Here is a 57,671-nt window from a genome sequence, read left to right on the forward strand (position 1 = left end):
TCACCAGCCACGGGGTGGCCTCCACGCTGCACCAACACTCTGCATGATGACCACAGTCATTCACAAAAAATACTTGGTATGCACCATCAGAGTGAACAAAGCACACTATTGAGTTCTCAAACAACGAGCCTGTCTCGGCAACGCAACTCCCGAATCTTCGGAAGCCCGCTCCCGCGGCCGCCGGATCAACTGTAGTCCAGTCTTCCCGGCCGGTCAACCCGGCGTTTCCGCCGTGTTCACCTGCTGCTCCCCTTCCTCCCACATCGTGGTCGGGCGAAGCAGCGGATCTCCACTCTAGACCATCGGATCATCCGGCGCAAGCCGGTGCCGCGGTCCACGTGGGCCGCGCCGCCGCGGACCCTTCCGGGCCTCTCGGCGACTCGGTCAACAGTACACAGGCCACCGGAGGCCGGCAAGCCGGAGGAGCATGACGTGCATCGCACTTCCCGCGGCCCCCGGCCACCCGCCTGCGCTCAGGCCGCGGCCGCCCGACGTCGGGCCACCTCGTACAGGGTGATGCCCACCGCCATCGAGGCGTTCAGGGACTCCATCGCGCTGTCGATCGGGATGGAGACGATCTGATCGCAGTTCTCCGCGACCAGCCGCGACAGGCCCTTGCCCTCGGAGCCGGCGACGATGCACAGCGGCTCCGTGGCCAGCTCCAGCTCGGGCAGGGAGACCTCGCCGTCCCCGTCCAGCCCGACCACGAACACGCCCTGGGTCTTCAGGTCCTGGATGACCCGCGTCAGGTTGGTCGCCTTCGCCACCGGGATCCGCGACGCCGCACCGGCGCTGGTCTTCCAGGCCGAGGCCGTGACACCCGCGGCCCGGCGCTCCGGGACGATGACCGCCTGCCCGGCGAAGGCCGACACGCTGCGGATCACCGCCCCCAGGTTGCGCGGATCCGTGATCCCGTCCAGGGCCACGAACAGCGGGGGACGCTGCAGACGCCCCTCCTGCCAATCCGCCATGACGGCCCGGGTCAGATCCCCGGCGTCGGGGTACTTGTACTGCGGGATCTGCAGGGCGACCCCCTGATGCACCGCGCCCTCGGTGAGCCGCTCGATCTCGCTGCGGGTGATCTCCAGGGCCGGCACGTCCAGCTTGGTCACGGTCGCGACGATCTCCTTGACCCGCTCATCGGCCTCGATGTTGGCCATGACGTACAGGTGCTTGGCGGGGATCCCCGCGCGCAGCGACTCCAGGACCGCGTTGCGCCCGGTCACCAGCTCCTCGCTCGTGCGCTTGCCGCCCAGCCGCTGGGAGGTGCGCCGGGCGGTGTTGGTGGCCTGGCGGTTGGCCGCGGCCCGCTTCATCTTGTGCGCCTTGTGATAGGGCCGGTCCTCCGCCTTGGGCGTAGGGCCCTTGCCTTCCAGGGCCTTGCGGCCGTGCCCGCCCGTGCCCTTCAGCGGACCCTTCTTGCCCTTCCGGATCGCCCCGGGTCGTCTGCTCTCAGCCATCTTCTGGTGTCCTCCGCGTCTTCGTGTCCTGCATGGGCGAGGGCCACCCGGCCCATCGCGTCGTCGTGTCCTGCGTGTGCTCCCGCCCGGAGCCTCACACGCTCCAGGTCGAGCCCTCGGGGCCGTCCTCCACCCGGACCCCGGCCGCGGCCAGCTGGTCCCGCAGCTCATCGGCGCGCGCCCACTCCCGCTGAGCCCGGGCCTGCGCGCGCTGATCCACCAGCGAGCGGACCAGGGCATCCAGGGCACGGTGCTCGGCATCCCCGTCGGAGCCTGCCGAGCCGGCGAAGCTCATCAGGGGGCTCAGCCCGAGCACGTCGGTCATCGCCCGCACCTCGCGGGCGCGGGCCGCGGCATCCTGCGTGCGTCCCTCGGCCCGAGCGGCGTTGCCCGCGCGCACGGTCTCGTGCAGCACGGCCAGGGCCTGCGGGACGTTGAGGTCATCGTCCATCGCCTCGCCGAAGGCCTCCGGGACCTCGCCGGCCTCCGGGACCCCCGCCGCGACGAGGAAGGCCTCCACCCGCTCGACGGCGGTGCCCGCCTCCTCCAGGGAGGTCGGCCGGTAGTCCAGCACGGAGCGGTAATGGGCCTGACCCAGGTAGTAGCGCACCGCCAGGGGTCGGGCCGCGGCGAGCATATCCGCCGGAGAGACCGTGTTGCCGATGGACTTGGACATCTTCTCGCCCTCGTAGGTCACCAGCCCGTTGTGCAGCCAGAAGTTCGCGAAGCCGTATCCGGCCGCGGTGGACTGGGCCAGCTCGTTCTCGTGGTGCGGGAAGCGCAGGTCCAGCCCGCCGCCGTGGATGTCGAAGCGCTCGCCCAGATACTTCCCGGCCATCGCCGAGCACTCCAGGTGCCAGCCCGGCCGGCCTCGGCCCCACGGGGAATCCCAGGAGGCCGTCAGCGGCTCGCCCTCCTTGTGTCCCTTCCACAGGGCGAAGTCCCGGGGGTCGCGCTTGCCGCGCGGATCCGCGTCCGGGACGTCCTGCATGTCCTCGACCCGCTGGCGGGTGAGGCTGCCGTAATCCGGCCAGGAGCGCACGTCGAAGTAGACGTCACCGGAGTCATCCAGGGCGGGGTAGGCGTGGCCGCGCTCGATCAGCCGGGCGATCAGCGCGTGCATCTCCGGGATGTGCCCGGTGGCCCGCGGCTCGTAGGTGGGCGGGTCGATGCCCAGGGCCGCGTAGGCGTCGGCGAAGACCTTCTCGAAGCGGTAGGCCAGCGCCCACCACGGCTCATCCGGGTGCTCCCCCGCGTAGCCCGGGGCACTGGAGGCCTCGGCGTTGGCGAGGATCTTGTCGTCGATGTCCGTCACGTTGCGCACCGTGGTCACCCGGTACCCGCGGTGCTGAAGCCAGCGCCGCAGCAGGTCGAAGACCAGGGCGGAGCGGACGTGGCCGATGTGCGGGGCGCCCTGGACGGTCGCGCCGCAGTAGTACAGCCGGGCCTCACCCGGATGCACGGGCTGGAAATCGCGGATGGCGGCGGTATCGGTGCTGTAGAAACGCAGACTCACCCGGCCCAGTCTACCGATGCGCCCCCGCGCGGCAGCGCCGTGCGGTCACACCGGTTCACCCGCGCACGACGACGGGCGCGCCCCCTCCGCGCGGGAAGGGGGACGCGCCCGTCGTCGGCTCCGCGGCGGGGCCGCGGAAGTCACTTCTTCGCCGGCTCGGCCTCCTGGGCGGCCTCGGTGCCCTCGGCCAGGATCCGATCCAGCTCCGCCTCCGCGGCGTCCTCGTCGATGTCCCGCGCCAGGGCCACCTCCGAGGAGAGGATCTGGCGGGCCTTGGACAGCATCCGCTTCTCCCCGGCCGACAGGCCCTTGACCTGCTCGCGACGCCACAGATCGCGCACCACCTCGGCGACCTTCAGCACGTCGCCGGAGGCCAGCTTCTCCGTGTTGGCCTTGAAGCGCCGGGACCAGTTGGCGGCCTCCTCGACATCGGAGGCCTGCAGCACGGAGATGACCTCGGCCAGGCCCTCCTCGTCGACGACGTCGCGCACCCCGACCATGTCCACGTTGTCCGCGGGGACCTCGATCGTCAGATCCCCCTGGGCCACCTGGAGCTTCAGATAGGTCTTCTCCTCGCCCTTGATCACGCGGGTCTTGATCTCCTCGATCGTGGCCGCTCCGTGATGCGGATACACGACGGTCTCGCCGACCTCAAAAAGCATATGGTCTACCCCTTTCAGCCCGCCTATCCTAGCACGCGCGTGGGCTTGCTCACCGATCCCGACCGGTCGGGCCGCAACCCGGGTGCACCGGAAGGCACCCGGGCGGCACGACGCGGCCATACCCACCGCGGGTGTCATGCTGACGCATCGTCGCCACAAGGGGCTAGACTGGGGCCGCACAGGCCCTGCCCCCGACCGCGCCCACCCGGGCGCGAGACGGACACGGCGCACCGCATCACCACATCTCGAGGAGTCCTACGTGACGTTCGCACCCCGCTCAGGCGCCCGCCGCATCGGAGCGACCGCGGCGCTGGCCGCGGCCGTGCTCACGGCCACCGCCGGCTGCGGCTACATCCACCAGCAGCCCACGACCTTCCACTACGACGCCTCCGACGGTGTGAGTGCCAACGTCGGAGACATCCGGGTGCGCAACATCATGGTCGTCGCCAACGACGCCGACTCCGAGGGCCGCCTGCTCGGCACCGTGCTCAACGGCGCGGACCGGGCGGCGACCGTCACCGTGGACACCGGCAAGGCCACCGCCCGCATCGAGGTGCCCGCCAACTCCGAGGTCCACCTCGAAGACGACGAGACCCTCGTGGACCCGGCCGGGGTGCTGCCGGGCAAGATGCTGGAGGGCACGAAGATCTCCGTGGGCGGGCAGTCCACCACCACCGACGTCCCCGTGCTCAACGGCGCGCTGGACGAGTACCGCCAGTACATCCCCGGCGGCTCCGACTACACCCCGCCGGCCAAGCCCACCGAGGGCCACGGGCACTGATGACCCCGGGGCCGAGCGCCCCTCCCCCGTCACCCGCACGCGAGAACGGCCCCGCCGCCTGCCCAGAGCAGGAGGCGGGGCCGTCGTCGTGATCGGCGGCCTTCGCCCGGCCCGGCCTCAGTCCTCGAACTTGTAGCCCAGACCCCGGACCGTGACGAGGTGGCGGGGGTGGGAGGGGTCCGGTTCGATCTTGGAGCGCAGCCGCTTGATGTGCACATCCAGGGTCTTGGTGTCCCCGACGTAGTCGCTGCCCCAGACCCGCTCGATCAGCTGCCCGCGGGTCAGCACCCGCCCGGCGTTGCGCAGCAGCAGCTCCAGCAGCTCGAACTCCTTCAGCGGCATCGACACCGCCTCCCCCTGCACGCTGACCACGTGCCGGTCCGGGTCCAGGCGCACCGGCCCACCCTGCACCACCGCGTCCACCGGATCCTCCCGATCCGTGCGGCGACGCAGCACCGCCCGGATCCGGGCCAGCAGCTCCCGGGAGGAGTACGGCTTCGTCACGTAGTCATCCGCGCCGAGCTCCAGACCCAGCACCTTGTCGATCTCCGCGTCCTTGGCCGTGAGCATGATGATCGGCACGGAGGAGCGCTGACGCAGCTGGCGGCACACCTCGGTGCCCGACTGCCCGGGCAGCATCAGATCCAGCAGCACCAGATCCGCCCCGGAGCGCTCGAAGCGCTCGACGGCGTCCAGGCCGTCCTCGCTGACCGTCACCTCGAAGCCCTCCCTGCCCAGCAGGAAGGCCAGCGGCTCGCTCAGGGCCTGCTCATCCTCCACCACCAAGATCCTCGTCATGCTCCGGTCTCCTCCTTCCGGTCCCGGAGCCTGCCGGGACCGACCTCGTGTGCGTGTGCTGTGCGTGCTGCGGTCTCGGCCGGCGCGGGCACGCGCCCCGGGGTGGCCGGGGCGGTGAGCACCTCCACCGGCGGGGCCGGGGAACCCGCGGGGATGCCGTCGCCCTCGGCCAGCTCGCGCTGGGCCTGCTCATCCACCTCCGGCAGGCTCATGGTGAACGTGGAGCCCTGCCCGGGGGTGGACCAGACGCTGATCTCCCCGCCGTGCTGGGCCGTCACGTGCTTGACGATCGACAGTCCCAGGCCCGTCCCGCCGGTCTGCCGGGAGCGGGCGGCGTCGACCCGGTAGAACCGCTCGAAGATCCGATCCTGCTCCGCCTCGGGGATGCCCGGGCCCTGATCCTTGACCGAGATGCGCACCGTGCCGTCCTTGGAGCGGATCCCCACCCCGATCCGGGTGTTCTCCGGGGAGTAGCGGATCGCGTTGTCGATGAGGTTGCGCAGCGCCGTCATGAGCATCTCCGGGTCCCCGTGCACCGGGCGCGGCGCCGTGCCGCCGATGCGCAGGGAGATGGACTTGGCCTCGGCCGGCAACCGGTTGCGGTCCACGGCCTCGCGCACCGTCCGGTTCACATCCACCACCCGGCCCTCCTGGACCACGTCCGTGCCCTGCAGGCGGGAGAGCTCGATGACGTCGTGCACCAGGGCCGTGAGCCGCTCGGACTCCTTGTGCAGGCGGCGGGTGAAGTGGCGCACGGCCTCCTCGTCCCCGGCCGCGGAGTCGATGGCCTCGGCCAGCAGACGCACCGCGCCCACCGGCGTCTTCAGCTCGTGGGAGACGTTGGCGACGAAGTCCGTGCGGATCGCCTGGGCCCGGGTGATCTCCGTGCGGTCATCGGCCAGCAGCAGGATGTACTCATCGGCCACCGGCGCGATGCGCACGTTGAGGATGAGCACCGAGCGGCCCGAGGCGCCGCGGGAGATCTCCACGGTGCGCTCCACGATGACGCCGCTGCGCCGGACCTGGCGGATCAGCTCCACCAGCTCCTCCTGCACGATCTCGTGCCCGCGCACCAGGCCGTAGGCGTAGGAGGCCTGCGAGGCGCGCACGACGCCGTCCACCGCGTCCACCACCACGTAGGCCCGGCCCACGACGGCCAGCACCTGCGCGGCGCCGTCGCTGATGACCGGCTCCTCCACCAGGGCCCAATCCGAGCGCTGGCGGTCGCTGCGGCGCATGGCGACGTGGCTGAGCAGGCCCAGCCCGGCGCCGATCAGACCGCACAGCACGGCGATGGCTACGGGACTCACGGGCACCAGCTTAGCGGGGCGCCTGCGCCCATCGGCCTCCGACGACGCCCGGCACCGGAGGTTCACCTGCCGTTCATCCCCGCGCGCCCCGCCCGTTCATCCCGGCCCGGCACCATGGGAGACCGATGCGCCCCGCCGCGTCCCTCGCCGCACCATCGCGGCGTCGGGCACCCGCGGGGCGGCCCCACCCACCATGAGCGCCCCGCAGACCGAGAGCCCGGGCGCAGGAAAGGACCGAGCACCGTGCGCACCGTCTTCCAGGCCGAGCTCCAGCAGATCGGCGAGGACCTCGTGGAGATCTCCGATCTGGTGCGCGCCGCACTGATCCGGGCCTCCGAATCCCTGTTCGAGGCCGACGTCGAGCTGGCCGAGGAGGTCATCTCCGATGATGCCCGGATCGACCTGCGCCAGACCCAGCTGGATGAGCGCGCGATCGACCTGCTGGCCCTGCAGGCCCCGGTGGCCTCGGATCTGCGCCGCATCGTCGCGGCCCTGCGGATGAGCGCGTCCCTGGAGCGCATGGGGGATCTGGCCCGGCACCTGTCCCAGACCGCGCGGCTGCGCTACCCCGAGTCCGTCATCCCGGAGCCCCTGCTGGGGACCTTCCGGGAGATGGCGGACCTGGACCTGCGCATCGTGGAGGCGGTGACCCGGCTGCTCACGAGCCAGGACCTGGCCGACGCCGACGCGATCCACACCGCGAAGGCCCGGCTGAACGAGCTGCACGCCTCCGTGTTCGGGTCGGTGGCCGAGGGCGGCTGGTCCCCGGAGACGACCGTGGACATCGCCCTGGTCTCCCGGTACCTGGAGCGCTTCGGGGACCACGGCGTCGCGGTGGCCCGGAAGGTGGCCTACCTGGTCACCGGGGAGTGGGACGCCGGGCGGGACCTGCCCTCCGCCCCCTGAGCCCGGCCGGCCGATCGGCCGGAGGCACGACCCGGCTCAGGATGGGGCCGGGCACCGAGCATCCCCGCAGAGACGGGGGAAGGGGCCCGCACCGAGCGACTCGGTGCGGGCCCCTTCCTCCGTGGGCGCCGGGTGCGGCGGACGGGCTACTTGCCCTGGTTCGCCACGGCCTTGATGGCCTCTTCGGCGTTGGGATCCAGGTACTCGCCGGGCTTGACGGGCTTCAGGTCCTCGTCCAGCTCGTAGTACAGCGGGATGCCGGTCGGGATGTTCAGCCCGGAGATGTCCTCATCCGAGATGCCGTCCAGGTGCTTGACCAGCGCGCGCAGGGAGTTCCCGTGCGCGGCGACCAGCACGGTCTTGCCGGCCTTCAGGTCCGGGACGATGCCGTCCTTCCAGTACGGCAACATCCGCTCGAGCACGTCCTTGAGGCACTCGGTGCGGGGGGCGTCGGCCACGTCCGCGTAGCGGGGGTCATGGGCCTGGGAGAACTCGTCGTCGTCCTCGATGGCCGGCGGCGGCACGTCGTAGGAGCGGCGCCACTGCATGAACTGGTCCTCGCCGTACTTCTCGCGGATCTCGGACTTGTTCTTGCCCTGCAGCGCGCCGTAGTGCCGCTCGTTCAGGCGCCAGCTGCGCTTGACGGGGATCCACAGGCGGTCCGCCTCATCCAGGGCGATGTTCGCGGTGTTCATCGCCCGGCGCAGCAGCGAGGTGTGCACGACCTCGGGCAGGATGTCGCGCTCCTTCAGCAGCGCGCCGCCCTTCTTCGCCTCCGCGCGTCCCTGCTCGGACAGGGGGACATCCACCCATCCCGTGAACAGGTTCTCCTTGTTCCATTCGCTCTGTCCGTGCCGCAGCAGCACGAGCTTGTATGTCTCAGCCATGCCCCCATTCTCGCACCGACGGCGGGGTCAGGGAAGGACCGGCACGGGGTGCGCCGCCTCGCACCGGGTGGGGACGCGGCTCTCAGCGCCGACGCCGCGGGGCCACCTCCGGCTTCACATCCGCCAGGTACACCCCGACGATCACGGCCGCTACCAGCTGCAGGAACAGGGAGGAGCTGCCGCCGCCGAAGGAGGTCCACGCCGAGAGCAGCGCGACCAGCAGGCTGCCGCCGGTCAGCGCCAGCCAGAAGCCCTTGGTCCGCTTGCCCATGACCTCGAAGGCGCTGGGCTGGGCGGAGACCGCGGTGACGAAGGCGTAGATCGCCAGCACGACCAGCAGCAGGGCCAGGGCGAGGTTGATGCCGAATTCCAGGGCCATCACGATGCGCAGCACGAACATGTGCCACAGCCTAGCCGAGACCCCCGCCGCACGGGCTGTCCCCAGCCGCCCCGCGGCCGCGGGGCGGGGTTCGGATACCCTGGGCAGGTGACTGACGCGCTGAGCTACCACCCTGAGGCCCCGGGCACCGCCGACCAGGCCCTGCCCGGGACGTTCCTGGCCCTGGAGGGCGGGGACGGCGGCGGCAAGTCCACCCAGGCCCGGCTGCTGGCCCAGCGCCTGGAGGCCGCCGGGGCCGACGTCGTGCTGACCCGCGAACCCGGCGGCACCCCCCTCGGCGAGCGCGTCCGCAAGCTGCTCCTGGACCCCGACCACGGCGAGATGGACGCCCGCGCGGAGGCCCTGCTCTACGCCGCGGCCCGCGCCGCCCACGCACAGCAGACCATCCGCCCGGCCCTGGCCCGCGGGGCCGTGGTGATCTGCGACCGCTACCTGGACTCCTCCGCGGCCTACCAGGGCGCCGGACGCGGCCTCGGCGAGCAGACGATCGCGGACCTGTCCCGCTGGGCCACCCGCGAGCTGCTGCCGGATCTGACCCTGTTCCTCCAGGTGCCCGACGACGACGCCCGGGCCCGCCTGGCCGCCCGCGGCGAGGCCCCGGACCGGCTGGAGGCCGAGCCGGACGCCTTCCGTTCCCGCACCGCGGAGGCTTTCCGGGCCCTGGCAGCCCGCGGCGGGAGCCGTCAGGCCGTGGACGGGCGGGGCGAGGTGGCCGAGGTGGCCGCGCGCATCGACGCTGTGATCGGCGAGCACCTGCCGTACCTGGGTGCGCTGCTCACCGGTACCGCTGCACCGGAGACCCGGCCGTGAGCGTCTGGGATCAGCTGGTGGGCCAGGAGGCGGCCGTGGCCCAGCTGCGTCGGGCCGCCGCCCAGAGCTCCCCCGCCCACGCCTGGCTGTTCACCGGCCCGCCCGGCTCCGGGCGCTCCACCGCCGCCCGCGCCCTGGCCGCAGCCCTGCTGTGCGAACGGGAGGACCCGGAGGAGCGCGGCTGCGGGCGGTGCCGCTCCTGCCGCACCGCGATGGCCGGCTCCCACGCCGACGTCACGGACTTCGCCACCGAGAACCTCACCATCAAGATCGAGGAGGCCCGGGACCTGGTGGTGCGCGCCCAGGACCGGCCCGCCGTCGGACGCTGGCGGATCATCATCGTGGAGGACGCGGACCGGATGCCCGAGCGCACCTCCAACGTGCTGCTCAAGGCCATCGAGGAGCCGCCGCCGCACACCGTGTGGCTGCTGTGCGCCCCCAGCCCGGTGGACGTGCTGGTGACCATCCGCTCCCGCTGCCGCCCCGTGCGCCTGAAGGTCCCCGCCCCCGAGGAGGTGGCTCGACTGCTCAGCCGGCGCGACGGCGTCGAGGAGACCACCGCGCTGCAGGCGGCCCGCCTGGCCCAGGGGCACGTGGGCATCGCCCGGCGTCTGGCCCTGGATCCGCAGGCCCGTCAGCGCCGGGAGGACGTGGTGCGCCTGCCGCTGGGTCTGGACGGGATCGGGGCGGCCGTGGCCGCGGCGGATCGGCTGATCGCCACCGCGGAGGCGGAGGCCGCCGCGGATGCCGAGGAGCGCAACGAAGCCGAGCGGGCGCAGCTGCTGGTCAGCCTGGGCGCCCCGGAGTCTGGGCGGCTGCCGCCGAACATCCAGGCGGCGGTGCGCCGACTGGAGGAGGACCAGAAGCGCCGCTCCCGGCGCATCCAGGTGGACACCCTGGATCGCTTCCTCATCGACCTGTCCACCTTCTACCGGGACGTGCTGACCCTGCAGCTGGAGTCCGGCTCCACCCTGGTCAACCGGCACCTGCAGCGGGAGCTGGCCGACTACGCGCTGAACTCCTCCCCCGAGCGGACGCTGGAGCAGCTGGACACCATCGCCCTGACCCGCCGGCGGATCTCCACCAACGCCAACCCGCGCCTGGCCTTCGAGGCGATGGCCGCGGCCCTGATGCTGCGGCACTGACGGCGCGGGGGCCGTCGGAGCGCCGACGCCGCGGGCGGGCCGGGCGCCGAGCCGGCGGGGCCCGGGCCCGCCCCGAAAGGTCTCAGTTGCGGAAGCCGTGCACCGGGGAGGGGATGGTCCCGGAGCGGGCGACGAAGACCTCCGGGGAGGCCTCGTGCACCGGCATCACCGGGGCCCGGCCCAGCAGGCCGCCGAACTCCACCATCTCCCCGACCCCCAGCCCGATCGCCGGGATCAGGCGCACCGCGGTGGTCTTGTGGTTCATCACCCCGATCGCGGCCTCGTCGGCGATCATCGCGGACAGCGTGGCCGCGGAGGTCTGCCCCGGCACGGCCACCATGTCCAGACCCACCGAGCAGATCGCGGTCATCGCCTCGAGCTTGTCCAGGGTGATCGCCCCGGCCGCGGCGGCCTCGATCATCCCGATGTCCTCCGAGACGGGGATGAAGGACCCGGACAGCCCGCCCACCCGGGAGCAGGCCATCAGCCCGCCCTTCTTCATCGCGTCGTTGAGCAGGGCCAGGGCCGCCGTCGTCCCGTGGGTGCCGACCGTCTCCAGGCCCAGCTCCTCCAGGACCCGGGCCACCGAATCCCCGACCTCCGCGGTGGGCGCCAGGGACAGGTCCACGATCCCGAACTCGGTGTACAGGCGCTGGGAGGCCAGGGACCCGACCAGCTGCCCCACCCGGGTGATCTTGAACGCGGCCTTCTTGATGGTCTCCGCGGCCACATCCAGCGGGGCGCCGGGCACCTTCTCCAGGGCCCGCTTGACCACCCCCGGCCCGGACACGCCCACCGAGATCACGGTGTCCGCCTCCTGCACCCCGTGGAAGGCGCCGGCCATGAACGGGTTGTCCGAGACCGCGTTGGCGAAGACCACCAGCTTGGCGCAGCCGAAACCGTGGGCGTCCGCGGTCAGCTCCGCGGTCTCGCGAATCACCTGCCCCATGGTGCGCACCGCGTTCATGTTGATCCCGGCGCGGGAGGAGCCGATGTCCACCGACGAGCACACGACGTCGGTTTCGGCCAGGGCCTGCGGGATCGAGGCCATCAGGGCCCGGTCCGCCGGGGTGGCCCCCTTGTCCACCAGGGCGGAGAACCCGCCGATGAAGTCCACCCCCACGGCCTTGGCCGCGGCGTCCAGGGTGCCGGCGTACTCGGTGAGGTCCTGCTCCCCGCTGGCGGCGGCCACCAGGGCGATCGGGGTGACCGCGACCCGCTTGTTGATGATCGGGATGCCCAGCTCCCGTTCGATCCCCTGGCACACCTGCACCAGCCGGGCCGCGCGGGTGGTGATCTTCTCGTAGATCCGACGCCGGGCGGTCTCCCCGTCCCCGTCGATACAGTCCAGCAGGGAGATGCCCATGGTGACCGTGCGGATGTCGAGGCGGTCCTCCTCGATCATCTGGATGGTCTCGAGGATGTTCGCGTTGGTGTCGATCATGCGGGCCCCCTAGAGCTGGTGCATCGCGTCGAAGATGGCCTCGGACTGGATGCGCACGATCACGCCCATCTGCTCCTGCACCGCGGCCATGTCCTCCTGGATCGCCTCGATGGAGCCGGCGGCGTCGTCGAAGGAGCCCTGCATGATCATGGTGAAGTACCCGTCCATGAGGGTCTGGGAGACGTTGAGGATGTTCACCTCCAGCGCGGCCAGGCGGGTGGCGACCGCGGCGATGATGCCCACGCGGTCCGGGCCGGTGACGGTCAGGATGATCTTCATGGCTGCTCCTCGGTGTGCTGCCGGGTGGATGGGGTCTCGGTGGGGTGCGGGGCCTCCCGGCCGTAGGCCCGGCGCAGGGAGATCCGCCCGTCGTCGTTGATCATGCGGGCCGTGCCGCGCAGGTCGATGGGACGGCCGCGGGAGTCGAAGGCGATGCCCACCCACCGCGAGCGCGGATCCGAATCGATGAGCACGGCCTTGAAGAACAGGGTCAGCGGCACCGCGAGGATCGCGCCGAGCGGCCCGATGACGGCGGACCAGAACATCAGGGACAGGAACGTGACCGTGGTGTTCAGCCCGACGGCGTCGCCGGTGATCTTCGGCTGGATCACCGCCTGGGCGACGAAGTTGATCACGGAGAACCAGACGATGACCCACAGCGCGGTGGCCGGGCCGCCGTCGAGCAGGCCCAGCAGCGCCGGGGGGATCACCCCGATGACGAAGCCGATGTTGGGGATGTAGTTGGTGACGAAGGCGAACACGCCCCACGTGAAAGCCAGGGGCACCCCCAGCCACAGCAGCACCAGCCAGTCCAGGGCCGCGACGATCGCACCGAACACGGTGTTGACGATCCAGTACTTGGAGGTGCGGCGGGAGAAGTCCTCGAAGGCCTGGCCCAGCCCCTGCTGGGCGGCCAGCAGCTGGCCCCGGCGGCCCTGGATGATCGTGGAGTCGATCATGAGGAAGGCCACGACCATGACGAGCACGAACAGCTGCGAGCCGACCGAGGACAGCCCGGTCAGCACGGTGGTCAGGGCGGTGATGATGCGGCTGGGCTGGGCGTATTCCAGCACCGAGTTGCCGAGGTCCGTCTCGTTGATGCCCCACTGGGTCAGCAGATCCCGCAGCTGCACGTAGAGGGTCTGGAACTTCCCGGCGTAGTCCGGGGCCTTCTCCACCAGGGCCATCACGGAGTAGGCCATGGACCCGACGATGGCCAACAGGATGGCGTACAGCAGCACCGCCACACCCGCGCCGGCGATCCAGCCCGGCACCTTCCGGTCCGTCAGCCACAGCCGCAGGGGACGCACCGCGATGACCAGGGAGAAGGCGAGGAAGGCCGGACCGAAGACGTCCGCGACGTACTGCAGTCCCACCATGAGCACGACGAGCCCGGCCAGGGTCAGCACGGAGACCGCGCCCAGGGGCGCTCCCGGGCGGGGGGTTGCCGCCGGGTCCGCCTCCACCGCCTGCGGCTCGTCCTGCCAGGGGGCCAGGTCGCTGCGGTGCGGCGTGATGGGGCGGGCGGAGCCGGTCCGTTCGGGGTCCTGGGCGGCTGCCTCCGGATCCTGGGCGGACGCCGTGGAGCCCTGGGCGGGCTCGGCCGGGCGCGGCTCAGACATGGCTGGCGCAGTACAGTCGGCCGGCCCCGGTCAGGACCAGGTCATCCGGGGTGCCGGTGTGCAGCAGGGAGTCGGTGCCGCGCAGCCGGTGGACGACGCCGTCCGGGCCGGTCACCTCGACCTCGCCGTCGGTGCACAGCAGGGCGGAAAGCCCCTCGCAGCGGAAGCTCAGCGGCTCCTGGCCGTCCAGATCCAGCCGGGTCACGCTCAGCGTCGGGTCCCAGGTGGCGTAGCGGTGCACGCCCGGGGCCACCTCCTCGGGCCCGCGCAGCGGCGGGGCCGGCTGATCCGGGACCAGCACGGTGAGCATCTGCTCCACGTCCACGTGCTTGGGCGTCAGGCCCGCCCGCATGACGTTGTCCGAGGCCTCCATGATCTCCACGGCCGTGCCGGAGACGTAGGCGTGCACCTGCCCGGCGGGGGTGTGCGCGGACTGGCCCGGCTCCAGGAACAGCTGGTTCATGGCCGTGGCCACGAGGATGCCCCGGTCCCCCGGGTACGCCTCATCCAGCAGCAGCACCAGGTCCGCCAGGGCGGTGATCCGCTCCCCGGCGGCCTCCTGATGGGCGGGGGTGCGGTGCGGGTCGAAGGGGTGCTCGACCGCCCAGTCCCGGGCCGCGGCCACCGTGACCTGCAGGTCCCGGGCCGCGGCGGCGTCGTCGGCGTCGAAGATGGCGCGGATCAGGGCGGCGGCGTCCAGCTGCGCCTTCTCCGCCAGCCACCGCAGATCCAGGGCCTCGGCGATCTCGCGCAGCTGCTCGGCCGGGCGGATGCCGGTGAGGATGCGCACCGGGGAGACGGCGATGACGGTCTCCGGCTTGGCGCCGCGATCCCTGTAATTGCGATGCGGGGCATCCACCGGGACCCCGGCGGCCTCCTCCGCGGCGAAGCCGACCTCGGCCTGCTCCCGGGAGGGGTGCACCTGCAGGGACAGGGGCGCGGCGATCGCCAGGATCTTGAACAGGAAGGGGAAGCGGTCCGCACCCTCGGGCAGGAACCGCTGCGGCTCGGCCTCCACGGCCTCGGCCAGGGAGCGCTCGACTCCGTCCTGCACCAGGACGGACGGGGACTTGGGATGCGCGCCGACCCACAGCTCGGCCTCCGGCTCCGGGGCGGGCACGGGGGCGCCCCGCATCTGCGCGAGCGTGTCCCGGGTGCCCCAGGCGTAGTGCTGGATCGGATTGCGCATGGCATGAAGGTGGCCCATGGTCCCCCATGAAACCACACCGGGCGGGAGCATCGGGCGTCACCCGCGCCGGTGCATCTCCAGGCCGGGCGGGGGCTCACCGGCTAGAGTGGGCGCCGTGAGCATTGATCTTTCCGAATCCTTCAAGGCCTACGATGTCCGCGGCATCGTGGGCGAGACCATCACCGCCGAGACCGTGGAGGCCACCGCCGCCGCGTTCGTGGACGTGCAGGACCTGGCCGGGACCACCGTGCTGGTGGGCGGGGACATGCGCCCCAGCTCCCCGGAGTTCATGGACGCCTTCGCCCGCGGGGCCACCGCGCGCGGGGCCGACGTCGTGAAGATCGGGCTGATCTCCACGGACGAGCTGTACTTCGCCTGCGGCGTGTTCGACGCCCCCGGGGTCACCTTCACCGCCTCCCACAACCCGGCGCAGTACAACGGGATGAAGATGGCCAAGGCCGGTGCGGTGCCCGTCTCCTCCGAGACCGGGCTGTACGAGATCCGGGACCTGGCCCAGCGCTACCTGGACGACGGCGTCCCCGCCGGTGAGCGCACCGGGACCGTGGAGGAGCGGGACATCCTGGCCGACTACGCCCGGTACCTGCGCGACCTGGTGGACCTGTCCGGGATCCGGAAGCTGAAGGTCGTGGTGGACGCCGGCAACGGCATGGGCGGGATGACCACCCCGGCCGTGCTGGGCGATGCGAAGCTGGAGGCCCTGCCCCTGGAGATCGTGCCCCTGTACTTCGAGCTGGACGGCACCTTCCCCAACCACCCGGCCAACCCGCTGGAGCCGGCCAACCTGCGGGATCTGCAGGCCGCCGTCGTCGAGCACGGGGCGGACCTGGGCCTGGCCTTCGACGGAGACGCCGACCGCTGCTTCGTCATCGACGAGAAGGGCGAGCCGGTCACCCCCTCGGCGATCGCGGCCCTGGTGGCCGAGCGGGAGATCGCCCGCGCCCAGGCCGACGGGAACGAGCAGCCGGTGATCATCTACAACCTGATCACCTCCAAGGCCGTGCCGGAGCTGGTGGAGGCCAAGGGCGGGCGCGCGGTGAAGACCCGCGTGGGCCACTCCTTCATCAAGGCCGTCATGGCCTCCGAGCACGGGGTGTTCGGCGGGGAGCACTCCGCGCACTACTACTTCAAGGACTTCTTCAACGCGGACACCGGCATGCTCGCCGCGATGCACGTGCTGGCCGCCCTGGGCGGGCAGGACAAGCCCCTGTCCGAGCTGGCCGAGCAGTACAGCCCGTACACGGCCTCCGGGGAGATCAACTCGACCATCGAGGACAAGGCCGCCGCGGTGGACCGGGTGCGCGAGGCCCTGGCCGGTGAGGACGTGACCGTGGAGGACTCCGACGGCACCACCTTCACCTCCGCGGCCGAGGGCTGGTGGTTCAACCTGCGCCCGTCCAACACCGAACCCTTCCTGCGCCTGAACGTGGAGGCCCCGGACACCGCGACTATGGAGCGGGTGCGCGACCGCGTGCTGGGGCTGGTGCGCCAGGAGGGGTAGGGCTCTCCTGCGCTGCGGCGCGGCGCGGGCCGCGCCGCGCCTGCGCCGTCGCCGACCCGGCGCTTTCGTGCAGGCTCTTCATCGACCCGGCGCTCTCGTTCCCGGAATCCGGATTTCCGGGAACGAGAGCGCCGGGTCGCTGCGTGGGTGGGTACGGGAGCGCCGGGTCGGTGCGGGATCAGGGGGCCGATGGGGCCCGCTCAGGCCGCGGCCGGCTCCTCGCGGGCCTGGTCGTGCAGCATCCACTGGTCCGGGCCGAAGATCTCATAGCGGATGCGCTGGCCCGGCACGCCGGCGTCGACCAGCTGCGAGCGCACGTCCTTCATGAACGGCAGCGGCCCGCACAGGTACGCCACGGCGTCGGCCGGCACGTCCAGCTCGGGCACCCGCACGCGCCCGGCGTGGTCTCCCTCCGCCGACGCCGTCGTGCAGGAGATCAGCCGGCCGTGCGGCAGGCGGGCCACCAGCTCCGCCAGCTCCTCGCGCAGCGGCCAGGAGGCGAAATCCCGCGCGGTGTGCACCACCGTCACCTCCCGCTGGGAGCCCTGGCGCACCAGCTCGGAGACGAACGCGATCATCGGGGTCACGCCGATCCCGGCCGAGAACAGCCACAGCGGACCGTCGCCGTCGTCCCCGAAACCGCCCAGCGTCACATCCCCGTACGGGTTGGAGATCTCGATGACGTCCCCCTCGGTCAGCTTGTCCAGGATGATCGGGGTCATCTCCCCCGCCGGGTCCAGCTTGACCGCGATGCGCCGCTGCCCCGGCTCACTGGGCAGCAGGGTGAACTGGCGCGGCTGCAGCAGACCGTCCTCGGCGCGGCAGAAGATCGAGACGTACTGCCCGGCCTGAGCCGGGGTCATCGGGGTGTCGTCGGCCGGCTCGAAAGTCAGGTCCGCGACGTCGTCGGCGGCCCGCACCCGGCGCACCAAGCGGAACGGCGCGCGCATCACGTCATTGGCCTGCACGGCGTAGAGCCCCTTCTCCAGGGCGATCAGGGCGTCGGCCATCAGCCAGTACACCTCGGTCCACGCCGCCACGACCTCCTCGGTGGCTGCCTCCCCCAGATCCTTCGCGATCGCCCCGAACAGGTACCGGTACACGGTCGGGTACTCCTCCGGGCGCAGCCCCAGCGAGGCGTGCTTGTGGGCCACCCGGGAGAGCACCTCCTCCGGGTACGAATCCGGGTGCTGCACGATCCACTGCGCGAACACCGCGATGGACCCGGCCAGCGCCCGCGGCTGGGTGCCCTCCAGCTGCGAGGAGCGGGAGAACATGCCGTCCATCAGGTCCGGACGGGCGGCGAACATGTCCCGGTAGAACACCGGCGTGATGTGCGGGATCCGCTCGGCGATGACGGGCAGGGTCGCCTCGACGACGGGGCGGGACTTCTCGGAGAGCATGGGGCTCCTTCCTCCGGTGATGGGATGCCCTTAAAAACTAGCACGGGAGATGCTGAATATGTCGGGGATGGCGCCCTTGCGGGGCGGGGCCGACGGCGCGCACCGAGACGGCGCTCCGGTGCACCGGCTTCACCGACCCGGCGCTCCGGTTCCCGAATCTGGCTTTTCTGGGAACGAAAGCGCCGTCTCGCGCAAGGGTGGGAACGAGAGCGCCGGGTCGCGGTGAGGCGGGAGGGTCCCGAACCCGCGCGCGCCCCGGGAAGGGTCAGGCGAGGGCGTCCTGCGGGGGGCGCAGGCCCAGCTGCACCATGACCGGGCCCATCTGTCGGGAATGCGGCAGCTCGGAGATGATCACGGCGTCCAGCTCCGCGTAGAAGGCCTCGCGCGCCCGGTTGAGAACCCCGCGCAGGGAGCACAGGTGGTTCAGGGGGCACTCGCCGTCGGGCGCCTCGCACTCGACCATCGGCTGGTCCCCCTCCAGCTCCCGCAGCAGGTGGCCCACGGACTCCCGACGTCCGGCCTCGGTGATCCGCACCCCGCCGAAGCGCCCGCGGGTGGCCTGCACCAGCCCCAGCCCGCTCAGGCGCGCCACGGCTTTGGCCACGTGGTTATAGGGGGTGGCCACCCCGTCGGCCAGCTCGTGGGTGGTCAGCTTGGAGCCCTCCGGCACCCCGGACAGCAGCATCATCACCCGCAGCCCGACGTCGGAGAACGCGGTCAGCTTCATCTGCGCGGCCTCCTCCCCCTGGTCCTGATCCGCCGCACCGGACACGACGACGGGGCCCGGAAACCGACTCCTCGATTCCCGGACCCCGTCATCGGCATGCGGTCCATCCTAGCGGCGGCGGCCAGCCGCCGTCGTCGGGCCGCGGCTCAGGCGCCCAGGCGCCGGGCCAGGGCCTCGCGCTGCTCGCGGATCTGCGGCGGCACGTGGTCCCCGAGCTTCTCCAGCCACTCGTCGATCCCGGGCAGCTCCTTCCTCCACTCCTCGGCATCCACCCGCAGGGCCGCGGCCACGTCCTCCGGGTCGGCATCCAGCCCGTCCAGGTCAAGATCCTCCGGGGTCGGGACCACGCCCACCGGCGTCTCCTGGCCGCCGCCGGTGCCGTTGAGCCGCTGCACGATCCACTGGATCACCCGGGAGTTCTCCCCGAAGCCCGGCCACGCGAACCCGCCGTCGGGGGTGCGGCGGAACCAGTTGACGTAGAAGATCCGCGGCATGTTCTGCTCGCCGTGCTGCTGCGCGATGTCCAGCCAGTGGTGCAGGTAGTCCCCGGCGTTGTAGCCGATGAACGGCAGCATCGCCATCGGATCCCGGCGCACCACGCCCACCTGGCCCTTGGCCGCGGCCGTGGTCTCCGAGGACAGCGTCGCCCCCTGGAACACCCCGTGCTCCCAGTCGAAGGACTCCGAGACCAGCGGCACCGTGGTCTTGCGGCGCCCGCCGAAGATGATCGCGGACAGCGGCACGCCCTCCGGGTCGTGGTACTCCGGGGCGAGCATGTCCACCTGGTCGATGGGCGTGCAGAACCGGGAGTTCGGGTGCGCGGCCGGCCGACCGGAATCCGGGGTCCAGTCCTGACCGGTCCAGTCCGTCAGGTGCTCCGGGACCTCGTCGGTCATGCCCTCCCACCAGACCCCGCCGTCGTCGGTCAGCGCCACGTTTGTGAAGATCGTGTTGCCCGCGGCCACCGCGCGCATCGCATTGGGGTTGGTGGACCAGCCGGTGCCGGGGGCGACGCCGAACAGCCCGGCCTCCGGGTTGATCACGCGCGGGCGCCCCTCGGCATCGAAGGTGATCCAGGAGATGTCATCCCCGACCATCTCCGCGGACCAGCCCTCCACCGTCGGGTGGATCATCGCGAAGTTCGTCTTCCCGCAGGCCGACGGGAAGGCACCGGAGATGTAGTGGACCTCCCCCTGCGGGTCCGTGACCTTCAGGATCAGCATGTGCTCGGCCAGCCACGCCTCGTCGTGGGCGATCGCGGAGGCGATGCGCAGGGCGTAGCACTTCTTGCCCAGCAGCGCGTTGCCGCCGTACCCGGACCCGAAGGACCAGATGGCCCGCTTCTCCGGGAACTGCACGATGTACTTCTCCGGGTTGCACGGCCACGGCACGTCCTGCTCGCCGTCGGCCAGGGGCGCGCCGACGGAGTGCAGGCACTCCACGAAGAACGCGTCCTGCCGGGTCATCTTCTCCAGGACCTCCGAGCCGATGGTCGCCATGATGCGCATCGAGCACACCACGTACGCGGAATCGGTGATCTCCACCCCGTAGCGGGGCTCGGCCGCATCCAGGTGCCCCATGACGAAGGGGATCACGTACATGGTCCGCCCGCGCATCGCCCCGCGGAACTTCTCCGTGAGGATCCCGCGCATCTGCTGCGGATCCATCCAGTTGTTGGTGGGGCCCGCGCCTTCCTCGGTCTCGGTGCAGATGTAGGTGCGCTCCTCCACCCGGGCCACATCCTCCGGATCGGAGAACGCGGCGAAGGAGTTGGGGAACTTCTCCTCGGCCAGGCGCACGAACGTCCCGGCGTCGACCAGCTCGGTGGTCAGCCGATCCCACTCCTGCCGGGAACCGTCCACCCAGTGCAGCTGCCGCGGCTGGGTGAGCTCGGCGACCTCCCGCACCCACTCCAGCAGGTGCCGGTGCGTGGTGGGCGCGTTCTCCAGCGCCTCGCGCACGGCCGGCTCCAGGCCGCTGGTTCCGACGACGTTGTCAGTCATGAGATTCCCTTCAGGTCCGGCCCGCACGTCGGGCCATCACGCACTTCGTTGTGTTCGGCGCTCTCCCGGTGTGGCCACGGCAGCGATCCATCGGAGAGAGGGGACGACGCAGCCACGCGGGTGGGAGCCCGTGTGATGGGACCAGCGTAACCCGGAACGCCCGGGGCTGCGGCACACGTGACACGGCGACGACGTCGAGGCTCTGGGTGGGTCCTGACGCCGCTGGACGTGCGGGCCTCTCACGCTCTGCACGCGGGGTCAGCCTGACGACCGGCGCGGGGGTGCGAGTGGGAGCGGGCCGGTTCCCCGGGTGGTCTGCGTGGGAGCTGCTCGCACTCTGATCGCGCTCTGCAACCGAGGTCACAGCCCGGCGATTGGCGCGAACCCGGGGGCGCGTGTACGCTGGTATCTGGTTCGAGCGAGCGCTTCGGCGCTCGTGATCGCGGACCAGGCGCCTGTAGCTCAACGGATAGAGCATCTGACTACGGATCAGAAGGTTGGGGGTTCGAATCCCTTCGGGCGCACCACATCGGAAGCCCCGTCACCACCTGGTGACGGGGCTTCTTCGCGTTCCGGGGCGGATTCCGCCGCAGTCCACTCCGCGCGGGGCCCTCACGACGGCGCGAGACCGCACGTTCTGGGCGAGGGCGGGTCAGAGACGGGCGGACGACGTCGGGCGCTCAGATCGCCAGGTCCAGGGGCAGGTCGGAGATGTCGCGCAGGCGGCGGCCCTGCACCATCGTGTGCATCAGCTCCGCACCGGCCGGATCCACCGCGGGGTCGATGGCGTCCATCAGCTCGTGCAGCGCGAAGTGGTAGACGCAGTCCAGCTCCCCCGTGCCCAGGGCGACAGCCGCCAGGCGCGAAGGCATCGGCTCGCCCGTGACCATCACCAGGTGCGGGGCCCGGCCGCGGCGGTTGCGGATCAGCTGCTGCGCCTCCGCCTTGGCCTGCTGGGCCCGATCGCTGCGCAGCGTCCACCGGCAGGAGACCACCGCGTGCAGCAGCGGCTTGGGCTGCACCGCGGAGCGCAGGGGGCTGGCCGAGGCCAATGGGCCCAGCGGATCCACCAGGCGGGTCACGGCGTTGAGGTCCCGATCGGACAGCGGCGAGCGCATCACGACGACGTCGGGGGCCAGCAGCTCCGCCTCCGCACCCAGCACGGCCCGCAGATCCCGGCTGCCCTCCACGATCTCGCGCAGCGCCGCGAGGTGCTCGTACTGCTCGAAGATCTCCGAGGCGTCCCGGATGGTCCCATCGGCTCCGCGGTCCCCCAGCCGGCGCACCGTCCATTCCCCGGGCCGGATCCCGTCCAGGGCCTGCAGCACCGCCTGCAGATACGCGGCCACGGCCCGCTCGAAGCTGCGGCCCGCGGAATGCCCCGGGGAGCGCGGGTGGGCCTCCACCGCCCCGATGCCCTCCGCGATCGCCCGGGCGTAGCGCAGGCTCGAGCCCGAGCCGGTGTCCGCGTTGGAGGGCACCCCGGAGCCCGGACGGGTCACCAGGACCCGCTCGTCGATCAGGGCGCGGTGGAAGACCCTGCGGGCCCGATCCAGCAGATACTCCGGGCCCTGGCGGCGGGAGGCGGCCCGCTCCGCGCGGGTCATGGCCTCCTCGTGGGGTTCGGCCTCCGCTGCCGTTCCGACGACGTCGGCCGGGCGCGGGGTCTCCCGCGGGGTCGAGGCGCCCTGGCCCGGGGCCTCCGGACCCGAAGCTCCCGAACCAGGGGCCTGCGCGGGCATCACGGAAGGGGCGGCGTCGGCCGGCCGCTGCGGGGCCGAGGGCTGTTGGACGGCGGTCTCTGCGTCGGCGTCCCCGCCGGCGGGTTCGGCGAACTCGGCGAGGTCCAGGGAGAACAGGAACTGCTCCTGCCCGTCGGTCTGCTCGGTGGACCTGCGGCGCCTGCCGGCCATGGTGGCTCCTCCTCTTACCGTCCGCTCCCGGTGTTCTCCCGGGGCCATGCACACAGTACCCGGTGCCCCGACGGAGTACCGGCGCACGACCCCTCAGCCGGAGACAGCCCCGGCTGCCGCTCGGGCTCGAGCAGCCCTCTCCCGTGACCCAGCCGATTCTCCGGCGACACGGGCCCGCACTACACTGGCCTGGAAGGCCCGGGCCGCACGCCCGACGTCGCGGACTGCCCCGCCCGAGGCACCGACGCGCACCGGGCGCGGCCTGAACGCATCGACCCTGGAGAGCAAGTGAGCATCAACATCACCGTGGTGGACGAAGCCGGCGAAGTCCGCGACGTCGAGTGGACCGAGAACCAGACCCTCCTGGAGTGCCTGCATAAGAACCAGTACCCGGTGCTGGCCACCTGCGGCGGCAACGCCTCCTGCGCCACCTGCCACGCTTTCCTGGACCCGCAGCACTACCCGGCCGGCGGGGAGCGCACCGAGGAGGAGGAGGACCTGCTGGAGATGATCGACGACGTCGCCACCGAGTACTCCCGGCTGTCCTGCCAGACCGAATACCACGAGGGCCTGGACGGGGCGACCGTGACCCTGAAACCGGGTATGTGATCTCTGTCCCCGACCCCTCCCCCGCATGAACGCACCCTTCACCTCCCGGCTGCGCGCGGCCGTCGCCCTGATCGCGGCGGGCCTGCTGCTCGGCGGCTGCTCGGCCGACGACGCGACGGACCACTCGGCCGGATCCGCCGCCGCCTCCGCACCGACGACCTCCGCGCACCCCACCGGCACCGTCGCGGCGGCCCCCACCGGATCCGGCTCCCAGGCCGCCGCCCCGACATCGAGCGGGTCCCCCACCGCCGCCGCGCAGACCCCGACGGCGGTCCCGTTCTCCCCGACGGCGAGCCCGACCCCCGCCCCTGCGGCCTCCCCGACGGCATCCGCGGACCTGAGCACCGCACCCGCACCGAGCGTCTCCGCCGCCCCGGAGACCGCCGAGGCCTCCGGCCGGTGCACCACCGGGGACCTCAACGTGCAGATCAGCTCCACCGGCGGGGCCGCCGGGTCCGCGACCTACGCCGTGCGCTTCACCAACAGCTCCGACCGGGACTGCACGCTGTCCGGATACCCCGAGGTCTCCTTCATCGACGATTCCGGGACGGAGCTGGGCGCCCCGGCGATCCCGGCCAGCGAACAGACCGGGGAGGCCACCCGCCTGCGACTGGGACGCAGCGCACAGGCGATCCTGCGCAGCACCCAGCCGGAGCTGTACGGGCAGCAGTGCGCCCGCACCAGCGCCGCCGGGCTGCGGGTGCACGCCCCGGACTCGGAAGGCAGCCTCGACGTCGCCCTGTCCCTGCCGGCCTGCGCCGATGCGCAGGTCCAGCAGCTGTCCATCGGGCCCATCGACGCCCGCGGCTGAGCGCGGCGCGCGGCACCCGCGGGTCACAGGGTCACAGGGTCACAGGGTCAGCGTGGCATCGTCATAGGAGTACCGGGGTCCCCTGCCGTACTCAGGGTCCTTGCCGCGTCCCACGTTGACGACCACCACCGACTTCAACCCGGTCCCGGCCAGCAGATCCGCGTCCAGACCGGCGGCATCGAACCCGGTCATGGGACCCGCGGCCAGGCCGACGGCCCGCACGGCCATCACGAAGTACCCGACCTGGATGAAGGCGTTGGAGCGTCCGGTCTCCTGCGCCAGCTCCTCATCCTCCCGGTACATCTGCCCCATCTGGGGGCGGGCCGGCAGGAAGCGATCGAATTTGTGGTGCCAGGTCTCGTCCACGGCGAGGATCGCGGTCATCGGCGCGGCCGCGGTCTTGGGCTGGTTGCCGGGCATCATGTGGGAGACCAGACGGTCGCGGGCCTCACCCTGAGACACCCAGACGATGCGCAGGGGCTGGGAGTTGAAGGCGGTGGGACCCATCTTCGTCAGCTCATAGATGGCCCGACGCTGGTCTTCGGTGACCTCGGCGTCCTCGAAGGCGCTGACGGTGCGGGCCTCGAACAGACGGTGCAGGTCCTCCTCGGACAGCTGGGCGACGGCGGCGACATCGGTCATGGGGGCTCCTGAGGCTGGGGGGGCGGCGCGGCGATCACCGCGCACCGGATTCACTTCACGTGTAAACCTTATGCTTCGCCGGGCTATTCCGGGGTGCGACGGGGTTGCTCAGACAGCATGGCCGTTCGGCCTGTCAGTCGGGGGCGGCACAATGGGGACCATGCCGCACGCCCTGGACCGCTTCACGCCCGCGACCCGCGACTGGTTCGCCGGGGCCTTCGGCGCGCCCACCGCCGCGCAGGAAGGGGCGTGGGAGGCCATCGCGCAGGGTCGGCACGCGCTCGTCGTCGCCCCCACCGGCTCCGGCAAGACCCTCGCGGCCTTCCTCTGGGCCCTGGATCGGCTGCTGCTGGGCGGGGGCGGCGCCTCGGGCGGGGGCGCGGACGACGCCGAAGCCGCGACGCCCGCACGTCACGGCGGGGATGCCGGGCGCACCGGGAAGCGCCGGACGAACGCCACCCAGGTCCTCTACATCTCGCCCCTGAAGGCCCTCGGGGTGGACGTGGAGCGCAACCTGCGCGCCCCGCTGGTCGGCATCACCCAGACCGCGCGCTTCCAGGGCACCGAGCCGCGGGAGATCTCGGTGGGGGTGCGCTCCGGGGACACCCCCGCCGCCGAGCGTCGGGCCCTGCTGTCGAACCCGCCGGACATCCTCATCACCACCCCGGAATCCCTCTATCTCATGCTCACCTCGAAGGCGCGGTCCAGCCTCACCCAGGTGCACACCGTGATCGTGGACGAGGTGCACGCGGTGGCCGGGACCAAGCGCGGCGCCCACCTGGCCGTGACCCTGGAGCGCCTGAACCAGATCCTGCCCCACCCCGCCCAGCGGATCGGCCTGTCCGCCACCGTGGAGCCCGTGGAGACGGTCGCCCGCTTCCTCGGCGGCACGACCCCCGTCACCGTGGTGCGCCCCGAGGCCGCCAAGACCTGGGACCTCACCGTCTCCGTGCCCGTGCCGGACATGTCCAACCTGACGGTGCCGGTGCCGCGGGAGCAGCCGCGCGTGCGCACCGGCATCGACCGGGGCTCCGCCGCCAGCGGCACCGCGACACTGGAGGACGCCCTCGGCCTGGACCTCGCCTCCCCGCTGGCCGGGCCGCCGCACGACGACGCCGCTCCGAAGCCCCTGCCGCCGGAGCCGGTGCACGAGGTGGTCGCCTCCATCTGGCCGCACGTGGAGGAGCGGATCGTGGACCTCGTGGAGGCGCACCGCTCCACCATCGTCTTCGCCAACTCCCGCGGCCTGGCCGAGCGCCTGACCTCGCGGCTGAACGAGGTCCACGCCTTCCGGCAGGTCCAGCGCGGGCTGCTGGACCCGGAGCAGACCCCCGGCCGACGCGGATCGGCCGGGGCCGGGATCCGGGAGCAGCGGATGGGCGCCGGGGAGGCCCGCGCCGCCGCGTCGTCGGGCGGGGCGTCGGGCATAGTTTCGGCCGCGGCGTCGGGCGGGCCCGTACCCGATGCCGATGCCGCAGCCGAGATGCCCTACGCGCCGCCGGCCGTGAACCACCTGACCAGCGGCACCGCGGCGCCCGAGCTGGCCCGCGCCCACCACGGCTCCGTGTCCAAGGACCAGCGCGCGCTGATCGAGGATGCCCTGAAGACCGGGGCGCTGCGCTGCGTCGTCGCGACCTCCTCCCTGGAGCTGGGCATCGACATGGGCGCGGTGGACCTGGTGATCCAGGTGGAGTCCCCGCCGAGCGTGGCCTCCGGGCTGCAGCGGGTGGGCCGGGCCGGGCACCAGGTGGGCGAGACCTCCCGGGCCGTGCTCTACCCCAAGCACCGCGGGGACCTGCGCGACGCCGCCGTGACCGTGGAGCGGATGCGCGCCGGGGCCATCGAGAAGCTGCACGTGCCCGCCAACCCCCTGGACGTGCTCGCCCAGCAGACGGTGGCCGCCGCGGCGCTGGGGCCCATCGACGTCGAGGCCTGGTTCGAGGCGCTGCGGCGCACCGCGCCCTTCGCGGCTCTGCCCCGCTCCGCCTTCGACGCCGTACTGGACCTGCTGGCCGGGAAGTACCCCTCGGATGAGTTCGCCGAGCTGCGTCCGCGCCTGATCTGGGATCGCGACGGCGGGGTCCTGGAACCGCGCCCCGGGGCCCAGCGGATCGCGGTGACCTCCGGCGGCACCATCCCGGACCGCGGCCTGTACCCGGTGTTCATCGTCGGCGGGGACGAGCAGACCGGGCCCAAGCGGGTGGGCGAGCTGGACGAGGAGATGGTCTATGAGTCCCGCGCCGGGGACGTCATCGCCCTGGGGGCCACGAGCTGGCGGATCGAGGAGATCACGCACGACCGGGTCAGCGTCTCCCCCGCCCCGGGGCAGGTCGGCAAGCTGCCGTTCTGGCACGGGGACGGGCCCGGGCGCCCGGTGGACCTCGGCGAGGCCGTGGGCGGGTTCACCCGGGAGCTGGCCTCCCGCCTGGAGACGGGGCAGGACGACGCCGCCCGCACGCGCCTGCGCGAGGCCGGGCTGGACGAGTGGGCGGCGGACAACCTCCTGGCCTACGTGCGGGAGCAGACCGAGGCGACGGGGCAGGTGCCGAGCGAGAAGACCCTGGTGGTGGAGCGGTTCCGGGACGAGCTCGGGGACTGGCGGGTGATCCTGCACTCGCCCTACGGGATGCCCGTGCACGGGCCGTGGGCTCTGGCCGTGGGGGCGCGCATCGAGCAGCGCTGGGGCCTGGACGGCTCCGCGATGGCCGCCGACGACGGCATCGTGCTGCGCATCCCCGCGATGGAGGACACCCCGCCGGGGGCGGAGCTGTTCGCCTTCGACGCGGAGGAGATCGAGCGGATCGTGACCGAGCAGGTGGGCTCCTCCGCGCTGTTCGCCGCCCGCTTCCGCGAGTGCGCCGCGCGGGCCCTGCTGCTGCCCCGCCGGGACCCGGGGCGGCGCACCCCCCTGTGGCAGCAGCGGCAGCGCTCCGCGCAGCTGCTGGACGTGGCCCGGAAGCACCCGGACTTCCCGATCATCCTGGAGACCGTGCGCGAATGCCTCCAGGACGTCTATGACCTGCCCGCCCTGCGCCGGCTGCACGAGCACATCGCGGCCCGGCGGATCACGGTCCGGGAGCTGGAGACCCCGGAGCCCTCCCCCTTCGCCAAGACCCTGCTGTTCGGGTACGTGGGGCAGTTCCTCTACAACACGGACGCGCCCCTGGCCGAGCGGCGGGCCGCGGCCCTATCCCTGGACCCCTCCCTGCTGGCCCAGCTGCTGGGGCAGGAGGAGCTGCGGGAGCTTCTGGACGCCCAGGTCATCGAGCGCACCGAGGCCCAGCTGCAGCGCCTGGCCCCGGACCGGCGCCTGCGCGGGGCGGAGGGGCTGGCGGACCTGCTGCGCCTGCTGGGCCCGCTCAGCCCCGAGGAGGCCGCGGCCCGGCTGCGCCCGGAGGAGGAGACCGCGGGGGCCGTCGCCGCGGGACCCGGCTCGGCGTCGGGCCGCGGGACGGGCGCGGACGACGCCGCGGAGGACGCTGCGGGCACGGACGACGCCGCGGAGAACGAGACGGCCGACCCCGGCGTCGTCGCGGACTGGGCGGATCGGCTGGTGCGGGCCCACCGGGCCTTCCGGGTGCGCACCGGCGGGATCGAGCGGATCGCGGCCGTGGAGGACGCCGCCCGCCTGCGCGACGGGCTGGGGGTGCCCCTGCCGATGGGGGTGCCCGCGGCCTTCATCGAACCGGTCGCGGACCCGCTGGGGGATCTGGTCTCCCGGTACGCCCGCACCCACGGGCCCTTCACCACCGGGCAGGCCGCGGCGGCCCTGGGGCTGGGCCGGGCCGTCGTCGAGACGGTGCTGCGGCGCCTGGCCGCAGACCGGCGGGTGGCGACCGGGCGCTTCCTGCCCGCCGAGCTGCTCTCCGCCCGCGGCCTGGACCCGCGGGATCCGGGCGAGGAATGGTGCGACGCCGGGGTGCTGCGCACGCTGCGACGCCGCTCCCTGGCCGCGCTGCGCGCGCAGATCGAGCCGGTGGATGCCGCGACCTACGCCCGCTTCCTGCCCGCCTGGCAGCACGTGTGGGCTCGGGGTGCCGAGCAGGATCCGCGGGCCGCGGATGAGGACGGGCTGCTCACGGTGATCGACCAGCTGGCCGGAACCGCGGTGCCCGCCTCCGCCCTGGAGACCCTGGTGCTGCCGGCCCGGGTGCGCGGCTACGCCCCGCGGATGCTGGATGAGCTGCTGGCCTCGGGGCAGGTGCTGTGGACCGGGGCCGGGACCGTGCCCGGGCAGGACGGCTGGGTGAGTCTGCACCTGGCCGGATCCGCGGACCTGACCGTGCCGGAGCGGCCGGCGATCCCGCTGGACCAGCTGAGCGCGGACGCACGCACCGTGTACGCGGCGATGGGCGACGGGGCGGATTTCCTGCCGCGGATCGCCGCCCGCGCGGGCCTGCCCCTCGGGGCCGCCGGGGATGGACTGTGGGAGCTGGTGTGGGCTGGTCTGGTGACCAACGACGGGATGGCCGCGCTGCGGGCCTTCTTGGACGGCGGGAAGACTGCGCACGCCCGGCCGAGGGGCCCGGCCCGCTCCCGGTCCCTGGGCCGACGCGGGGCCGGGCGGATCTCCCGGGCGCAGGGGGCGCGTCCTGGGCGGTACGCGGGGCTGGCGGCTCCCGGTCGGGCCGGTGCCGGTCTCAGCTCCGGTGGGCTGGGGACCGGCGGGTCAGGTGCCGGGGCCGACGGCGGCGTCGGCGGCTGGGCTCTCGGTGGGTCTGGCCGTGTTCCTGGCGGCGGGGCGGCGGAGATCTCCGCGCTGAGTCCGCAGCGGGAGCGGGAGCTGTCCGGGCGGTGGTCCCGGGTGAGCTCGTACCTGTCCGAGGAGCCCCTGGAGCCGACGGTGCGCGCCGTCGCCCTGGCGCAGCTGATGCTGGACCGGCACGGGGTGCTGACCCGGGGCGCGGTGCAGCAGGAGGACTCCCCCGGCGGCTTCGCGGCGGTGTATCAGATCCTCACGGCCCAGGAGGATCAGGGCGAGGCCCGCCGCGGCTACTTCATCGAGGGGCTGGGCGGCGCGCAGTTCGCCGCCCCGGCCACAGTAGATCTGCTGCGCGCGGCGGAGATCGACGAGCAGCTGGAGGCCTCCGACGCCTCCGAACGGACTCCGCAGGTGCTGGTGCTGGCCGCCACGGACCCCGCCCAGCCGTACGGCGCGGCGCTGTCCTGGCCGGATCCGATCCCCGGGGAGTCGCTGCTGCGGGGTGTGGCCGGTGGGAGCCGGGGATCGGGTCCTGAGGGCGCCTTTGCCGGGGGCGGCGCGGCGTCGGCCGGGGACGGCGCGGCGTCGGCGGGGGCGAAGACCTCCCAGGCGCGCCCGGGCCGGAAGGCCGGGGCCCTGGTGGTGCTGGTGGACGGCCGCCCGGTGCTGTACGTGGAGCGCGGCGGCAAGACCCTGCTGGCCTTCACCACTCGCGTGCTCGACCTGGAGCTGGCCGCACCCGCGGTGGCCGACGCCGTGCGGGCCGGGGCCGCGCAGAAGCTGGTGGTGGAGAAGGTCAACGGCGTCTCCGTGCTGGAGCGCGGCGCCCCGGCCGAGGACGGCTCCCCCGACCCCATCACCGCGTTGCGCGAGGCCCTGATGGCCGCGGGCTTCGACTCGACGCCGAAGGGCCTGCGGATCCGGCGGTGAGACGGCGAGGCCGATCCGCCATTCCGCCCGCGAACCGGATCGTGTCCCGCGCCTACCCGCGAACCGGATCGTGCACCCCGGACCGGATCATCCAGCCCCCGCTGCACGATCCGGTCCACGTCCCATCTCAGGCGACGGCCCGGGCGTGGACCAAGAGCTCCGGAGGCATCGGACGGTCCAGCTCCCACAGAATCCGCATGGGCTTCTCCCCCTGATGCTCCCGATACCGCACCGTCCCCAGGCAGGTGAACGGCTCCGTGCCGATATCCCCGGCGGTGGCCTCTCGCACGCACAGCAGCACCTGGGACCCTCTCTGCTCATGCGTCCGATACCTGAGCCCGGTGGGACTGCCCGCGGCGGTGGAGCTCTGGGACTCCCAGTGGAACAGCGACTCATCCACCGCGTAGTCCCTATAGAGGGTGCTCGGGGAGAACTGCGCCTCCGATTTGCGCAGGGTCACCAGCAGCAGGTCCACCTGCGCCTCGGGAAACCATCGAACTCCGGAGACCAGGGACCCCGGGGTCCCCTTCGTCCGCGTGCCCAATCCCAGCGCGGCGGCGAGTTCATCCCTCGAATATCGGGCATGGCTGCGCAGCGGACTGCTTTCCAGCGGTCCGTTGAGCCTCTCCGGCAGCGCGCGCGTCTCGGTCTCGCACACGTCCAGCAGCTGGAGCAGCTCACGCCTCACGTGGACGGATCTCGCCAGCCGCTGCAGCGCCTCAGTCATGCCCTCCGGGGCGCCCTGAGGCCAGAAGGAGAAGTACAGCATCGGCGCGAAGGGGTCCTCCGCCCGCACCCGGGGATCCAGAGCGGGGTCCAGCAGGCGTCTGTAGGCGCGGATCCGCTCCGGATCATCCACATGCGTCAACCCCCGGATCCTCCGGAGCAGATCGTATTCTGCGGACAGCGGTGGGAGAGCGTCATCCGGCCGAGCCCACACCTCCAGCGCAGACCAGCAGGCGGGCCGCTGTTCCCCGCGCATGCTGCGGCTGGAAGCGCCGTAGATATCGGCCAGCGTCCGTCCCGATCCCTCCAGATAGGCCCGCAGGGAGCTCTCCGCACCGGTCTGATCGGCGTGCTGGCGGATATCGGCGACGAGCTCACGGGTGCTCAGGGACAGCTGCGACCTGACGTTGGCCAGGACCTCCTGCTGCGCCACCCGATCCAGGATGATCTGGCTGCCGGACGGCAGGAACGGGAAGCCCTGCTCGATGCCGGCCACGAGACGGCTGCGGGACAGCCCGGTCAGCGCCCGCAGCTTCAGGTCGAAGCGGAACTGCGCCGATTGATGGCCCACGAAATCCAGCACCGTGAGCACCGACTTGCCCGGCGCCCGACGCAGCCCCCCGCCCGAGCTGCTGCAGGAAGATCGTCGCGGACTGGGTGGGACGCAGCATCAGCACGGTGTCGATCTCCGGGATGTCCAGCCCCTCGTTGAACAGGTCCACCGCGAAGATGCAGGTGATCTCCCCGGCGCGCAGAGCCGCCAACCCGTCGTCGCGCTCGGAGGTGGACGAGGTCCCGGACAGCGCCACAGCCGGCAGGCCGGCCCGGCGGAAGCACTGGGCCATGAAGCGGGCGTGCTCCACCGACACGCAGAAACCCAGCGCACGCATCCTGCGCGGATCCGTCACCTGGTCCCGGACCGCGTTGATGACCTTCCGGGCGCGAGCATCATGATGATCCAGCACCGAAGCCAGCTGTCGGGTCTCATACTCGCCGCGCCGGAAGGAGAGCCGGGACAGGTCCACGTCATCCCAGATCCCGAAGTAGTGGAAGGGGACCAGAAGGTCCCGCTCCAGCGCATCCCACAGCCGCATCTGGCTGGCGATGCGCCCGCCGAAGTGCTCCTGCGCGACGTTCACCCCATCGGTGCGCTCCGGCGTCGCGGTGAGCCCCAGCAGCTCTCGGGGCGTCAGATGATCGAGGATCCTCCGATAGGTGGCGGCCTCCGCATGGTGGAACTCGTCCACCACGACGATGTCGAAGTGGTCCGGGTTCCACCGCCGCAGCTGTTCCGGACGGCCCATCGACTGCACCGAGGCGAAGACATGCTCCCCGAAGACCGGTTGGTGGCCATCCACCATCAGCTCCCCGAAGGCGCCTTCGCCGAGAACATCCCGGTACGTGCTCAGCGCCTGCTCCAGGATCTCACGCCGGTGAGCGAGGAACAGCAGCGTGGGCCGAGGCCGGGCCTCACCCGACAGCTCCCGATAATCCAGTGCGGCCATGACGGTCTTGCCCGTCCCCGTCGCAGCGACCAGCAGATTGCGGTGCCGGCCGTGGACCGTCCTCTCGCTGCGCAGCTCCTCCAACATGGTCCGCTGGAAATCGTACGGTCGGACTTCCAAGCCGGACAGTCGCGGGCTCACACCGTCGGCTCTTCCTCGACCGGAGGCCCGCATCAGCTCCGCGTCCAGGCGGTCGCCGTCCCGGTCCGGGTCGTAGTCCTCGAAGGCCGGATCATTCCAGTAGGTGTCGAATGTGGCCGAGAACCTCTCCATCAGGGCAGGGGTCGCGGTCTGCGAGATGCGGACATTCCACTCCAGTCCGTCCAGCAGGGCATCGCGGCTGAGATTGGAGCTGCCCACGTACCCGGTGTGGAAGCCTGTCCCGCGGTGGAACAGCCATGCCTTCGCGTGCAGCCGGGTGGACCGGGCGTTGTAGCTGATCTTCACCTGCGCCCCGTACTCCCGCACCAGCTCATCCAGGGCCCGTCGATCCGTCGCACCGATGTACGTAGTGGTCAGCACCCGCAGCGGCACCCCGCGCCGTCGCAGGTCCTCAAACCCGTCGCGCAGCAGACGCGTTCCGCTGCGCTTGATGAAGGCGCACAGCAGATCCACCCGATCGGAGCTCAGCATCTCCGTGCGAAGCTCCGCGTGCAGCGAAGGATCCGCCGGGGCGTTGGTGAGCAGGGCGACGTCGGACAGCGGAGTCGCGGGACGACGCAGCGGCTGCGCATCCTCCTCGAGGACCTGGGTCAGCAGCTGCGCCTCGGGCGGCAGCTGGGCGCCCCCGGTGTCATCGGGAACGACTCGCAGAAGTCGATTGGCGAATTCGCGGCGCTGATCCGCCGGCAGCTGCTGCAGAGCATCGCTGATCTGACGTCCCAGGTGACGAGCCAGGATGTGGGGCAGATCAGCGGGATCGATGCGCTCGCGGACCGGTATCAGGTGGGGCGCGGCCGTGAGAGCGGCGTCGAGATCCCGATCGATCAGCCGTTCGTACAGACCCACGGCCAGTTCCATGCGTCCCAGAGGGCCGGGGGTGGTCGGCGTCGCCTCGGTCATGGTCCTCGCTTTCCTCGGAGGTGGCTCCCGCATCGACGGGCGGCATCTTCCCGCAGCCTATCCGCATGTGTCAGGAAACGAGGGTGCCGTGGCCGGCGGGCGCGGACCGGATCGTGCATCGTGGGCCGGATGATCCAGTGCATCTCGCACGATCCGGTCCGCGAGCCGTGCGCATCCCGCCCGTGAGCCGGGGCCGACGGGGCGGGCTAGGCTGATGCCGACCGGAATCGGCGAGCGCGGAAGGGGCCGACGTGGACCACCAGCTGCGGCGCATCCACCGGGAGACGGCGCGCGTCCTGCGCGAGCGCCTCGCCCCTGCGGTCTCCCGCGTCGTCGGCGCCGCGCTGACCCGGCACATCGACCGACGGCGCCCCACACCGGCCAACGCCGCGCCCGCACCCGGTCCCACGAGCCCCGCCGATCACGCATCCACGGCCGATCCAACCGGCGCCACCCCGGCCTCCAGCGGGTCAGGCGACCGCCCGTCGGGCAGTCCGGCATCCGGCCCGACGGGCATCGCCACGCCGCAGGCCTCGGCGGGCATCCCCACGCCGCAGACCACAGCCGATCCCCGCCGCCCCACCCGCGGCCTTTACCTGCACCGCGCCTTCCGGCTGCCGCTGGGCCGCACCCTGCGCTACCACGTGTACGCCCGGGGCATCCGCTGGGATCGGCCGGTCGGCGTCGTCGTCTACCTGGACGGGGACTACTGGGTGCCCGCCCAATCCCGGGTGCATCAGCCCACCGGCGCGACCATGCTGCGCCTGGGGGCCATCGCCAGCGCCCGCAACCTGGTGCTGATCGCGGTGGACACCCCGGACCGCCGCTACTCCAAGGAGGGCTTCACCTGGTGGGTGCGGGCCCGGGCCAACGGACGGGTGCTGCGGGTCGCCGCGCGCCTGGCCCGACGTCGCCTCCCGGTCGATCCCGCCCGCACCTGGGTCATGGGCTACTCCGGGGGCGCCGAGTTCCTGACCTTCGACCTGCTCGCCCACCGGGCCCCGGCCTGGCTGCGCGGCGGGGCCATCATGGTCGCCGGGGGCGGCACCCGCGCCACCCCGCAGCCTCCGCCCGAGGCCGCCGCCCACCTGCCCCTGCACTGGTGGATCGGGCAGGCCGACGGCTCCCCGGATAGCTCCGGACCGCTGTGGTCCGCGCAGGCCGCAGCCGCCGAGGGGATCCGCGCCTACCGCCGGGCCGGATGGCGTGGGATCGTCCGGCATGAGCTGCCGGAGGTCAAGCACACCGACTATGACCTGCCCGGGATCCTGCGGGCCACCCTGGACGACGCCGGGCTGCGGCCCCGCGGTACCCGGTGATGGCCCGCCGATCCCGTCCCGTCTGCCCGGTTCCACCACGAGCGGGCGTCTCCCCCACCCGCATCCGGCTGCCCAACGATGAGCACCACGACACCGTCGCCGCGTACCTCACGCACCGGTTCCCGCCGCACGACGTCGAGCACACCGCCGCTCTGTTCGCCCGCGGGGCCGTCTTCGGGCCCGACGGCGAGCCCCTGGGCGCCGACGCCTCCTACCGTCCCGGCGGGCACGTGTGGGTCTTCCGTCCGCTGCCCTCCGAGCCTCCGGTGCCCACGGATCTGCCGGTGCTCTACGAGGACGAGCACGTGCTGGCGGTGGACAAGCCCCACGGGCTGGCCGTGACCCCACGCGGCGGCTTCGTGCGCCAGACCGTCGTCACCCTGCTGCGGGCCCAAGGGGAACGCGACGGTGACCCCGCGGCCGCGCTGATCTCCCCGGTGCATCGGCTGGATCGGCTCACCGCGGGGGTGCTGCTGCTGGCCAAGACCCGGGAGGCCCGTGGGCCCCTGCAGCGCCAGTTCGAGGCCCGGGAGGCGCGGAAGGTCTACGAGCTGCTGGCTCCGCTCAGGCCCCAGCCGGCGGAGGGCATGTCGGAGGACCCGGTGGCGATGCCGGCTGCCCCCGATCCGCCCCTGCGGGTGCGCTCCCGGCTGGTCAAGCCGGAGGGCTCCCTGCGGGTGCTCAGCATTCCCGGTGCCGCCAACTCCGTGACGGAGGTGCGCCTGCTCGCCGCCCGCGACGGCGACCTCGGGCTCTACGAGGCGCGGCCGCTGACCGGACGCACCCACCAGATCCGGGTGCACCTGGCCGGGCTCGGGCGCCCGATCCTCGGCGACCCCCTCTACGGACCCGCACCGACCGACGTCGCCGGAACCCCGGAGGTCCCGCTGGCACTGCTGGCCCGTCAGCTGCGGGTGCGGCATCCGGTGACCGGCGCGCCCCTGACCCTGCGCTCCCGCCGTAGGCTGGAGGCACCCGACCCGTGAAGGAGGCCGCCGTGGCCGAGAACTCCGACCCCCGCGCGCCGCAGAACCGAAGCGCCGGCGCCCCGCAGGACCGGGCCGCGCGCACTGCGACCGGCAGGGAACCGGCACCCCACAGGGGCCCCGCAGCCGACGGGGAATCAGCGGCGTCGGAGGGCCCGCGCTCGGCCCGGCACCGCGAGCGCTCCGTCGCCTCTGCCCGCGAGGAGGCCTCCCAGCGGGCGGAGCTTGCCGCGCACTCCGTCCTCGAGCTGTTCACCCACCGCCTGCTGGGGGTCCCCGGGACCCTGATCGGCGAGCCCGCAGCGCCCGCGCCGAAGGAGCTGAAGACGAAGGTGCTGGGCTGGAACTACTGGTGGCAGACGCACCTGCTGGACGCGATCGTCGACGCCGGGCTGCGCGCGCACCGCGAGCACCGCTCCGAGCTGGCCCGCGAGTGGCTGCAGCGGGGGCGTCGGCTGCTGCGCGGCATCCGCTGGCACAACGGCGGCACCTACGTGAACTCGTTCTTCGACGACATGGCCTGGCTGACCCTGGCCGTGCGCCGCCTGGATGCGCTGAGCCGGAAGGTCGATGGCGAGGGCAGCGCCCCGGCCCAGGACGCCGCCCGGACGCTGTACCCGCAGCTGCGCCGGGCCATCACGGCCGAGACCGGCGGGGGCGCGTTCTGGTCCAAGAAGCTGGACTTCAAGAACACCCCGGCCACCGCGCCGATCGCCCTGGCCCTGGCCCACGCGGGGCAGGCCCAGACCTCCCAGCGGCTGCTGGACTGGCTGCGCGAGCGGCTGTTCGCCGAGGGCCAGGGCTACTGGGACGGCATCAAGCTGGTGGCGCAGCAGGACGGCACCGTGGAGCACCGGGTGGAGCGCAACCTGTACTCCTACAACCAGGGCACGGTGCTCGGCGCCCTGCTGGAGACCCCGGGGGCGGACCTGGAGCACGCGGAGGAGCTGATCGGTCTGATCGCGGAGAAGATGACCACGAGCCTCGAGGTGGAGGGCACCCCGGTGCGGATCCTCAACACGCGGGGCTCCGGGGATGCGGGGCTGTTCGCGGGGATCCTCGCCCGGTACCTCACCCAGGCGGCCCGGGACACCCGGTTGGCCTCCACCGCGCGGGCCACCGCCCGGGATCTGGTGCTGGCCACCGCGGAGCTGCTGTGGGCCGGGCGCCGGGAGTTCGACCCGGACCTGCCGCTGAACGAGGACGGGGTGGATGTGACCGAGGTGCGGGGCACGCCGGTGGCCGTGTTCTCCCCGGACGCCTCCCGGCCGACGTCGCAGACCCTGCCCGCCGGGGCTCCCGTGCAGCTGTCCTCGCAGGTGCAGGCCTGGACGATCCTGGAGGCCGCCGCCCGGCTGAGCTGAGATCCGGCGTTCAGCGGGTAGCCGAACCTCCCGGTCCGGGCCTGACGGGGGTGGCCCGGGCCCTCCCGGTGCGATAGAACCGAGGCATGAGCACTGTGCGCACCCCGGATCCCGTCCCCGGCTGGCTGACCGAGGAGGAGCTGGCCGCCGCCCGTCGGAAGCTGCCGATGGTCTACGTCCAGGCGATCCCGGTGGTCCTGGACCCGTTGGGCAACGTCGTGGAGGTCGGGCTGCTGCTGCGGCCCAACGAGGACGGGGAGATGGTGCGCTCCTTCGTCTCCGGGCGGGTGCACTACCGGGAGACGATCCGCGCGGCCCTGCTGCGCCACCTGGAGAAGGACCTGGGGCCGCTGGCGATGCCGCAGCTGCCGGCCTCCCTGACCCCGTTCACGGTCGCGGAGTACTTCCCGAGCCCCTCACAGTCCGGGCTGACCGATGAGCGCCAGCACAGCGTGGCCCTGTGCTACGTGATCCCGGTGCAGGGCGACTGCGAGCCCCGTCAGGACGCGCTGCAACTGACCTGGTTCACGCCCGAGGAGGCGATGGACGCGCAGGTGCAGGCCGAGTTCGAGGGCGGCGGCGGAGACCTGGTGCACCGGGCCCTGGCGCACATGGGCTGGGGTCGGTGCTGATCCGGAAGCTAAGGGACGGCGCCTTCTGCGAGGGCGCTGATCCGCCTCACCGCATCCGGGTCGTGCAGTGAGCCCGCCCGAAGCTGGCTCTCCAGGCGATTCTTCGCTCGCAGGAAGTGCTGCCGGTCTCGAGGACGGATCTGCCCGACCTCCACTTCTTGCCGATCCAGCATCTGCGCCAGGAACAGGATGTCGTCCACGTGCCTGTCCCATTCGCTGTCGCTGGTGTTGGACAGAGCCGCGCACTTGGCGACCAGGCTGCTGTACAGCGTAGGGCGCAGCACCATCCCCTCCTCACCGTCCACCATTCTCAAGGTGATCGCTTCGCTCCGGTCGAGGGCCTGCTGGATGCCGTGCCCCTCCAGCAGGCGCCGGCCGAGGACATCGTGCTTGGATCTGCCGGCATTGACGGGGATCAGCAGATCGATCTCCGTATCGTCTCTGCGCCACCGGACCTGCGGCCCGTCCGGGTTGGTGAGCACCGGACGGTACCCTGCGTCCTGCAGAAACCGGCTGGCGGTCACTCCGATCTCCGGGACCTCCCGATAGCCCAGACCGGCATCGATGTCTTCCGTGGTCCGCGCGGGCGCGACACCACGCTCCCAGGCATGCAGCTGGGCCATCTGCCCGCCGATGACGGTCCATCCGGAGGGCATCTCCCGGTACAGGGCGAAGAGCGTGGACCAGCCCCGGCGCTGGCGTTCGACCAGGTACGGCGCGTTCACCACGATGTTCGGGGTCATGATGCCCCGTTCCGCACCACTTCTGCGACCCTCCGGTCCTCACGGACGCCGGGTCGATGCGCCAGATCCACCAGAGCGGTCATCAGGTCAGGAGCAGCGTCCCGGCGATGGATCACCAGCTTCACCGGGGTTTCCGCCATGCGCTCCCTCGACCATTCGGTGGGAATCTTCCGCATCTGCACTTCCAGTTCACCGGGCACGGACATGCGGATACCGGGGTGGCTCACCCCGGTCAACGGGAGCCGGTCCAACAGGTCCGGATCCGGGGCAACCCACCGGATCTCCGGTTTCGGCCACAGGCCGCGGGACCAGGCGCGAAGCAATCGGGCGGGCTCGGCGGCAGATCGCAGCTGCTGCAGCCGACGCTCCACACGAAGCCGTTCGACGGCATCGGCTCGCAGCCGTCCTTCCTGAGCCGTGTCCACCATGCTGCGCAGGCGCTCCAACAGCATGTCGAAGGACCTCGGCGACATCGGCCGCACCGGGAAGGCGCCGTCAGCAACTCGGTTCTGCACCGCACTCCTGCTGATCTCCCACCTCCCGCCGAGCTTCTGCGCGGCCAGCCGGCCTTCGGCGATCAGCGTCCGCGCTCGGCGCTGACTCACGCCCAGGTGCTCGGCGGCCTCCCGCACGCTGAGGGTCTCCCGGTCGACCTCTCCTGCCGGTGCCCCCGCGCCGCGCCGAGGCTGCGCCGTCTGCTCCCGCTGCGCCATCGCGCCCCACCCCCTTCCGGAAGCCCTGTTGGCGGAACCCTTGTGCAATCCTGCGTATCCGGAACCCTAGTGCAATGCGGGGTCGGAGGAAAGACCCCCGGCACCCCGCCCTTGACCCGCGCCCCCCCGGACCCGCGGCGTCGGACACCCCACCCCGTAGGATGGACGGGTGCCGACCGCAGAGAGCCCCCAGCGTCCCACCCCCGGCGTCGCCGCCAGCAACCCCGGCGCCGAACCCGCAGAGAACACCGCCCCGCCGTCCGGAACCGCCGCCTTCGGCTTCGCCGTCGGCGCCCGCCTGGCCGAGACCGACGACGCCCGCGGCACCCGCAGCGCCCGCGAGCGCAACGACGGCGGACGGTTCCTGGGCCGCACCGGGGTGATCACCACCCCGCACGGATCCATCGCGACCCCCGCGTTCATCCCCGTGGGCACCCAGGCCACCGTCAAGGCGGTGCTGCCCGAATCCATGGCCGAGCTGGGGGCGCAGGCGCTGCTGGCCAACGCCTACCATCTGTACCTGCAGCCGGGCCCGGAGGTCCTGGACGCCGCGGGCGGGCTGGGCGCGTTCATGAACTGGCCCGGCCCCACCTTCACCGACTCCGGCGGCTTCCAGGTGATGTCCCTGGGCTCGGGGTTCAAGAAGGTCATCGACATGGGCACCATGACCGGCGCCGTCGGCTCGGATGGGCGCCCGGTGGGCGATGACGACGTCGCGGCGGGCAAGGAGCGCATGGCCTACGTGGACGACGACGGGGTGACCTTCCGCTCGCATCTGAACGGGGACCGGCACCGCTTCACCCCGGAGGTCTCGATGCGGGTGCAGCATCAGCTGGGCGCGGACATCATGTTCGCCTTCGACGAGCTGACCACCCTCTACAACTCCCGGGGGTACCAGGAGCTGGCCCTGGAGCGGACCCGCCTCTGGGCGCTGCGCTGCGTGGCCGAGCACCGCCGACTCACCGAGCAGCGGGCCGGAAAGCCCTACCAGGCGCTGTTCGGGGTGATCCAGGGCGCCCAGTACGAGGACCTGCGCCGGAAGGCCTGCCGGGACCTGGGCGCGATGGGCTTCGACGGCTTCGGGCTGGGCGGGGCCCTGGAGAAGGAGAACCTCGGCACGATCGTGCGGTGGTGCTCGGAGGAGCTGCCGGAGGCCAAGCCGCGCCACCTTCTGGGCATCTCCGAGCCGGATGACATCTTCGTGGCCATCGAGAACGGGGCGGACACCTTCGACTGCGTCTCCCCCACCCGGGTGGCCCGCACCTCCGCGGTCTACTCCCCGGACGGGCGCTTCAACGTCAGCAACGCCCGGTTCAAGACGGACTTCTCCCCCATCGTGGACGGCTGCGACTGCTACACCTGCACCCACTACACCCGCGCGTACCTGCACCACCTGTTCAAGGCGAAGGAGCGCCTGGCCGCGACCCTGGCCTCGATCCACAACGAGCGGTTCATCGTGCGGATGGTGGACACCGCCCGGGAGACCATCGCCTCCGGAGACTACTTCGCCTACCGGGACGAGTTCCTGGGCCGGTACTACGCCGCGCGCACGACGCCGGGTGCGGCGCCGAGCGCGGCGGCATCCGGTGACGCGGCGTCGGCCGGGAAGGGGCGGGCATGAGCATCCTCGCCACGGTCCCGGCCCGCCAGATCGTCTCCGTCTCCCAGGATGTGCGGGCCCCGCGCCGGGAGGTCTACGCGGCGTTCCTGGATCCGCTGCGCCTGGCCGCCTGGTACGGCCCCGAGGGCTGGATCGTCCCGGTGCACACCATCTCCCTGGACGCCCGCCCCGGCGGGATCCTGCGTCTGGCGATGGTCCACCACGAGAACCCCGGCCAGGCGGTGCCCCTGTACTCCACGTTCGTCTCGGTGGTCCCGGAGCAGCTGCTGGAGCACCGGGAGTCCCTGCCCGGCCCGGACGGGCAGGCCAGCGACGCGCAGGTGCTGCACCGCATCGAGTTCCTGGAGCGGGAGGTCGACGGCGCCCCGGGCACCCGGGTGGTGCTCAGCCAGGGGCCCCTGCCCCCGGAGGTGCACCCCGGGGTGGCCGCCGCGTGGCGCTCCTCCCTGCGGCGCCTGGCCCACACGGTGCAGGCCGAGACCGCCCGCCCCCGCGGCTGAGGCCCGCCCCGCACCGGGTCAGTCCCCGCACCGGGTCAGTCCCGGGAGCGGAGCGGGCCGTGGCGCAGCTTCGAGGGCCACCACACGGCGTCGCCGATGTCGTGCACCAGGGCCGGGACCAGCAGGGCCCGCACCAGGGTCGTGTCCAGCAGCACGCCGAAGGCCACCAGGAAGGCCAGCTGCGCCAGGAACATCAGCGGGATCACGGCCAGGGCCGCGAAGGTCGCCGCCAGCACGACGCCGGCCGCGGTGATCACCCCGCCGGTCAGGCGCAATCCCCGCAGCACCCCCTCGCGGGTGCCCGCGCTCAGGGACTCCTCCCGCACCCGGGTCATCAGGAAGATGTTGTAGTCGATGCCCAGGGCCACGAGGAACACGAAGGCGTACAGCGGCACCGTGGGGTCCGCGTTCGAGAAGCCCAGCAGGTGGTGGAACACCAGGGCGCCCACCCCCAGGGCCGCGAAGTAGCTGACCACGGTGGTGGCCACCAGCAGCAGCGGGGCGAGGATCGAGCGCAGCAGGAGCATGAGGATCACGGTGATCACCGCGAGGATGATCGGGATGATCAGCGCCCGGTCCGCGCTGGCCGCCTCCAGGGTGTCCAGCTCCTGGGCGGTGGTCCCGCCCACCAGGGCGTGCGGGTCCGCGGCGGTGATCCGGTCCCGCATCCGCTGCAGCGTGTCCTCCGCGGCCGCCGAATCCGGGGCGTCGGACAGGGTCACCTCCAGCATCACGTCCCCGTCGGCCACGGAGGGCTGCGCCCCGTCGTAGGGCGGGGCGGAGCGCTGCTGCTGATCCAGGGGCACCGTGCCGGTCGGGGAATCGGCGGCGACGACGCTGACCGAATCCACTCCGTCGGTCTCCCGCAGGATCTGCCCGGCCCGCTGCTCGGCGTCGGCCGCGACGATCACCTGGGCCGGGGTCCCGGAGCCGCCGGGGAAGTGCTCGGCCTGGATCTGCTGGCCGTCCCGGGCGTCGGAGTGGCCGAGGATCAGCTCGGACTGCGGGACCCCGGAGGCCCGGAACTGCAGGGCGAAGGCCGCCATGATCACGAGGGCTGCGGCGCTGACCAGCCAGATCGGGCGGGCTCGGCGCCCCACCCGCCGCGCGATGCCGCCCCACAGCCGGGCCGGGGGCGTGAAGTCCTCGCCTCGGAAGCGCGGACGGGCGGGCCAGAAGGCCACACGGCCGAAGATCAGCAGCAGCGCCGGCAGGAGGGTCAGGGCCGCGAGCATCGCGAAGACGATGCCGGTGGCGGCCACCGGGCCGAGGGCGGCGTTGGTCTTCAGGGAGGAGAACATCAGGCACAGCAGCCCGGCGATGACGGTGCCGCCGGAGGCGGCCACCGGCTCGATGGTGCCCCGCCAGGCCGCGCGCATCGCCGCGGGCACCGTGCGGTGGGTCTGCAGGGCTTCGCGGTAGCGGGCCACGAACAGCAGGGAGTAGTCCGTGGCCGCGCCGATGACGAGGATGAACAGGATGCCCTGGATCTGCCCGTTGATGCTCAGCCACGCGGCGTCGGCCAGGTGCCAGATCACCAGGATGGAGGCGGACAGGGCGGCCAGGGAGGTCAGCAGCACCAGGATCGGCAGCAGGGGCGAGCGGTAGACCGCCAGCAGGATCACGAACACCACGGCCAGGGCCACCGCCAGCAGGATGCCGTCGATCCCGGAGAAGGCCTCGGCCAGATCCGCGGTGAACCCGGCCGGGCCCGTGACCCACCCGCGCAGGCCCTCGGGGGCCTCGTTCAGCCGCTCCCGCAGGGCGGTCACGGCGTCGTCGGGCTGCGCCCCGGAATCCAGGGGCAGCACGATCTGCAGGGCCTTGCCGTCCTCGGCGGGGATCGCCGGGGAGGCCGCCCCGTCCAGGGGCACCTCGCGGCCCGGGTCCTTCGCCAGCTGCTGGGCCCAGGCGGTGTCCTGCTCGGTGATCCCGTCCGGGTTCTCCAGCACGACGATCGCCGGGATCGCGTCGGATTCCTTGAAGTCGGCCAGGCGCTGGGCCACCTCGGTGGACTGGGCGCTGGCGGGCAGCCGGTCCGTGGCCGATTCCGAGGTCACCTCGGAGATCTTCCCGAAGTAGGGCCCGCCGATGCCGGTTACCGCCAGCCAGGCGAGGATCAGCAGGGCCGGCAGCAGGATGCGCAGCCAGCGTCGGCCCGGGCGGGCCTGCGGATCCAGGTGCTGGGGGTGGTGCTGGTCGCTGCGCTGCTCGTCGTGGTGGTCGCTGCGCTGCTCGGTGCGTGGGGCGCTGTGCTGGGCGTTCACGGGGTCTCCTCGGGGTCGGTGCGGGGGTGCTCGGCGTCGTCGGCGGCACCGGGGGGCTGGTCGGGGCGGGCGGGAGGCTGCACCGCATCCGGGCCGCCCAGGGCGGTGTTCAGCCCGGTCAGGAAGGCGTCGATGGTGCCCAGCTGGGCGTGGTCGAAGCGCTCGGCGACGGCGCGCATCGCGGCCAGGTGCCCGGAGAAGTGCGCGAAGAACTCCCGCCGGGCGTGCTCGGTGAGCACCAGCACGCGGGAGCGCCGATCCCGCGGGTGCGGCTCCCGGCGCAGGTGCCCGGCCGCGACGAGCCGGTCGATCAGGGCCGTGGCGGAGGCTGTGGTGATCTCCAGGTGCGCGGCGACGTCCTTGGGACTCGTCAGCTGGCCGCGCTGCTCCCGCACGATCAGCAGGCGCAGGGTCGCCAGGTCCGTGGCGTTGAGGCCCATGCCGTCCTTGAGCTCGGCGTGGGCGTGGTCCAGGGTCTGGCCCAGCACCTGCAGCTGCTGCAGGACCCGCAGGACGGCGCCGTCGGGCTGTCTCACCCACCATCACCCCTCGAAAATCTAACTAGATTATCTAGCAGTCTAGGGGGTGGCTCCGGTCTCCGCCACCGCGGATCCGGCCAGACTCAGGACCGGGAGCGGGCGGCCTCCTTGGCCGCGGCGCGCACCACCTGCAGCTGCCGGGTCTGCGGCCCCGGGGACCCGGAGAGCACCGCACCCTCGAACTCCCCGGCCTCGGCGTCGTCGAACTGGTGGGCCTCCCGGGCCGCGGCGGCCTCATCCCGACGCCGCAGCCGGCGCACGTGCAGGCACCCCCACAGGTAGACCAGCAGGGCCGCGGCCAGCCAGATCAGCTCCGTGAGCACCGCCGAACCCACGGGCGCCTCCGGCAGGTACACCCGGGAGCGGATGGCCCCGAGAGCCACGGCTGAGGGCACCAGGTGGTGCAGGATCTGGTACCGATCCGGGGCCATGTCCAGCGGCAGCAGCAGACCCGAGGCCGGCACCCCGCACATGATGAACACGCCGATCAGCCAGATCATCACGTCGTTGCGGATCAGCAGCGCCCCGCCGACGGCGAAGATCTGGATGCTCACGGACATCAGGAACAGGATCGGCCACACCGTCCAGTCCACGTCCGCGGGCAGGAAGCGCACCACGTGCACGGAGATCAGGTACTGCAGGCCCGTGTTCGCCGCGGCCACCCCCAGCACCCACGCCAGTCGGCGGTACCAGCTCCATCCCCGTCCCACCAGGCCGATCATCATGCCGGCGATGTTGGACCCGACGATCCCGCCCAGACCCAGGTACATCATCGACATCCCGAAGCGGTCGTTGGCGTGGGTCGGGGCCAGATCCACGGTCTGCGGGGAGACCTCCCCGGACACGGCCGCGAACACCGTGGTCACCGCCGACTCCGCCTGGATCCCCGTCCCCGAGGCCACCAGCACCACCGGGCCCTTTCCGGCCTCGGCCCCCGGCACCTCCGCGGCATCGGCAGCGGGCACGAAGGCCCCGCGGGCCCGCCCGTGCAGCATGTCCTGCCGGGCCTGCTCGGCGGAATCCACCCGGTGCACCTCGTAGGCGGGCAGCTGCTCGAGGGTCTTCGCGATGCTGGTGCCCTGAGCGCCGTCGGCCACCACATCCAGGACCATCCCGTTGGGTGCGGGGTGGTGGACCAGCCCCAGATACATCAGCGGCATCGCGATCGCGAAGAACATCGGCAGGCGGATCGCGGCGTGCAGACCCCGCCGATTCTGCATCTGCTCGTCCGAGACCACCCGGCGGCTGCCGAAGAATCCGCGGAAGCCGCGGGTGGAGGCCACGGCCGCGCGCAACTGCTCCCTGGCCCGTCCCTCGGCGCGGGTGCCCGGAGTGTCTGCGACCGCTTCCTGCTCGTCCTTCTCCGCCGGCACGGCGTCGGCATCCGTGGGACGGGGACGGCGCAGGAAGGAGGCCCCGAGCAGCGCCAGGGCCAGGAAGAACCACAGCAGCAGGGTGATCACGTTGCCGGCCAGTGAGGCCGTGGGGAAGTACAGCAGCTTGCGCAGGGCATCCAGCAGCGCCGGGGTCGGCAGCCACGGGTGCAGAGCGGCGACCACCGGCGGGACCAGCTCCGTGGCCATGCCCGCCCCGGAGGAGGGCACCCCCAGCAGCACCAGCAGGAAGATCGTGGGCAGGGCCATGTACAGCCCGATCACCCGCATGCCGCCGGTGTGGAACAGCATCACGATGAAGGAGGCGAAGGCCATCAGCAGGAAGATCGGCAGGGCATGCACCTGGAATGCCGCGTAGACGCTGTACCCCACGAAGGTCGCCAGCGTCGCGTAGGCCAGCGCCAGCACGGCCATGATCGAGATCGCCACCCGTGCGGAGAGCTGCGCCAGGTTGGAGCGCAGACCCGTGGCGGTCATGAACCCGGCCATCATCACCGGCAGCCCCATGAACAGCAGGGACAGCCCCAGCCCGTCGCCGCCCGGCGGGGGCACGAGGTCCTGCACGGTGGGCGCCGGCGCCTGCTCCGCGGATTCCGCCTTCCCCAGCTCCACCAGGACCTTCGGGGCGATCTTCGCGATGTAGGACTCGGCGAACTGCGTCGCGGAGGTGGAGCCCATGCTCGCGACGTACTCCGTGTTGGTCTGCGGGTCCCAGGCGGCCCGGACCTGCAGGGCCTCGATCTGGCGCTTGGCCTCCTCGGCGGAGTCCACCGCGGAGACGTCGTAGGAGTCCCCGGCCGCGGCGTCCAACCGGTCCACCAGGTGCTCGGCGCTCGCGTCCTGGGCGACGACGGCGACCTTCAGATGGTGCGGGGTCGGGGCGTGCATGCTGAACCCGTAGATCAGCGGGAACATCACCGTCATGAACAGCGGCAGGACGATGGAGAACTTCAGGATCCTCCCGGCTTGGCGCTTGAGAGTTCCGGTGCTCAGTCGCGCGGCCATCGGGGCTCCTCCGGGGTTCGGGTCGGGACGCCGGGCGCGGCATCGAGGGCGGTCTCGGGGCGATGGGCCCCGCCGCGGCTCCGCTCCGCCCCCGCTGGGGTCCTCGTGTGGGCACCCGCGCGGCGCTCCTCGCGGGTGCGGGTCAGCAGCACCAGCGCGATGGCCACGGCCCCGCCGATCGCGGTCTCCGCCAGGCGCGCGGTGAGCACCGTGCCCACCGAGGAAGGGTGCCCGAGCTGCAGCATGAGCAGGGCCAGCGGCGTGATGAACAGGGTCGCGAAGGCGTAGTTGCGCAGCACGTACGTCTCGGTGAGGAACTGGAAGATGATGACCCACACGACCAGGTGCCAGGGCTGGGGGTGCTGGGAGAGCACGAAGGCGGTGATCAGCACTCCGCCGAGGGTCCCGATGACGCGCTGCATGCCCCGGTGCAGCCTGGCCCGGGAGTTGGGCCCGGCGATGGCCGCGGCCGCGGCGACCATCGCCCAGTAGGAGTGGGACAGCCCCGAGGCCTGGCCCAGCAGCCCGGCGATGAGCGGCGCGAGGAAGAACATCAGGCCGTAGCGCACGGCGCGACGTCGGTCCATCCCGTGCGGGCCCGGCGGCGGGGCCACGTGGCCGCGTCGCCCCTCCCCCAGCAGGGCACCGGCCAGACCCGCGAGCACGGACCACGCGGCCGTCGCCCCGGCGGTGCCCAGGCCCTGCGACCAGGAGGCGGGGTGCGGGATGGAGCCGATGGCTCCGGCGGCGAAGATCAGGAAGGTCGAGCCGGCCGGGCGCAGACGCAGCACGGCGGTGAGCACGGCCCCGCCGCCGGCGACCAGCCCGCACACCGCGACCACCAGCCAGGGGTCCGCGTGCGCCCGGGACAGCCCCAGCCCCAGCGCGATGCACACCAGCAGCATCAGCGCCGCCTGGCACTGGTGGCGCAGGCGCAGCCGCGGGGCCTCCTGGCGCCCGTAGATCGCGGTGAAGGCCCCGAAGGCCGCGTAGATGCTCAGGTCCAGCCGCCCCAGGGCGAGCAGCAGCAGCTGCGGCAGACCCACGGTCAGCGCGATGCGCACGGCGGGAACGTGGTCCTGCGTGGGCGGGGCGAAGCGGACGAGCTGATGCAGGGGACCGGTGGGCACGGGCGGCGGGAGCTCCTGGGTGAGGCACGGCGGCGGAGACCCTCCCATCCTAGGGCCCGACGTCGTTGTGCACCGGCCGCGCACCCGGCGCACCCGCGACGCGGCCCGGTCACCCGGCCCGGGGCGCCCAGGTGAGCCTTGTAGGTTGGGATCATGCCCCTCGGTTCCCTGCTGCCCGACGATCCCCTGCGGCTGTGGCGCATCGTGACCGACCTCAGCCCGCGCGCCCTGCCGGTGCCGGGCCCGGCCGGGCCGGCGGAGACGGTCAAGGACTACCTCCCGGAGCACCACCTGCCCTGGGAGCCGGTGACCGGGCACCTGAGCCTGCATCGGGAGCGCACCTGGCGCCATCGGGTCTACGCCGGCCTGGTGGATCACGCCCGGCTGGTCGCCGGCGCCGTCGCGGCGGGGACGATGCCGGAGACCCCCGACGACGCCTCCGCCGGGAAGGCTTCGGAGTCGAGGCGACCGCAGGAGCTCACCGCCGTGTTCGCCCTGGAGGTCGACGAGGAGGGCCGGGTGCTGCCGGAGACCCTCGAGCTGTCCCGGGCCGCCTGGCGAGCAGCCGGTGCCCCCGGTCCGGACTACGCGAGCCAGCTGCCGCGGTGGCGCGAGCAGCTGCTGGAGCACTGGGCGCACCGGGAGGTGCTGATCCGCGGCCGGGGGCAGCCGGGTGACGGCGGGCGGCGGCTCACCCAGGAGGATCTGGCGCAGGCGCTGAGCCTGACCGACCGGATCCTGGGCGAGGGAATCCTCTCGGGGCCGGTCTCAGCGACGGTGCGGGTGGCCAGCCGCCGGGTGCGCCGCACCCGCCGCCCCGAAGACTCCCCGCGCGTGCCGGTGCTGAACCACCCCAGCGCGGCCGCGCTGGACCGGGCCGACCACCGCACCCGCTTCCGCCAGGCCGCGGCCGGGCTGCTCGGGGTGGACGCCCCGGAGCATCCCGCCGACGTCATGGACTCCCGCACCCGCCTGTACTACGCCGTCGCCCCTCAGCAGGTGCCCCTCGGCGCGCCGGAGCCCTCCCCGGCCACGGCGGCCACCCAGTTCGCGGTGGACGCGGCCCTGAGCCGGCTCGGCGCGCGCGAGGGCCTGTGGACCTGCCCACCGCGCACGGCCGCCGGGACACCCGGACCGGAGACCTCCCGGGAGATCGCCGCCGCGATCCTCGTGCACCGGGCCCGCGCCCTGGCCGAGATCCCGGATCCCGCGGAGGTCTTCGACCCCGAGCCCCTGCCCTGGACCCCGGGGCGCACCGTGCCCGTGCCGCACCCGGACCTGGCCGGGCACGAGTTCCTGCACGCCGTCGTGGACCCGGCCTCCAGCGCCTCCGGCCCGGTGCCGGGCACCGGACCCTACGGGGTGCGGGTGGTCCTGGCCCCCGGGATGCCCGAGCATCCTCCCTTCCAGGCGCTGCCCGCCGGACGCGAGATCGGGGTGATCGATGCGATCGACGCCGTCCTCAACGCCCTGCCGCGCGCCGGCGCCGATCCCGCGGCGGATCAGGGCGAGTGGGAGCGCACCGCCGACGCCGCCCTGGCCGCCCAGGAGCGCACCCGCGAGCTGCTGGCCTCCCGGCAGCGCTTCCACGAGGCGGTGCCCCTGCTGCTGCGGGCGGAGGAGATGACCCGGGACATCGGGCAGAACATCCGCGATGCCCAAGCCTCCGTGGACGCCCTCACGGCGGACCTGGTGCGGGCCGAGCGGGCGCACCGCACCGCCCAGATGCGCCGGCACGGGCTCAGCGACGCGATCGCCGCGCATCTGCACAAGGAGCCGGGCGTCTGGCGCCGGGCCGCGAGCCTGGGCCGGGCCCGGGTGCCGTGGCGGGAGCGGCTGGAGGACCTGCGCACCGCGCAGGAGACGGCCGCCCGGGAGGAGGACGCCTGCCAGACCCGGGTGGGCGCGGCCCGCCGTCGGCTGCATGCGGCCCAGCAGAACCGGGACGGGCTGCGCGATGAGCTGGAGCAGTCCCAGGAGACGGCCCGGGCCCTGCAGGCGGAGCTGGCGGCTTACCCGCACCCGGAGCACGCGATCGACCAGGAGTGGCTGGGCGGCGGCTGGTCCGGGACCGGTCCGGCCTGCCCGTGGCTGGATCCCGAGGTGCAGCGGGCCCGGACCGGGACCTACCGACTGGCGGTGCGCCTGCACGCCCTGACCCTGCTGCACCTGCCCCGGGAGTTCCGGGACGGACTGAAGGCCGCCCGCGATGTGCTCTCCGGGCGCCCGGTGCCCTCCGCAGAGGCCATGCTCGCGGCGGTGCAGGTGCTCAGCGCGATCTTCCCCGAGATCCGCGTGGACCCGAACCTGCTGCCGAGTCTGCTGCGCGGCCTCGGCGAGCGCCGGATCGGCTGGCTGCTCTACGACGACGCCGCCCGCGTCTCCCCGGCCGTGGCCTACGCGGGTCTGCTGGGGGCCCGGCGCGGCGTGCTGCTGCCCGGTCCCCCGGGGCGGCAGGCGGCCGGCGAGCCGGCGGCCGGGCCGACGTTCCTGGCACCCGACGCCGCGGCGCAGCGGGCCCTGGCCCGGGCGGCGTCGTGCGGGGCCTCCTGGGCCCCGGCGGTCTCCAGCGCCTACGATCTGGGGCTGGGCCGGGAGGCCGCGGCGTCGGGGACCGCGGGCGCAGGAACGCCCTTAGGGCGGAGGGGGCGGCCTCCCGTACACTGACACGGTGAGTTACTCCCTGCTGAACATCCCCGGTCTGCCGCAGTGGATGGACATCACCCTGGTGGTCGTGGATGCGGTCATCCGGATCATCGCGCTGTGCTGGATCCCGTACAACCGGAAGCCGGCCGTGGCGCTGGGGTGGCTCATGGCGATCTTCCTCATCCCGTACATCGGCATCATCGCGTTCCTGGTGATCGGCTCCCGCTATCTGCCCAAGTCCCGACGGCAGCGTCAGTCGCGGATGAACGAGCTGATCCGCGAGCAGATCGGGGATCAGGCGATCCTGGGTCGGCACGACCATCTGCGGGAGCCGGCGGTGGCCGCCGCTCAGCTGAACTACCGGCTGGGCTCCCTGCCGCTGACCGGCGGCAACTCCTTCGAGCTGCTGCCGGACAACCACGAGTCCATCCGGGTGATGGCCGACGCCGTGGACCGGGCGCGGGAGTACGTGCACTTCGAGTTCTACATCGTCGCCTACGACCAGACCTCCGCTCCCCTGATCGACGCCCTGTTCCGGGCGCATGAGCGCGGGGTCAAGGTGCACATCCTCATCGACCACCTGGGCTCGGCCGGGTATCCCGGCTACGGCGAGCTGGTGAAGATGCTGGATCGCTCCGGGATCTCCTGGCACCGGATGCTGCCGATCCGGCCGTGGCGCCTGGAGTGGCAGCGCCCGGACCTGCGCAACCACCGGAAGATCCTCGTCATCGACGGCAACCTCGCCTTCTCCGGCTCGCAGAACATCATCGACCGCTCGTACAACAAGCCGAAGAACCTGCGCAAGGGCCTGCAGTGGAAGGACCTGATGCTGCGCATCGAGGGACCGCTGGTGGATGAGCTGAACGCCCTGTTCATCTCCGACTGGTACTCGGAGACCGAGGATCTGCTGCTGGATGAGGTGGACCAGGAGCTGCCCTCGATCGACGGTGGGGTGATGGCCCAGGCGGTGCCCTCCGGGCCGGGCTTCGACACGGAGAACAACCTGCGGCTGATCAACCAGCTGATCTACAACGCCGAGGACCGGGTGCTGATCTGCTCCCCGTACCTCATCCCGGACGATTCCCTGAAGATGGCGCTGACCACGGCCGCGCAGTCCGGGATCGACGTGACGCTGATCGTGTGTGCGAAGGGCGACCAGTTCTTCGCCCACTACGGCCAGCAGTCCTACTACGACAGCCTGCTGGAGGCCGGGGTGCGGATCATGCTGTACCCCGCCCCGACGGTGCTGCACACGAAGTTCGTCCTGGTGGACCACGATATGACCTGCCTGGGCTCGTCCAACATGGATGTGCGCTCCTTCTCCCTGAACCTGGAGGTGACGATGATGCTGCTCAGCGAGGAGATCACCGCCCAGGTGCAGGACGTCGCCGAGCGGTACATGGCCGTCTCCGACGAGGTGGACCTGGAGCAGTGGCGCAGCCGCCCGCTGCGCACCAAGGCCCTGGAGAACGTCTGCCGCCTGACCTCCGCGCTGCTGTAGCTCCTCGGAAGGGGCGGAAGCAGGGTCGGGTGTGGCCCCGGCATCGGCCCGTTGACATGGCCACGCCCAGATGGCATTGTGCTCTGCATTACACCGTCGATCCGAAGGATGTGTCCACTATGGACATGAGGGCGCACGTGCTGCACTCCGGAGACATGGAGGCCGACTACACCTGGCTCCTCCTCAAACCCGAGCGCATCATCAAACCCGTCAGTCAGCGGGACGCCCCGCGCGAATTCGGTCTCGTTCCAACGCACGCCGTGCTCGTCGAGACACCCGAGGGGCGGATGCTCTGGGATACCGGTGTCCCTCGAGACTGGGCCAGTCGCTGGCAGCCGACCGGCTTCGACCAGTTCTTCCCTGTGGTCGATGACGCCGAAGACCCGGAAGCCTCCTATCTGGACCGCAGCCTTGCCCGGATGGGACTGAGCACCGAGAACATCGACCTGCTGGTGCTCAGCCACCTGCACTTCGACCATGCGGCCAATGCCCGAGCCTTCGACAACGGGAAGACCAGGATCCTCACCAGCACCGCCGAGCTGGAGGGAGTCAAGGGGATCACCGGCTACCACGAAGGCGCGCATATCCCCTCTGACTACGAGGGTCTGGACATCGGCGGCATCAGCGGCGATGAGGAGATCCTGCCGGGTGTCACCCTCCTGCAGACGCCGGGTCACACCTGGGGAACGATGTCCCTGATGCTGGATCTGCCCGACGAGGGGACGAAGATCTTCACCTCCGACGCCGTGTACATGCGGGATTCCTGGGGCCCTCCGGCCGTGGGGGCCGCGATCGTCTGGAACAATCTGGCCTGGCTGGACTCGGTGGAGAAGCTGCGCCGCATCGCCGAGGAGAAAGAGGCACAGGTCTTCTTCGGACACGACGCCGATCAGGCAGCTCACGAGATCCGCTGGGCCCCAGAGGGGCACTACTCATGATCCTCCACGACTTCCTCTGCGAGGCTCAGCATCGCTTCGAAGCTGGGTTGCCCACCATGGATGCGCCGAATCCGCCGTGTCCTATCTGCGGCGCTGCTGCACGGAAGAGGCTGTCGTCGGTCAACATCGGCAACCGGGCCGATGCCGGGCCGTCCCGTGAGCAGATGCCGCACAGCTGGGAGGGCGCCGGCCGGGGAGATCCCGACGTCCTGCACCACTGGCGGAAGACCATCGAACGCCGAGAGAAGCTCGAGGAGAAGTACCCCGAGCTCGCCGGCGACCGTCGTCCGGTGCTGGCTCATGAGGGGATCTTCGCCGGCCGTCCGCTGCGTGCGGGCGATGATGTGGGTCAGGCGATCGGCGATGCCCTTGCCTCAAGGGCGACACCGCCGCGGAAGGACTCTCCCTGAGGCGGCATCGCTCTCCGGCTCGGCCGAGAGCCGATATCGCACCCGGTGTCACTGGGCCTGATCGGACTCCTCGAAGAGGATGATCTGCCGGATCGCCCGAGCCTCAGCCAGCGTGTCCATGGCCTCGTTGATGTCCTCCAGCCGGATGCGGGAGGAGACGAGCTCCTCCACGGGCAGGTCCCCATCGCGCCACAGCTGCTCATACCGCGGAATGTCCCGGGAGGGGACCGCCGATCCCAAGTAGCTGCCGATGACGGTACGCGCCTCCGAGGTCAGGACCACAGGGTGGATCACCGACTCGGCCGAAGGGCTGGGCAGTCCGACGGTCACGATCCGTCCCCCCACCGCAGTCGCCGCAAACGCCGTCTCGAAAGCCCGCGGATGCCCCGCAGCCTCGATGACCAGATCCGCCGTGATTCCCTGCTCAGCGACCTGCTCCGGGGTCCACACCTCGTCGGCTCCCAGCTCGGAAGCGCGCTTCAGCTTGGCTTCCTGCGCATCGACGCCGATGACCTTGCCCTTGCCGAGCCCGATGGCCGTCAGCAGCGCGGCGATGCCCACCCCACCGAGACCCACGACCATGATCGTGTCTCCCTCCTGGGGATCGCCGGCATTGACCACCGCTCCTCCGCCGGTCAGCACCGCACACCCCAGCGGTGCCGCAGCTTCGGGAGGCACGTCCTCCCCGATCTTGACGACGCTGGACTCGTGGACCACTGCATGAGTGGCGAATGCCGAGACTCCGAGATGGTGCAGGACCTCCTCTCCGTCCGGCCGATGCAGGCGGAGCTTCTTCCCTCCACCCGGCAGATATCCGGCAGTGTTGGACTCCGTGCCGCGGGAACAGGGCAGCTTGCCGTCCGTGCGGCAGTTCGCGCATTCACCGCAGCGCGGCAGGAACACCGTGACCACGTGATCGCCGACAGACAGACCTGCCACTCCCGGGCCGACCTCCTCGACGACCCCTGTGCCCTCATGCCCCAGAGCCATCGGCAGAGGTCGCGGTCGGTTGCCGTCCACCACGGAAAGATCGGAATGGCAGACGCCGGCGGCCGTCATCCGCAGCAGCACCTCACCTTCCTGCGGCGGATCCAGTTCGAGCTCCTCGATGGCCAGCGGCTTGGAGTCGGCATAGGGACGCTCGGCCTCCATCGTGGTCAGGACAGCGGCGCGGATCTTCATGGTGTGCTCCTCAGCGACATGACACAGCGGTCGATCCCGCGATGGGTGCGGGAATCACATCCCACGCTACTCCGAGACCCAGACCACATCCATCCGCCGTCTGTGGCCCCGGCATCGGCCTGCTGTGATGCGCGGAGCCTTCGGCTGACAGCTCAAACCCCTTGTGGGAGGGCGGTTGCGGTGGTGATGTGGAAGGGAAGCGAACGAGTTCGAGAAGGAGTGAGGACATGACCGAGACCGTCACCGTTCCGCAGCCCGCCGGAGACACCAAGACCCGCGTGGAGAACGCCGAGCACGGGTTCGTCGCGCCGAAGGAGCTGCGCGACAGCCTGCAGAAAGTGCTCGTGGACCTGATCGCCCTGCATATGGTGGGCAAGCAGGCGCACTGGAACATCGTCGGCCCCAACTTCCGGGACCTGCACCTGAACCTGGACGAGATCGTGGAGATCGCCCGCGAGGCCTCCGACACCGTGGCCGAGCGCATGCGCGCCCTGCACGCCACCCCGGACGGGCGCCCCACCGTCGTCGCGGCCGCCTCGACTCTGCCGGAGATGCCGCAGGGCGAGGTGCTCACCACGGACGCGATCGACGAGATCGTCACCGCGGTGGAGGCCACCACCAACACCATCCGCGAGGTCCACGACACCGTGGACGAGGCCGACCCGACCTCCGCGGACATCCTGCACAGCATCCTCGAGAAGCTCGAGCAGCAGTCCTGGTTCATCAGCGCCGAGACCCGCCGCCCCGCCGCGGCCCGCTGAGACCCGGGGCGCGCTGAGACCCCGGTTTCGTTCTGAGATCCCGCGTTCGTGCTGAGATCCCGCGTTCGTGCTGAAATACCGCCCGACGTGCAGCATCTCGACACGAACCCCGCATCTCAGCAGGAGCCCCGCGCACGACGAAGACCCCGCTCCGGCACCAGCCGGGGCGGGGTCTTCTGCGATGCGCCCGGACAGGGAGGACCGCGGCACATGTGGACGAGGCCACCTCACATCCGCCGGTGCTGACGCGTCTACAGCATGAGCAGACGGAGGAGATGATCATGATGACCAGGCGACACACGGTGATCCAGACGGCGCTGGACGATCGCAGGCTCGCTCAGCAGCTCGGCCCGGCCGGCGCGACTACCGTGGGATGACGATGCGACTTCCCTTCGACCAGGCCGTGACCCGGCACGGCGAGACCGTGCTGCGGGTCTGCCGAGCCGTGCTCGGTCCCGGGCTCGACGCCGATGACGCCTGGTCCGAGACGTTCCTGGCCGCGCTGAAGACCTGGCCGGACCTGCCGGAGGAGACGAACACGGAGGCCTGGCTGGTGCGGGTCGCCCGCCGCAAGGCGATCGACGTCGTCCGCGCCCGGGCCCGGCACGCGACCCCCAGCGACGACCTCCCCGAGCGGGTCTCCTCCCTGGGCACCCCGGGCGATGACGAGCACGGGGTGTGGGCCGCGGTGGCGGGGCTGCCGGAGCGGCAGCGGCTGGCGATCGCCTACCACTACCTCGGCGGTCTGCCGCACACCGAGACCGCCGCGATCATCGGCTCAAGCCCCGACGCGGTGCGCAGAGCCGCCTCGGACGGCATCAGGAGACTGCGGCAGACCTACCACGACGGCGAGCACACGGAAGGAGCACCCCGATGACCGACAGCATGCCCGCAGGCGCGAGCCTTCCGACCGGTGACGGCGAGGGAGCCGAGTGTGCCGCCCTCTTCCCGATCGAACCCGGGGCGATGGCCGATCCCCACGCGCGCCTGGCCGCACGGGCCGGTGAGCACGGACTGCTCGACGTCGCCTACCGCACGATCGACACCCCCGTCGGTCCGCTGCTGCTGGCCGCGACCGAGACGGGGCTGGTGCGCGTGGCCTACGAACGCGAGGACTTCGACGCGGTGCTGACATCGCTGGCGGAGAGGATCAGCCCGCGGGTGCTGGAGGCCCCCCGTCGCCTGGATGCGGTGGCCGCCGAGATCGACGAGTACTTCGCCGGCCGTCGACGCGCCTTCGACGTGCCGCTGGATTACGCGCTGTCCTCGGGGTTCCGCCGGACCGTGCAGCATTGCCTGCCGCACATCGACTACGGCCGCACCCGCTCCTACAAGGAGGTCGCCGAACTCGTCGGGAATCCGCGGGCCGTCCGCGCCGTCGGCACGGCCTGCGCGACCAACCCGCTGCCGGTCGTGGTGCCCTGTCACCGGGTGCTGCGCGCCGACGGCGGCCTCGGCGGCTACATCGGCGGTCTGGACGCGAAGACGACCCTGCTGAGACTGGAGCAGGCGGCATGACCCCGACGGCGGCCCGCTGAGGTCCCGGATGTGTGCTGAGATCCCACTTTCGTGCTGAGATACCGCACGCCGTGCGGCATCTCAGCACGAACGGCGCATCTCAACACGAAGGCCTCATCTGAAGCGCGGACGCCGCATACGACGAGGACCCCGTCCCGGCTGCTGCCGGTGCGGGGTCCTCTGCGGTGCGCCCTGTGGGGCTCGAACCCACGACCCAGGGATTAAAAGTCCCTTGCTCTACCAACTGAGCTAAAGGCGCGCAACACCTCACACTACCGGCCCGACGACGGGCCCCTCAACTCCCCCGGCCCCGCACCGACACCGCCGAAGCCCCCTGTCGGCCCGGCCTCCTGCGGGATCGGTTATTGTCCTCGTCCGCCGGTGGCGCAGAGAACTGCGGGTGGCCCGGGGCCGGTCCTACACTGTTCGGATGCCCGAGAAGCCTGCCGCGCGCCACCACCGTCCCGTGAAGTTCTCCCCCGCGATGTTCGACCAGCGCGAGGGCGGCACCGACCCGGAGACCCTCAGCCAGGCCGCGCACACCTCCGCCTGGGCCCTGCTCACCCGCGGGCGGGCCAACCGGGACCCGGAGGTCACGGCCCGGCTCGTGGAGTTCACGGACCGCTTCGGGGTGGAGGCCCTCGCGCAGATGTGGGCGCAGGCCCCGGCGGTCTCCCTGCCCGGCGCGCTGTGGCGCATCCACGCCCTGCGGGACACGGTGCGCCGGGACCCCGCGCGCATCGGCGAGTACTACCGCCTGGGCCAGGACAGCGCGGAGGTCTCCCGCGTGGTGGCCGGCGTCGCGGATCCGCCGGACGCGGAGGAGGTGTGCCGCACCGTGGATGAGATCCTCACCGGCGCGTACACCGGGCAGTTCGACGTCGCCCTGGAGCGCTTCGCAGCCTTCTGCCGCGTCATCGCCCTGGGTCAGAGCCTCGCCGCGGACCGCACCGACGCCGCCGTCATCCCCCACCGGCCGGGGGCCGCCAGCGAGTTCTTCGCCGACCCGGGCTCCCACCC

The 57,671-nt window shown here is 72.1% G+C and carries 46 protein-coding genes, 2 tRNA genes and 1 pseudogene (1 of these 49 running past the window's edge); 24 read left to right on the forward strand and 25 right to left on the reverse strand.

Going from position 1 to position 57,671, the window contains the following annotated elements; all coding sequences use genetic code 11:
• Positions 1-473: 473 nt before the first annotated feature.
• From rlmB to NQ707_RS04250, 3 genes are all read right to left on the reverse strand, one after another.
• Positions 474-1,460 (reverse strand): 23S rRNA (guanosine(2251)-2'-O)-methyltransferase RlmB, encoded by a 987-nt coding sequence (gene rlmB, locus NQ707_RS04240; RefSeq protein WP_058730289.1) that lies wholly within the window; start codon positions 1,458-1,460, stop codon positions 474-476.
• Positions 1,461-1,554: 94 nt separating this feature from the next.
• A complete protein-coding gene (gene cysS, locus NQ707_RS04245; protein ID WP_404434941.1) occupies positions 1,555-2,976 on the reverse strand; it encodes a cysteine--tRNA ligase in 1,422 nt (473 codons plus the stop codon).
• A 140-nt stretch (positions 2,977-3,116) separates the two neighbouring features.
• Positions 3,117-3,638 (reverse strand): CarD family transcriptional regulator, encoded by a 522-nt coding sequence (locus NQ707_RS04250; RefSeq protein ID WP_058730287.1) that lies wholly within the window; start codon positions 3,636-3,638, stop codon positions 3,117-3,119.
• 259 nt (positions 3,639-3,897) lie between these two features.
• On the opposite strand from NQ707_RS04250, the gene NQ707_RS04255 reads away from it, so the two are divergent.
• Positions 3,898-4,419, forward strand: coding sequence for a hypothetical protein (locus NQ707_RS04255; protein ID WP_058730286.1), 522 nt, complete (start codon positions 3,898-3,900; stop codon positions 4,417-4,419).
• A 117-nt stretch (positions 4,420-4,536) separates the two neighbouring features.
• Here the strand turns inward: NQ707_RS04255 and NQ707_RS04260 are convergent, their stop codons facing one another.
• Both NQ707_RS04260 and NQ707_RS04265 read right to left on the reverse strand, forming a co-directional pair.
• Positions 4,537-5,217, reverse strand: a complete 681-nt coding sequence (locus tag NQ707_RS04260; protein WP_058730285.1) for a response regulator transcription factor — start codon at positions 5,215-5,217, stop codon at positions 4,537-4,539.
• Entirely contained in the window at positions 5,214-6,527 is a 1,314-nt protein-coding gene (locus tag NQ707_RS04265) for a cell wall metabolism sensor histidine kinase WalK (protein ID WP_081046161.1), read from the reverse strand. Before NQ707_RS04265 ends, NQ707_RS04260 begins: the two co-directional genes overlap by 4 nt.
• Positions 6,528-6,770: 243 nt before the next feature.
• On the opposite strand from NQ707_RS04265, the gene phoU reads away from it, so the two are divergent.
• A complete protein-coding gene (gene phoU / locus NQ707_RS04270) occupies positions 6,771-7,433 on the forward strand; it encodes a phosphate signaling complex protein PhoU (RefSeq protein WP_058730284.1) in 663 nt (220 codons plus the stop codon).
• Positions 7,434-7,579: 146 nt separating this feature from the next.
• Here the strand turns inward: phoU and NQ707_RS04275 are convergent, their stop codons facing one another.
• Positions 7,580-8,320, reverse strand: coding sequence for a phosphoglyceromutase (locus NQ707_RS04275; RefSeq protein ID WP_058730283.1), 741 nt, complete (start codon positions 8,318-8,320; stop codon positions 7,580-7,582).
• Between the two features lie 82 nt (positions 8,321-8,402).
• Positions 8,403-8,720, reverse strand: coding sequence for a DUF2516 family protein (locus tag NQ707_RS04280; RefSeq protein WP_099049771.1), 318 nt, complete (start codon positions 8,718-8,720; stop codon positions 8,403-8,405).
• A gap of 87 nt (positions 8,721-8,807) precedes the next feature.
• Here NQ707_RS04280 and tmk point away from each other — a divergent pair, with 87 nt between their 5' ends.
• Positions 8,808-9,530: a dTMP kinase gene (gene tmk / locus NQ707_RS04285; protein WP_081046158.1), complete on the forward strand. Its 723-nt coding sequence runs from the start codon at positions 8,808-8,810 to the stop codon at positions 9,528-9,530.
• On the forward strand, positions 9,527-10,675 hold the full coding sequence (locus tag NQ707_RS04290; protein WP_058730282.1) for a DNA polymerase III subunit delta': 1,149 nt from the start codon (positions 9,527-9,529) through the stop codon (positions 10,673-10,675). Before tmk ends, NQ707_RS04290 begins: the two co-directional genes overlap by 4 nt.
• 82 nt (positions 10,676-10,757) lie before the next feature.
• On the opposite strand, the gene NQ707_RS04295 is transcribed toward NQ707_RS04290, so the two are convergent.
• The 4 genes from NQ707_RS04295 to manA are packed head-to-tail and all read right to left on the reverse strand — an operon-like array spanning position 10,758 to position 14,930.
• Positions 10,758-12,119, reverse strand: coding sequence for a PFL family protein (locus NQ707_RS04295; protein WP_081046157.1), 1,362 nt, complete (start codon positions 12,117-12,119; stop codon positions 10,758-10,760).
• Between the two features lie 9 nt (positions 12,120-12,128).
• On the reverse strand, positions 12,129-12,398 hold the full coding sequence (locus tag NQ707_RS04300; RefSeq protein ID WP_058730281.1) for an ACT domain-containing protein: 270 nt from the start codon (positions 12,396-12,398) through the stop codon (positions 12,129-12,131).
• Positions 12,395-13,741: an AI-2E family transporter gene (locus tag NQ707_RS04305; RefSeq protein WP_058730280.1), complete on the reverse strand. Its 1,347-nt coding sequence runs from the start codon at positions 13,739-13,741 to the stop codon at positions 12,395-12,397. Before NQ707_RS04305 ends, NQ707_RS04300 begins: the two co-directional genes overlap by 4 nt.
• Positions 13,734-14,930 carry a mannose-6-phosphate isomerase, class I gene (manA, locus tag NQ707_RS04310; protein WP_404434942.1) on the reverse strand — a complete coding sequence of 399 codons (1,197 nt, stop codon included), beginning with the start codon at positions 14,928-14,930 and terminating at the stop codon, positions 13,734-13,736. Before manA ends, NQ707_RS04305 begins: the two co-directional genes overlap by 8 nt.
• A 115-nt stretch (positions 14,931-15,045) precedes the next feature.
• Here manA and NQ707_RS04315 point away from each other — a divergent pair, with 115 nt between their 5' ends.
• Positions 15,046-16,449, forward strand: coding sequence for a phosphomannomutase/phosphoglucomutase (locus NQ707_RS04315; protein WP_058730291.1), 1,404 nt, complete (start codon positions 15,046-15,048; stop codon positions 16,447-16,449).
• Between the two features lie 200 nt (positions 16,450-16,649).
• Here NQ707_RS04315 and NQ707_RS04320 read toward each other — a convergent pair whose 3' ends face one another.
• From NQ707_RS04320 to NQ707_RS04330, 3 genes are all read right to left on the reverse strand, one after another.
• Positions 16,650-17,852, reverse strand: coding sequence for a globin domain-containing protein (locus NQ707_RS04320; protein ID WP_058730278.1), 1,203 nt, complete (start codon positions 17,850-17,852; stop codon positions 16,650-16,652).
• A gap of 265 nt (positions 17,853-18,117) precedes the next feature.
• Positions 18,118-18,579, reverse strand: coding sequence for an Rrf2 family transcriptional regulator (locus tag NQ707_RS04325; protein WP_058730290.1), 462 nt, complete (start codon positions 18,577-18,579; stop codon positions 18,118-18,120).
• A 146-nt stretch (positions 18,580-18,725) separates the two neighbouring features.
• Complete coding sequence (locus tag NQ707_RS04330) at positions 18,726-20,582, reverse strand: phosphoenolpyruvate carboxykinase (GTP) (protein ID WP_061225419.1); 1,857 nt, start codon at positions 20,580-20,582, stop codon at positions 18,726-18,728.
• 451 nt (positions 20,583-21,033) lie between these two features.
• On the opposite strand from NQ707_RS04330, the gene NQ707_RS04335 reads away from it, so the two are divergent.
• A tRNA-Arg gene (locus tag NQ707_RS04335) sits at positions 21,034-21,109 on the forward strand.
• Positions 21,110-21,262: 153 nt separating this feature from the next.
• Here NQ707_RS04335 and NQ707_RS04340 read toward each other — a convergent pair.
• Positions 21,263-22,495 carry an NgoMIV family type II restriction endonuclease gene (locus tag NQ707_RS04340; RefSeq protein WP_404434943.1) on the reverse strand — a complete coding sequence of 411 codons (1,233 nt, stop codon included), beginning with the start codon at positions 22,493-22,495 and terminating at the stop codon, positions 21,263-21,265.
• Positions 22,496-22,783: 288 nt separating this feature from the next.
• On the opposite strand from NQ707_RS04340, the gene NQ707_RS04345 reads away from it, so the two are divergent.
• Both NQ707_RS04345 and NQ707_RS04350 read left to right on the forward strand, forming a co-directional pair.
• Positions 22,784-23,104, forward strand: coding sequence for a 2Fe-2S iron-sulfur cluster-binding protein (locus tag NQ707_RS04345; protein WP_064725447.1), 321 nt, complete (start codon positions 22,784-22,786; stop codon positions 23,102-23,104).
• Positions 23,105-23,129: 25 nt separating this feature from the next.
• Positions 23,130-23,915 carry a DUF4232 domain-containing protein gene (locus tag NQ707_RS04350; protein WP_404434944.1) on the forward strand — a complete coding sequence of 262 codons (786 nt, stop codon included), beginning with the start codon at positions 23,130-23,132 and terminating at the stop codon, positions 23,913-23,915.
• Positions 23,916-23,954: 39 nt separating this feature from the next.
• On the opposite strand, the gene NQ707_RS04355 is transcribed toward NQ707_RS04350, so the two are convergent.
• On the reverse strand, positions 23,955-24,557 hold the full coding sequence (locus NQ707_RS04355; protein WP_129357913.1) for a malonic semialdehyde reductase: 603 nt from the start codon (positions 24,555-24,557) through the stop codon (positions 23,955-23,957).
• 151 nt (positions 24,558-24,708) lie between these two features.
• Between NQ707_RS04355 and NQ707_RS04360 the strand changes: the two genes are divergently transcribed.
• Complete coding sequence (locus NQ707_RS04360; protein WP_404434945.1) at positions 24,709-30,189, forward strand: DEAD/DEAH box helicase; 5,481 nt, start codon at positions 24,709-24,711, stop codon at positions 30,187-30,189.
• 127 nt (positions 30,190-30,316) lie between these two features.
• On the opposite strand, the pseudogene NQ707_RS04365 reads toward NQ707_RS04360, so the two are convergent.
• Positions 30,317-33,440 (reverse strand): annotated as a pseudogene (locus tag NQ707_RS04365) (DUF3427 domain-containing protein).
• A gap of 293 nt (positions 33,441-33,733) precedes the next feature.
• On the opposite strand from NQ707_RS04365, the gene NQ707_RS04370 reads away from it, so the two are divergent.
• The 4 genes from NQ707_RS04370 (at position 33,734) to NQ707_RS04385 (ending at position 37,783) form a co-directional block, all read left to right on the forward strand.
• Complete coding sequence (locus NQ707_RS04370; RefSeq protein ID WP_404434946.1) at positions 33,734-34,801, forward strand: hypothetical protein; 1,068 nt, start codon at positions 33,734-33,736, stop codon at positions 34,799-34,801.
• A complete protein-coding gene (locus NQ707_RS04375) occupies positions 34,801-35,787 on the forward strand; it encodes a pseudouridine synthase (RefSeq protein WP_404434947.1) in 987 nt (328 codons plus the stop codon). The genes NQ707_RS04370 and NQ707_RS04375 overlap by 1 nt, the downstream gene beginning before the upstream one ends.
• 11 nt (positions 35,788-35,798) lie before the next feature.
• Positions 35,799-37,151, forward strand: a complete 1,353-nt coding sequence (locus NQ707_RS04380) for a glycoside hydrolase family 76 protein (protein ID WP_404434948.1) — start codon at positions 35,799-35,801, stop codon at positions 37,149-37,151.
• An 86-nt stretch (positions 37,152-37,237) separates the two neighbouring features.
• A complete protein-coding gene (locus tag NQ707_RS04385; protein WP_058731748.1) occupies positions 37,238-37,783 on the forward strand; it encodes an NUDIX hydrolase family protein in 546 nt (181 codons plus the stop codon).
• An 8-nt stretch (positions 37,784-37,791) separates the two neighbouring features.
• On the opposite strand, the gene NQ707_RS04390 is transcribed toward NQ707_RS04385, so the two are convergent.
• Together NQ707_RS04390 and NQ707_RS04395 are read right to left on the reverse strand one after the other, a co-directional pair.
• Complete coding sequence (locus tag NQ707_RS04390; protein WP_404434949.1) at positions 37,792-38,526, reverse strand: hypothetical protein; 735 nt, start codon at positions 38,524-38,526, stop codon at positions 37,792-37,794.
• The gene (locus NQ707_RS04395; protein WP_061225410.1) at positions 38,523-39,239 is read right to left on the reverse strand and encodes a helix-turn-helix domain-containing protein; all 717 of its coding nucleotides are present in this window, start codon (positions 39,237-39,239) and stop codon (positions 38,523-38,525) included. The genes NQ707_RS04390 and NQ707_RS04395 overlap by 4 nt, the downstream gene beginning before the upstream one ends.
• Before the next feature lie 298 nt (positions 39,240-39,537).
• Between NQ707_RS04395 and tgt the strand changes: the two genes are divergently transcribed.
• On the forward strand, positions 39,538-40,860 hold the full coding sequence (gene tgt, locus NQ707_RS04400; RefSeq protein ID WP_404435016.1) for a tRNA guanosine(34) transglycosylase Tgt: 1,323 nt from the start codon (positions 39,538-39,540) through the stop codon (positions 40,858-40,860).
• Complete coding sequence (locus NQ707_RS04405; protein ID WP_064725439.1) at positions 40,857-41,360, forward strand: SRPBCC domain-containing protein; 504 nt, start codon at positions 40,857-40,859, stop codon at positions 41,358-41,360. The genes tgt and NQ707_RS04405 overlap by 4 nt, the downstream gene beginning before the upstream one ends.
• Before the next feature lie 35 nt (positions 41,361-41,395).
• On the opposite strand, the gene NQ707_RS04410 is transcribed toward NQ707_RS04405, so the two are convergent.
• The 4 genes from NQ707_RS04410 to NQ707_RS04425 all read right to left on the reverse strand — a co-directional run bounded on the left by NQ707_RS04410 (position 41,396) and on the right by NQ707_RS04425 (position 47,695).
• Complete coding sequence (locus NQ707_RS04410) at positions 41,396-43,627, reverse strand: MMPL family transporter (protein WP_404434950.1); 2,232 nt, start codon at positions 43,625-43,627, stop codon at positions 41,396-41,398.
• Positions 43,624-44,163, reverse strand: a complete 540-nt coding sequence (locus NQ707_RS04415) for a MarR family winged helix-turn-helix transcriptional regulator (RefSeq protein ID WP_404434951.1) — start codon at positions 44,161-44,163, stop codon at positions 43,624-43,626. The genes NQ707_RS04410 and NQ707_RS04415 overlap by 4 nt, the downstream gene beginning before the upstream one ends.
• Before the next feature lie 86 nt (positions 44,164-44,249).
• On the reverse strand, positions 44,250-46,565 hold the full coding sequence (locus NQ707_RS04420) for an ABC transporter permease (RefSeq protein WP_129357919.1): 2,316 nt from the start codon (positions 46,563-46,565) through the stop codon (positions 44,250-44,252).
• The gene (locus tag NQ707_RS04425) at positions 46,550-47,695 is read right to left on the reverse strand and encodes an FUSC family protein (RefSeq protein WP_404434952.1); all 1,146 of its coding nucleotides are present in this window, start codon (positions 47,693-47,695) and stop codon (positions 46,550-46,552) included. The genes NQ707_RS04420 and NQ707_RS04425 overlap by 16 nt, the downstream gene beginning before the upstream one ends.
• A gap of 153 nt (positions 47,696-47,848) precedes the next feature.
• Between NQ707_RS04425 and NQ707_RS04430 the strand changes: the two genes are divergently transcribed.
• The 4 genes from NQ707_RS04430 (at position 47,849) to NQ707_RS04445 (ending at position 53,190) form a co-directional block, all read left to right on the forward strand.
• Entirely contained in the window at positions 47,849-50,362 is a 2,514-nt protein-coding gene (locus tag NQ707_RS04430) for a hypothetical protein (protein ID WP_404434953.1), read from the forward strand.
• A gap of 46 nt (positions 50,363-50,408) precedes the next feature.
• Complete coding sequence (gene cls / locus NQ707_RS04435) at positions 50,409-51,842, forward strand: cardiolipin synthase (RefSeq protein ID WP_058730551.1); 1,434 nt, start codon at positions 50,409-50,411, stop codon at positions 51,840-51,842.
• Between the two features lie 119 nt (positions 51,843-51,961).
• Complete coding sequence (locus NQ707_RS04440; protein ID WP_404434954.1) at positions 51,962-52,780, forward strand: N-acyl homoserine lactonase family protein; 819 nt, start codon at positions 51,962-51,964, stop codon at positions 52,778-52,780.
• Entirely contained in the window at positions 52,777-53,190 is a 414-nt protein-coding gene (locus NQ707_RS04445) for a zinc ribbon domain-containing protein (protein WP_174520369.1), read from the forward strand. Before NQ707_RS04440 ends, NQ707_RS04445 begins: the two co-directional genes overlap by 4 nt.
• A 48-nt stretch (positions 53,191-53,238) precedes the next feature.
• Here the strand turns inward: NQ707_RS04445 and NQ707_RS04450 are convergent, their stop codons facing one another.
• Positions 53,239-54,372, reverse strand: a complete 1,134-nt coding sequence (locus NQ707_RS04450) for an alcohol dehydrogenase catalytic domain-containing protein (protein WP_404434955.1) — start codon at positions 54,370-54,372, stop codon at positions 53,239-53,241.
• Positions 54,373-54,599: 227 nt separating this feature from the next.
• On the opposite strand from NQ707_RS04450, the gene NQ707_RS04455 reads away from it, so the two are divergent.
• From NQ707_RS04455 to NQ707_RS04470, 4 genes are all read left to right on the forward strand, one after another.
• On the forward strand, positions 54,600-55,133 hold the full coding sequence (locus tag NQ707_RS04455; RefSeq protein ID WP_058730544.1) for a Dps family protein: 534 nt from the start codon (positions 54,600-54,602) through the stop codon (positions 55,131-55,133).
• Positions 55,134-55,345: 212 nt separating this feature from the next.
• Positions 55,346-55,510 (forward strand): hypothetical protein, encoded by a 165-nt coding sequence (locus tag NQ707_RS04460; protein ID WP_165590110.1) that lies wholly within the window; start codon positions 55,346-55,348, stop codon positions 55,508-55,510.
• 2 nt (positions 55,511-55,512) lie between these two features.
• Positions 55,513-56,010, forward strand: a complete 498-nt coding sequence (locus NQ707_RS04465; RefSeq protein ID WP_058730545.1) for an RNA polymerase sigma factor — start codon at positions 55,513-55,515, stop codon at positions 56,008-56,010.
• Entirely contained in the window at positions 56,007-56,651 is a 645-nt protein-coding gene (locus NQ707_RS04470) for a methylated-DNA--[protein]-cysteine S-methyltransferase (RefSeq protein ID WP_404434956.1), read from the forward strand. The genes NQ707_RS04465 and NQ707_RS04470 overlap by 4 nt, the downstream gene beginning before the upstream one ends.
• Before the next feature lie 186 nt (positions 56,652-56,837).
• On the opposite strand, the gene NQ707_RS04475 is transcribed toward NQ707_RS04470, so the two are convergent.
• Positions 56,838-56,910: transfer RNA gene (locus NQ707_RS04475), tRNA-Lys, on the reverse strand.
• A 171-nt stretch (positions 56,911-57,081) separates the two neighbouring features.
• On the opposite strand from NQ707_RS04475, the gene NQ707_RS04480 reads away from it, so the two are divergent.
• On the forward strand, positions 57,082-57,671 hold the 5' portion of the coding sequence (locus NQ707_RS04480; RefSeq protein WP_224799799.1) for a hypothetical protein. Its footprint extends 100 nt past the window's final position; only the first 590 of its 690 coding nucleotides appear in the window; the start codon lies at positions 57,082-57,084; its stop codon lies beyond the right edge, outside the window.

Source organism: Rothia sp. BD8 (assembly GCF_044878465.1).
GTDB classification, from domain to species: Bacteria; Actinomycetota; Actinomycetes; order Actinomycetales; family Micrococcaceae; genus Rothia; species Rothia kristinae.

Coding starts and splice junctions, on each gene's coding strand:
- rlmB (WP_058730289.1), bottom strand. CDS start 1,460: ATGGCTGAGAGCAGACGACCCGGGGCGATCCGGAAGGGCAAGAAGGGT.
- NQ707_RS04250 (WP_058730287.1), bottom strand. CDS start 3,638: ATGCTTTTTGAGGTCGGCGAGACCGTCGTGTATCCGCATCACGGAGCG.
- NQ707_RS04260 (WP_058730285.1), bottom strand. CDS start 5,217: ATGACGAGGATCTTGGTGGTGGAGGATGAGCAGGCCCTGAGCGAGCCG.
- NQ707_RS04275 (WP_058730283.1), bottom strand. CDS start 8,320: ATGGCTGAGACATACAAGCTCGTGCTGCTGCGGCACGGACAGAGCGAA.
- NQ707_RS04280 (WP_099049771.1), bottom strand. CDS start 8,720: ATGTTCGTGCTGCGCATCGTGATGGCCCTGGAATTCGGCATCAACCTC.
- NQ707_RS04295 (WP_081046157.1), bottom strand. CDS start 12,119: ATGATCGACACCAACGCGAACATCCTCGAGACCATCCAGATGATCGAG.
- NQ707_RS04300 (WP_058730281.1), bottom strand. CDS start 12,398: ATGAAGATCATCCTGACCGTCACCGGCCCGGACCGCGTGGGCATCATC.
- NQ707_RS04305 (WP_058730280.1), bottom strand. CDS start 13,741: ATGTCTGAGCCGCGCCCGGCCGAGCCCGCCCAGGGCTCCACGGCGTCC.
- manA (WP_404434942.1), bottom strand. CDS start 14,930: ATGCGCAATCCGATCCAGCACTACGCCTGGGGCACCCGGGACACGCTC.
- NQ707_RS04320 (WP_058730278.1), bottom strand. CDS start 17,852: ATGCTCTCCGAGAAGTCCCGCCCCGTCGTCGAGGCGACCCTGCCCGTC.
- NQ707_RS04325 (WP_058730290.1), bottom strand. CDS start 18,579: ATGAAGCTGACCGCGTTCTCCGACGTCGGGCTGCGGGTGATGATGCTG.
- NQ707_RS04330 (WP_061225419.1), bottom strand. CDS start 20,582: ATGACTGACAACGTCGTCGGAACCAGCGGCCTGGAGCCGGCCGTGCGC.
- NQ707_RS04340 (WP_404434943.1), bottom strand. CDS start 22,495: ATGGCCGGCAGGCGCCGCAGGTCCACCGAGCAGACCGACGGGCAGGAG.
- NQ707_RS04350 (WP_404434944.1), top strand. CDS start 23,130: ATGAACGCACCCTTCACCTCCCGGCTGCGCGCGGCCGTCGCCCTGATC.
- NQ707_RS04355 (WP_129357913.1), bottom strand. CDS start 24,557: ATGACCGATGTCGCCGCCGTCGCCCAGCTGTCCGAGGAGGACCTGCAC.
- NQ707_RS04360 (WP_404434945.1), top strand. CDS start 24,709: ATGGGGACCATGCCGCACGCCCTGGACCGCTTCACGCCCGCGACCCGC.
- NQ707_RS04375 (WP_404434947.1), top strand. CDS start 34,801: ATGGCCCGCCGATCCCGTCCCGTCTGCCCGGTTCCACCACGAGCGGGC.
- NQ707_RS04385 (WP_058731748.1), top strand. CDS start 37,238: ATGAGCACTGTGCGCACCCCGGATCCCGTCCCCGGCTGGCTGACCGAG.
- NQ707_RS04390 (WP_404434949.1), bottom strand. CDS start 38,526: ATGACCCCGAACATCGTGGTGAACGCGCCGTACCTGGTCGAACGCCAG.
- NQ707_RS04395 (WP_061225410.1), bottom strand. CDS start 39,239: ATGGCGCAGCGGGAGCAGACGGCGCAGCCTCGGCGCGGCGCGGGGGCA.
- NQ707_RS04405 (WP_064725439.1), top strand. CDS start 40,857: ATGAGCATCCTCGCCACGGTCCCGGCCCGCCAGATCGTCTCCGTCTCC.
- NQ707_RS04420 (WP_129357919.1), bottom strand. CDS start 46,565: ATGGCCGCGCGACTGAGCACCGGAACTCTCAAGCGCCAAGCCGGGAGG.
- NQ707_RS04430 (WP_404434953.1), top strand. CDS start 47,849: ATGCCCCTCGGTTCCCTGCTGCCCGACGATCCCCTGCGGCTGTGGCGC.
- cls (WP_058730551.1), top strand. CDS start 50,409: ATGGACATCACCCTGGTGGTCGTGGATGCGGTCATCCGGATCATCGCG.
- NQ707_RS04440 (WP_404434954.1), top strand. CDS start 51,962: ATGGACATGAGGGCGCACGTGCTGCACTCCGGAGACATGGAGGCCGAC.
- NQ707_RS04445 (WP_174520369.1), top strand. CDS start 52,777: ATGATCCTCCACGACTTCCTCTGCGAGGCTCAGCATCGCTTCGAAGCT.
- NQ707_RS04450 (WP_404434955.1), bottom strand. CDS start 54,372: ATGAAGATCCGCGCCGCTGTCCTGACCACGATGGAGGCCGAGCGTCCC.
- NQ707_RS04455 (WP_058730544.1), top strand. CDS start 54,600: ATGACCGAGACCGTCACCGTTCCGCAGCCCGCCGGAGACACCAAGACC.
- NQ707_RS04465 (WP_058730545.1), top strand. CDS start 55,513: ATGCGACTTCCCTTCGACCAGGCCGTGACCCGGCACGGCGAGACCGTG.
- NQ707_RS04470 (WP_404434956.1), top strand. CDS start 56,007: ATGACCGACAGCATGCCCGCAGGCGCGAGCCTTCCGACCGGTGACGGC.